Source organism: Streptomyces xingningensis (assembly GCF_054957865.1).
On record NZ_JBDJPF010000005.1, the window covers coordinates 1 to 57,671 of the forward strand.

The 57,671-nt window shown below is 69.7% G+C and carries 46 protein-coding genes, 1 tRNA gene and 3 pseudogenes; 30 read left to right on the top strand and 20 right to left on the bottom strand.

The window, feature by feature from the left end; translation table 11 throughout:
* Positions 1 to 412: pseudogene (locus ABCR83_RS04055) on the top strand (MarR family transcriptional regulator); the annotation flags it as partial.
* Between the two features lie 76 nt (positions 413 to 488).
* Here ABCR83_RS04055 and ABCR83_RS04060 read toward each other — a convergent pair.
* The gene (locus tag ABCR83_RS04060) at positions 489 to 1,094 is read right to left on the bottom strand and encodes a hypothetical protein (RefSeq protein ID WP_462693372.1); all 606 of its coding nucleotides are present in this window, start codon (positions 1,092 to 1,094) and stop codon (positions 489 to 491) included.
* A gap of 167 nt (positions 1,095 to 1,261) precedes the next feature.
* On the bottom strand, positions 1,262 to 2,464 hold the full coding sequence (locus tag ABCR83_RS04065) for an FAD-dependent monooxygenase (RefSeq protein ID WP_462693373.1): 1,203 nt from the start codon (positions 2,462 to 2,464) through the stop codon (positions 1,262 to 1,264).
* 107 nt (positions 2,465 to 2,571) lie between these two features.
* Between ABCR83_RS04065 and ABCR83_RS04070 the strand changes: the two genes are divergently transcribed.
* Positions 2,572 to 3,288, top strand: coding sequence for a TetR/AcrR family transcriptional regulator (locus ABCR83_RS04070; protein ID WP_462693374.1), 717 nt, complete (start codon positions 2,572 to 2,574; stop codon positions 3,286 to 3,288).
* A gap of 37 nt (positions 3,289 to 3,325) precedes the next feature.
* Here the strand turns inward: ABCR83_RS04070 and ABCR83_RS04075 are convergent, their stop codons facing one another.
* Together ABCR83_RS04075 and ABCR83_RS04080 are read right to left on the bottom strand one after the other, a co-directional pair.
* Positions 3,326 to 3,796, bottom strand: a complete 471-nt coding sequence (locus ABCR83_RS04075) for a cupin domain-containing protein (protein WP_462693375.1) — start codon at positions 3,794 to 3,796, stop codon at positions 3,326 to 3,328.
* 187 nt (positions 3,797 to 3,983) lie between these two features.
* Positions 3,984 to 4,520, bottom strand: coding sequence for an HNH endonuclease (locus ABCR83_RS04080; protein ID WP_462693376.1), 537 nt, complete (start codon positions 4,518 to 4,520; stop codon positions 3,984 to 3,986).
* Between the two features lie 257 nt (positions 4,521 to 4,777).
* On the opposite strand from ABCR83_RS04080, the gene ABCR83_RS04085 reads away from it, so the two are divergent.
* The 9 genes from ABCR83_RS04085 to ABCR83_RS04125 all read left to right on the top strand — a co-directional run bounded on the left by ABCR83_RS04085 (position 4,778) and on the right by ABCR83_RS04125 (position 15,284).
* Complete coding sequence (locus ABCR83_RS04085; protein WP_462693377.1) at positions 4,778 to 5,890, top strand: mechanosensitive ion channel family protein; 1,113 nt, start codon at positions 4,778 to 4,780, stop codon at positions 5,888 to 5,890.
* 216 nt (positions 5,891 to 6,106) lie between these two features.
* Positions 6,107 to 7,228, top strand: a complete 1,122-nt coding sequence (locus tag ABCR83_RS04090; RefSeq protein WP_462693378.1) for an ROK family transcriptional regulator — start codon at positions 6,107 to 6,109, stop codon at positions 7,226 to 7,228.
* 76 nt (positions 7,229 to 7,304) lie between these two features.
* Positions 7,305 to 8,558 (top strand): 6-phospho-beta-glucosidase, encoded by a 1,254-nt coding sequence (locus ABCR83_RS04095; protein WP_462693379.1) that lies wholly within the window; start codon positions 7,305 to 7,307, stop codon positions 8,556 to 8,558.
* Positions 8,549 to 9,535 carry an N-acetylglucosamine kinase gene (locus ABCR83_RS04100; RefSeq protein WP_462693380.1) on the top strand — a complete coding sequence of 329 codons (987 nt, stop codon included), beginning with the start codon at positions 8,549 to 8,551 and terminating at the stop codon, positions 9,533 to 9,535. The genes ABCR83_RS04095 and ABCR83_RS04100 overlap by 10 nt, the downstream gene beginning before the upstream one ends.
* 362 nt (positions 9,536 to 9,897) lie before the next feature.
* Complete coding sequence (melC1, locus tag ABCR83_RS04105; protein ID WP_462693381.1) at positions 9,898 to 10,308, top strand: apotyrosinase chaperone MelC1; 411 nt, start codon at positions 9,898 to 9,900, stop codon at positions 10,306 to 10,308.
* Between the two features lie 79 nt (positions 10,309 to 10,387).
* Positions 10,388 to 11,212 carry a tyrosinase MelC2 gene (melC2, locus tag ABCR83_RS04110; protein WP_462693382.1) on the top strand — a complete coding sequence of 275 codons (825 nt, stop codon included), beginning with the start codon at positions 10,388 to 10,390 and terminating at the stop codon, positions 11,210 to 11,212.
* Positions 11,213 to 11,495: 283 nt separating this feature from the next.
* Positions 11,496 to 12,842, top strand: a complete 1,347-nt coding sequence (locus ABCR83_RS04115) for a hypothetical protein (protein ID WP_462693515.1) — start codon at positions 11,496 to 11,498, stop codon at positions 12,840 to 12,842.
* Positions 12,843 to 12,877: 35 nt separating this feature from the next.
* Positions 12,878 to 13,843, top strand: coding sequence for a glutamate ABC transporter substrate-binding protein (locus ABCR83_RS04120; RefSeq protein ID WP_462693383.1), 966 nt, complete (start codon positions 12,878 to 12,880; stop codon positions 13,841 to 13,843).
* Between the two features lie 121 nt (positions 13,844 to 13,964).
* Entirely contained in the window at positions 13,965 to 15,284 is a 1,320-nt protein-coding gene (locus tag ABCR83_RS04125; RefSeq protein WP_462693384.1) for a hypothetical protein, read from the top strand.
* Between the two features lie 10 nt (positions 15,285 to 15,294).
* Here ABCR83_RS04125 and ABCR83_RS04130 read toward each other — a convergent pair whose 3' ends face one another.
* On the bottom strand, positions 15,295 to 15,636 hold the full coding sequence (locus ABCR83_RS04130; RefSeq protein ID WP_462693385.1) for a hypothetical protein: 342 nt from the start codon (positions 15,634 to 15,636) through the stop codon (positions 15,295 to 15,297).
* Here ABCR83_RS04130 and ABCR83_RS04135 point away from each other — a divergent pair.
* The 5 genes from ABCR83_RS04135 to ABCR83_RS04155 all read left to right on the top strand — a co-directional run bounded on the left by ABCR83_RS04135 (position 15,635) and on the right by ABCR83_RS04155 (position 21,865).
* Positions 15,635 to 17,773, top strand: coding sequence for a serine/threonine-protein kinase (locus tag ABCR83_RS04135; protein WP_462693386.1), 2,139 nt, complete (start codon positions 15,635 to 15,637; stop codon positions 17,771 to 17,773). The genes ABCR83_RS04130 and ABCR83_RS04135 overlap by 2 nt on opposite strands.
* A 3-nt stretch (positions 17,774 to 17,776) precedes the next feature.
* Positions 17,777 to 18,949, top strand: coding sequence for a protein phosphatase 2C domain-containing protein (locus tag ABCR83_RS04140; RefSeq protein ID WP_462693387.1), 1,173 nt, complete (start codon positions 17,777 to 17,779; stop codon positions 18,947 to 18,949).
* A gap of 110 nt (positions 18,950 to 19,059) precedes the next feature.
* Positions 19,060 to 20,388 carry a vWA domain-containing protein gene (locus ABCR83_RS04145; RefSeq protein ID WP_462693388.1) on the top strand — a complete coding sequence of 443 codons (1,329 nt, stop codon included), beginning with the start codon at positions 19,060 to 19,062 and terminating at the stop codon, positions 20,386 to 20,388.
* 53 nt (positions 20,389 to 20,441) lie between these two features.
* Entirely contained in the window at positions 20,442 to 21,401 is a 960-nt protein-coding gene (locus ABCR83_RS04150) for an FHA domain-containing protein (RefSeq protein WP_462693389.1), read from the top strand.
* Between the two features lie 59 nt (positions 21,402 to 21,460).
* Complete coding sequence (locus tag ABCR83_RS04155) at positions 21,461 to 21,865, top strand: globin (protein WP_462693390.1); 405 nt, start codon at positions 21,461 to 21,463, stop codon at positions 21,863 to 21,865.
* Between the two features lie 5 nt (positions 21,866 to 21,870).
* Here the strand turns inward: ABCR83_RS04155 and ABCR83_RS04160 are convergent, their stop codons facing one another.
* The 7 genes from ABCR83_RS04160 to ABCR83_RS04190 all read right to left on the bottom strand — a co-directional run bounded on the left by ABCR83_RS04160 (position 21,871) and on the right by ABCR83_RS04190 (position 30,784).
* Complete coding sequence (locus ABCR83_RS04160) at positions 21,871 to 22,593, bottom strand: hypothetical protein (protein WP_462693391.1); 723 nt, start codon at positions 22,591 to 22,593, stop codon at positions 21,871 to 21,873.
* Positions 22,590 to 23,027 (bottom strand): acyl-CoA thioesterase, encoded by a 438-nt coding sequence (locus tag ABCR83_RS04165; RefSeq protein ID WP_462693392.1) that lies wholly within the window; start codon positions 23,025 to 23,027, stop codon positions 22,590 to 22,592. Before ABCR83_RS04165 ends, ABCR83_RS04160 begins: the two co-directional genes overlap by 4 nt.
* Positions 23,028 to 23,029: 2 nt before the next feature.
* A complete protein-coding gene (gene ettA / locus ABCR83_RS04170; RefSeq protein ID WP_462693393.1) occupies positions 23,030 to 24,694 on the bottom strand; it encodes an energy-dependent translational throttle protein EttA in 1,665 nt (554 codons plus the stop codon).
* 180 nt (positions 24,695 to 24,874) lie between these two features.
* Positions 24,875 to 26,314, bottom strand: coding sequence for a Cys-Gln thioester bond-forming surface protein (locus ABCR83_RS04175; protein ID WP_462693394.1), 1,440 nt, complete (start codon positions 26,312 to 26,314; stop codon positions 24,875 to 24,877).
* A gap of 224 nt (positions 26,315 to 26,538) precedes the next feature.
* Entirely contained in the window at positions 26,539 to 27,060 is a 522-nt protein-coding gene (locus ABCR83_RS04180) for a single-stranded DNA-binding protein (protein ID WP_462693395.1), read from the bottom strand.
* Between the two features lie 164 nt (positions 27,061 to 27,224).
* Entirely contained in the window at positions 27,225 to 29,102 is a 1,878-nt protein-coding gene (locus tag ABCR83_RS04185) for a GTPase (RefSeq protein ID WP_462693396.1), read from the bottom strand.
* Positions 29,099 to 30,784, bottom strand: coding sequence for a dynamin family protein (locus ABCR83_RS04190; protein ID WP_462693516.1), 1,686 nt, complete (start codon positions 30,782 to 30,784; stop codon positions 29,099 to 29,101). Before ABCR83_RS04190 ends, ABCR83_RS04185 begins: the two co-directional genes overlap by 4 nt.
* A gap of 305 nt (positions 30,785 to 31,089) precedes the next feature.
* Between ABCR83_RS04190 and ABCR83_RS04195 the strand changes: the two genes are divergently transcribed.
* From ABCR83_RS04195 to ABCR83_RS04210, 4 genes are all read left to right on the top strand, one after another.
* Positions 31,090 to 31,162 (top strand) — tRNA-Arg (locus tag ABCR83_RS04195).
* Between the two features lie 1,078 nt (positions 31,163 to 32,240).
* Positions 32,241 to 33,800: a hydantoinase/oxoprolinase N-terminal domain-containing protein gene (locus ABCR83_RS04200; protein ID WP_462693397.1), complete on the top strand. Its 1,560-nt coding sequence runs from the start codon at positions 32,241 to 32,243 to the stop codon at positions 33,798 to 33,800.
* Between the two features lie 2 nt (positions 33,801 to 33,802).
* Positions 33,803 to 34,882 (top strand): DUF917 domain-containing protein, encoded by a 1,080-nt coding sequence (locus tag ABCR83_RS04205; RefSeq protein WP_462693398.1) that lies wholly within the window; start codon positions 33,803 to 33,805, stop codon positions 34,880 to 34,882.
* Positions 34,879 to 36,174 carry a metal-dependent hydrolase family protein gene (locus tag ABCR83_RS04210; protein WP_462693399.1) on the top strand — a complete coding sequence of 432 codons (1,296 nt, stop codon included), beginning with the start codon at positions 34,879 to 34,881 and terminating at the stop codon, positions 36,172 to 36,174. Before ABCR83_RS04205 ends, ABCR83_RS04210 begins: the two co-directional genes overlap by 4 nt.
* Positions 36,175 to 36,464: 290 nt before the next feature.
* On the opposite strand, the pseudogene ABCR83_RS04215 reads toward ABCR83_RS04210, so the two are convergent.
* The 3 genes and pseudogenes from ABCR83_RS04215 to ABCR83_RS04225 all read right to left on the bottom strand — a co-directional run.
* A pseudogene (locus tag ABCR83_RS04215) lies at positions 36,465 to 36,719 on the bottom strand (aminotransferase class I/II-fold pyridoxal phosphate-dependent enzyme); the annotation flags it as partial.
* 498 nt (positions 36,720 to 37,217) lie between these two features.
* Positions 37,218 to 37,709, bottom strand: coding sequence for an Lrp/AsnC family transcriptional regulator (locus ABCR83_RS04220; protein WP_462693400.1), 492 nt, complete (start codon positions 37,707 to 37,709; stop codon positions 37,218 to 37,220).
* A 521-nt stretch (positions 37,710 to 38,230) separates the two neighbouring features.
* Complete coding sequence (locus ABCR83_RS04225) at positions 38,231 to 39,781, bottom strand: hydantoinase/oxoprolinase N-terminal domain-containing protein (RefSeq protein ID WP_462693401.1); 1,551 nt, start codon at positions 39,779 to 39,781, stop codon at positions 38,231 to 38,233.
* 695 nt (positions 39,782 to 40,476) lie between these two features.
* Here ABCR83_RS04225 and ABCR83_RS04230 point away from each other — a divergent pair.
* The 8 genes from ABCR83_RS04230 (at position 40,477) to ABCR83_RS04265 (ending at position 50,769) form a co-directional block, all read left to right on the top strand.
* Entirely contained in the window at positions 40,477 to 41,517 is a 1,041-nt protein-coding gene (locus tag ABCR83_RS04230; RefSeq protein WP_462693517.1) for a DUF917 domain-containing protein, read from the top strand.
* Positions 41,517 to 43,040: a PucR family transcriptional regulator gene (locus ABCR83_RS04235; RefSeq protein WP_462693402.1), complete on the top strand. Its 1,524-nt coding sequence runs from the start codon at positions 41,517 to 41,519 to the stop codon at positions 43,038 to 43,040. The genes ABCR83_RS04230 and ABCR83_RS04235 overlap by 1 nt, the downstream gene beginning before the upstream one ends.
* Positions 43,041 to 43,252: 212 nt before the next feature.
* A complete protein-coding gene (gene pdhA / locus ABCR83_RS04240) occupies positions 43,253 to 44,359 on the top strand; it encodes a pyruvate dehydrogenase (acetyl-transferring) E1 component subunit alpha (RefSeq protein ID WP_462693403.1) in 1,107 nt (368 codons plus the stop codon).
* Position 44,360: 1 nt separating this feature from the next.
* A complete protein-coding gene (locus tag ABCR83_RS04245; protein WP_462693404.1) occupies positions 44,361 to 45,377 on the top strand; it encodes an alpha-ketoacid dehydrogenase subunit beta in 1,017 nt (338 codons plus the stop codon).
* A complete protein-coding gene (locus tag ABCR83_RS04250; protein ID WP_462693405.1) occupies positions 45,374 to 46,750 on the top strand; it encodes a dihydrolipoamide acetyltransferase family protein in 1,377 nt (458 codons plus the stop codon). The genes ABCR83_RS04245 and ABCR83_RS04250 overlap by 4 nt, the downstream gene beginning before the upstream one ends.
* Before the next feature lie 193 nt (positions 46,751 to 46,943).
* The gene (locus tag ABCR83_RS04255; RefSeq protein ID WP_462693406.1) at positions 46,944 to 48,170 is read left to right on the top strand and encodes a thiolase family protein; all 1,227 of its coding nucleotides are present in this window, start codon (positions 46,944 to 46,946) and stop codon (positions 48,168 to 48,170) included.
* A 1,090-nt stretch (positions 48,171 to 49,260) separates the two neighbouring features.
* Positions 49,261 to 50,280: a zinc-dependent alcohol dehydrogenase family protein gene (locus ABCR83_RS04260; RefSeq protein WP_462693407.1), complete on the top strand. Its 1,020-nt coding sequence runs from the start codon at positions 49,261 to 49,263 to the stop codon at positions 50,278 to 50,280.
* A gap of 6 nt (positions 50,281 to 50,286) precedes the next feature.
* Positions 50,287 to 50,769 carry an L-2-amino-thiazoline-4-carboxylic acid hydrolase gene (locus ABCR83_RS04265; protein ID WP_462693408.1) on the top strand — a complete coding sequence of 161 codons (483 nt, stop codon included), beginning with the start codon at positions 50,287 to 50,289 and terminating at the stop codon, positions 50,767 to 50,769.
* 161 nt (positions 50,770 to 50,930) lie between these two features.
* Here ABCR83_RS04265 and ABCR83_RS04270 read toward each other — a convergent pair.
* The 5 genes and pseudogenes from ABCR83_RS04270 to vanH all read right to left on the bottom strand — a co-directional run.
* Positions 50,931 to 51,124, bottom strand: a pseudogene (locus ABCR83_RS04270) (IS1380 family transposase); the annotation flags it as partial.
* Between the two features lie 235 nt (positions 51,125 to 51,359).
* Positions 51,360 to 52,031 (bottom strand): hypothetical protein, encoded by a 672-nt coding sequence (locus ABCR83_RS04275; protein ID WP_462693409.1) that lies wholly within the window; start codon positions 52,029 to 52,031, stop codon positions 51,360 to 51,362.
* A complete protein-coding gene (gene vanX / locus ABCR83_RS04280; RefSeq protein ID WP_462693410.1) occupies positions 52,003 to 52,611 on the bottom strand; it encodes a D-Ala-D-Ala dipeptidase VanX in 609 nt (202 codons plus the stop codon). Before vanX ends, ABCR83_RS04275 begins: the two co-directional genes overlap by 29 nt.
* On the bottom strand, positions 52,608 to 53,648 hold the full coding sequence (vanA, locus tag ABCR83_RS04285; RefSeq protein ID WP_462693411.1) for a D-alanine--(R)-lactate ligase: 1,041 nt from the start codon (positions 53,646 to 53,648) through the stop codon (positions 52,608 to 52,610). The genes vanX and vanA overlap by 4 nt, the downstream gene beginning before the upstream one ends.
* A complete protein-coding gene (gene vanH / locus ABCR83_RS04290) occupies positions 53,636 to 54,676 on the bottom strand; it encodes a D-lactate dehydrogenase VanH (protein ID WP_462693412.1) in 1,041 nt (346 codons plus the stop codon). Before vanH ends, vanA begins: the two co-directional genes overlap by 13 nt.
* A gap of 397 nt (positions 54,677 to 55,073) precedes the next feature.
* Here vanH and ABCR83_RS04295 point away from each other — a divergent pair, with 397 nt between their 5' ends.
* Both ABCR83_RS04295 and ABCR83_RS04300 read left to right on the top strand, forming a co-directional pair.
* A complete protein-coding gene (locus ABCR83_RS04295) occupies positions 55,074 to 56,456 on the top strand; it encodes a UDP-N-acetylmuramoyl-tripeptide--D-alanyl-D-alanine ligase (RefSeq protein WP_462693413.1) in 1,383 nt (460 codons plus the stop codon).
* An 8-nt stretch (positions 56,457 to 56,464) separates the two neighbouring features.
* Positions 56,465 to 57,583, top strand: a complete 1,119-nt coding sequence (locus ABCR83_RS04300) for a lipid II:glycine glycyltransferase FemX (protein ID WP_462693414.1) — start codon at positions 56,465 to 56,467, stop codon at positions 57,581 to 57,583.
* Positions 57,584 to 57,671: the final 88 nt, after the last annotated feature.

Genomic DNA, 57,671 nt, shown 5'->3' on the forward strand with positions numbered 1-57,671 from the left:
CGACCCCCGCATGACTCTCTCGGCCGCCGAATGCTCCGCCCTCGAACCCCTCGCCACCGACTGGTTCCAACGAGGCACCCCCACCGCGGAGTTCACCCGCGCCCTCACCACCGGCCTCCCCGAAACCGTCCACTCCGCAGGCGCCTTCGCCCGCAAACGCCTCACCGCCAAAATGCCGCCCGAACTCCCACCGGTACCGCCCACCACCAACCCCGCGCTCACCATGGAATGCACCAACTGTGCCGTCCCCGGCCCGCCCGAAGCCCTCCCCGGCGGCCTCTGCCGCACCTGCCACAACGACCACCACACACAAAACCCGGTTGAACCATCACAAATCGCGGACGTCCGCAGCCGGGTCGACCGGCTACGCGCCATGGTCCGCGACCGCCCCCGCATGCCGCGTCGCCCATAAACGCCAAACGCCATCGGCATCGCGGCGGCCGAACCCGCCAGCCGCGATGCCGCAACAAGGCCACTACCGCATAAGACTACGGCTGGAACGCGCAGTTGGTGAAGCGGTAACCCCGCAGATCCGGATTGGACATGGATTTCCAGCTCCAGAAGAAGGACACATATCCCCCACGCGGAATCGTGGACTTCGCCTTGCTGTCAACCATGGGGAAAGATGTCGGCAACGTACCGTGGAAGTTGTAAGTCCGCTTCTGCTTCTGCTGGGCCGGGGTGACCTTGGCCTCGACGCCCTCGGCGAAGATCTGCGTCTTGAAGTTGACAAAGTCCTTGCCGCCGTTGACCTTTTTGTTCAGGGCGACCTTCCACTGAATCCCGTTCCGCATCGACTCATTGAGAGTCACATCGGCCGTGTAGAACTTATACGTGCCCTGGCACTTCGGCAGGTTGTAGGGGCCCACCGACTTCGGGGCCGCCTTCAGGTCGCTCCGCAGCTTGGCGGCCAGGGAGCCCGAGGAGAGGTTTGCCGATCCGCTGCCCTGGGATATTCCGCTGTCGCCCAACTGCTGTACCAGCGCGGCTATCTGGGCGTCCTCGGACTTCGGGTTCGGCTTGGCGGCGGCCGCATCCGCGCCGCCCGCCGTCGTGAATACCAGCGCCGCACCGCAAGCGGCTACCGCCGCCACGCGCAGACGGGATGTTCTGTTCCGCATCGAAGAAAGCAAGACGTCCTCCTGGCAAATGTGTCGCCGAGCCGTTGCGTGGGCCACGCGAACTCGATCTCCGGCTCGGGCAATGCACCGTACCCGAATGCGAACATGACACACGCCAAGGGTTCGCCAAGAGGGACCACTCACCCCCCGTGCCCGACCGGGCGCAGCTCGGCCGGATAGTCGGGCAGGTCCGCCACGCTGCTGACCTTCTGCCCCACCGCGAGCATCCGGTTCAGCAGGAAGGGCCTGGACAGCAGGCCGTTGCGCAGCCGCAGACCCATTGCCGTGCCGGGGGCGAGGAACTTGCCCGTGCGGTCGCCGCCCTTCTGGCAGCCCTGGGCGTAGTCGCGCAGCAGGGCCTCGTACCGGGCGAAGGCGGTGCGGTGGTCACCGTCGGCCCGGGCGAGTTCGCCGGCCAGCACATAGGCGGCGACCATCGCGGTCCCGGTGCCCATGCCGCCGATGGTGGCCCCGCATGCGGCGTCGCCGACGAGAGCGATCCGCCCGGTGGACCAGGTGTCCACATCCGCCCGGCTGATCGAGTCGAAGTGCAGCTCGGGGGCCTGGCGCAGCGAGTCCAGCAGGCGTGGCACCTCCCAGCCGAGGCCGGAGAAGGCGTCTACGATCAGCCGCTTCTGCTGTTCCGGGTCTTGGCGGTCGTACGACAGCTCGGGGGCGGCGAAGACGAAGAAGGCCCCCGCCGGCTCGGGGTTTGCGTGGCCGGCGCCGATGGAGGCGAATCGGCCCGGGGTGTTGTAGCCGATCGAAGTCCCCCGCAGGCCGAGGTAGTTGGGCAGCTCCCAGGTGGCGGCGTAGTGGCCAAGGTGGCGTACGTATGCCTGCTCGGGGCCGAAGGCGAGGCGGCGGACATTGGAGTGCAGCCCGTCCGCGCCGATCACCAGGTCAAACTCGCGTGAGGCGCCGTTGCGGAAGTCGGCCCGGACGCCGGTCGGGGTCTCGGTGAGGGCGGTGATCGAGTCGCCGAAGATGTACTCGGTGCGGGGCAGGCCGTGCTCGTACAGCACCCGGGCCAGGTCGCCGCGGAGTACCTCCAGCTCGCCGCCGGCGAACTCGGCCGGGAGGTGCAGCAGTTGCCGGCCGACTTCGTCGACAAAGCTGATCGGGCCGCCGCCGGTCTGGATCCGGCGCAGCTCGGGCAGTATGCCCATCCGTTCCAGCACGGTCAGATGTGTCTCACCGCGGAAGTCGACGGCCTGGCCGCCGCCGCGCAGGGCGGGGGCCAGCTCGACGACCGTGGGCCGGAGGCCGTACCGCCCCAGCCAGTAGGCCAGCGCCGGGCCGGCGACGCCGGCGCCGGAGATGAGGACGGTCTTGTTGCCCATTGGTCACTCCCCCATGAGAACTGCGTCCGATGGACACGGTTAATTACTGTGTACCTTAGACACAGTTCAGTCGGCCGGGCAAGACCGAAGAGGAAAGGGCGCCGCATATGGGCGAGAAACATGCCGAGACGGCACGGTTGTTGTGGGGCTCCCGCCCCGGACCCGCGCGGGGCCCCAAGCCGACACTCGACCTCGACCGCATCGCGGAGGCCGGGATCAAGATCGCCGATGCCGAGGGTCTGGCGGCCGTGTCCATGCAGCGGGTGGCCGCCCTGCTGGACGTCACCAAGATGGCGCTCTACCGATATGTGCCCGGCAAGGCCGAGTTGGTGGCCGTGATGGTGGATGCCGCCCTCGGTCCGGCCCCGGCCGGAGACGAGCAGCACGGCGGCTGGCGGGAGCAGCTCGAGGATTGGGCCCACCGGCTGTTCGCCGGCTTCCGCGGGCACCCCTGGGTGCTGGACGCCACCGTCGGCCCCCGGGTCATGGGCCCCACCGAGCTGACCTGGATGGAACGGGCCGTCTCCGCACTGGACGGGACGGCCCTCAGCGGTGCCGAGCGGGTGGACGCCACCGTGCTGCTCGCCGGTCATGCGCGGGGAATCGCCCAGCAGGCCCGCGCGTCAGGCCCGGCGGGCGACCCCGAGGAGCAGCTCGGCGCCATCCTCGGGGAGCTGATGCGGGAGCACGGTGAGCGCTTTCCCGCGCTCACCGCCGCGCTCGCCTCGGCTGACCGGTCCGGCGAGCGGGACCAGGCCTGGGAGTTCGGCCTGCAGCGCATCCTGGACGGTCTGGCGGTGCTCATCGACCGGCGCTCCCGCTGAACGGGCCGATGTTCCCCGCACCGAGGAGCTGGAGCGGCTACCGCCCGGCGGGGTGGAAGTCGTAGGGCAGTTCGTCGTAGACGTAGTAGACGCAGTCGGCGCCCGGAGCGCACTTGCCCCAATGCACCGCCTTGCCCGGGTAGTTCAGGTAGTCCCCGGCGCCGACCCGGAAGGTCTTGTGGCCCTTGACGTTCCAGAGCATGGTGCCGGAAACCCCGACCACCCGCTCCGGGCTGGTGTGCCAGTGGGGAGAGAACGGCGTCCCCGCCTTGAGCACGAACATGGCCTCCGACGGGCCGGTCTTGGGGTTCCCCGAGAGCTGGGTGTAGGTGCACCCCTTCAGGCCCTCGCACGGAGTGCCAACCCCATGGCGGTGGTGCTTGTAGACGACCTTCCGGTGCGCGGCGGAGACCGGTTCACCCTGCGCGGAGGCGACTCCGCTCAGGGTGACGCCCAAGGCCATGGCCCCCAACAGGGCCGGCTTCCAACGGCGACGAATACGCGACATCTCAACTCCCTGGCTGACGCAGCTGATCGCTGATGCACCGCAGCCACATTCGGACTGCAGTCCGCTTAGCTTAGCGGACTTCGGTCCGTTTGTTGAATGGGGTTCTTTTCGCCGAGCGGCGTCTTCGCGCCCGAGGGCACCACAAGGGACCGGGCCACCGCCCGCATACGACGATGGCCCGGTCCTCTCAGGCAGAGATGCCGTCGATCCGGGCCATCGCGTCTTCCGCGCCGTATGCCTCCAAGTAAGGCAACCAGCGCGGGTCCCTATGCCCTGTGCCGATGATGCGCCAGGCGAGGCCCGAGGGCGGCGCGGGCTGATGGCGGAGCCGCCAGCCCAGTTCGGAGACATGGCGGTCGGCCTTGACGTGGTTGCAGCGGCGGCACGCCGCCACCACGTTCTCCCAGGCGTGCTGGCCGCCTCGGCTGCGCGGGATGACGTGATCGACGCTGGTTGCGACGCCACCGCAGTACGCGCAGCGCCCGCCGTCACGGGCGAAGAGTGCACGACGGGTGAGCGGAACGGGGCCCCGAAAGGGGATTCGCACAAAGCGCTTGAGCCTGACGACGCTGGGTGCGGGGATGGTGCAGGTTGCGCTGTGCAGATAGGCGCCGGTGTCCTCGAGACTGATGGCCTTCTCATTGAGGACGAGTATGAGCGCGCGGCGGAGCGGTACGACGCCGAGCGGCTCGTACGACGCGTTGAGGACCAGGACGTGCGGCACGGATGCCTCCTTGTACGCCGGCGGCGCGTGGCTCGCGCCGGGACGATCTCCTGCAAGTGTCCCCTGGTCCCCGGCCGTGGCGCCACCATCGGCGGGTAACGGGTCACAGGTGTTTTGTGACACACCTCGGTCATCCCCGCCCAGGATTCGCCCCACTTCGAACACAACAACGGACCACCCGTCCTGCCCCGTTAGTGTGGTGGGTCTGCCCGCGTCGCCGCCCGACACGGGTGAGTCCATCACGAAGGGTTTCCGCTGTGTTCTGGTCCGCTGCCGTGGCAGCCACCGACTCGACGCCCCTCCCCCAAGCTCTCGGCTCCGCTCGTGCCGGAGGGACCCCCGACTCCTCCCTGCACGAGGCGCAGCGGACGGCGGACAACGCCGCGGGCTGGGTCGAGGAGAACTGGTCCATCTGGCTCAGCAACGGTCTGCGCATCATCCTGATCCTGGTGATCGCGGTCGTCCTGCGCTCGCTGATACGGCGCGCGATCACCAAGCTCATCGCCCGGATGAACCGCACCGCCCAGGCGGTCGACCACACGGCCCTGGGCGGGCTGCTGGTGAACGCCGAGCGCCGCCGGCAGCGCTCGGAGGCCATCGGCTCGGTGCTGCGCAGCGTCACCTCGTTCCTGATCATGGGCACGGCGGCGCTGACGGTGCTCTCCGTGCTCAAGATCAACCTTGCTCCGCTGCTGGCCAGCGCGGGCGTGGCGGGTGTCGCCATCGGTTTCGGCGCCCGGAATCTGGTCACCGACTTCCTGTCCGGCGTCTTTATGATCCTGGAGGACCAGTACGGGGTCGGGGACGAGATCGATGCGGGGGTGGCCACCGGCACGGTCGTCGAGGTCGGGCTGCGGGTCACCAAGCTGCGCGGCGCCAACGGCGCCATCTGGTACGTGCGCAACGGCGAGGTCAAGCGCATTGGCAACCTCAGCCAGGGCTGGGCCACCGCCGAGGTGAATGTCACCCTGCGTTATGACGAGGACCTCGGCCGGGCCCGCGAGGTGATCGCGCAGGTGGGCGAGGAGATGGCCAAGAGCGCGCCCTGGGACGAGAAGCTCTGGGAGCCCGTCGAGGTGATGGGCCTGGACTCGCTGGCCCTGGACTCGGTGGTGGTCCGCGTCCAGGCCAAGACCGCACCGGGCGAATCGGCGGCGGTCGAGCGCGAGCTGCGCTGGCGGATCAAGGGCGCGCTGGACGCGGCGGGCATCCGCCTGGGCGCCGCCCAGCCCGCGCCGGAGGACGAGCCCGGTGCCGATGCCGGCGCAAGCGTGACGGCCCCCTCGGCACTCGGCAACCCGAACTCCCCGCAGTCGATGGCCACGGCGCCGATACCGACACAGCCGCCGGGGGCTCCCCTGGACAAGTGAGCAGTCGAGCGAGTGCCCCGGCGCGGACCGCACCGGGGCGCTTTTGTTTGTAGTCCCCATTGACGTGGTGCGGGGGCGTGGTTAGCGTTCCCGGAGACCAATAGGAAAGTTTCCTAACAGTCTTCTCAGCAGCCCTCACGGTCCTTTCAACAGTCCTCCGACAGATGGGCAGCCGTCTTGGCCGGACCTCCCGGAACGCCGCGCCTCCTGCGGGCCATGAACGACCGCACCGCGCTCGAGCTGCTCATCGCCCACGGCCCGCTGACCCGCACCCGGCTCGGCGAGCTGACCGGGCTGTCCAAGCCCACCGCCGCCCAGTTGCTCGCCCGGCTGGAGACCGGCGGCCTGGTCCGCCGCACCGGCAATCTCACCGGCCGGCCCGGCCCCAACGCCCAGCTGTACGAGGTCGATCCGGCCATCGCCCATGTCGCCGCGCTCACCGTGCACCCGCACGGGATCACGGCGGCCGTCGCGGACATCACCGGCCGCATCACCGGCCGGCACCGCCTCGTGGCAGAGGCGACCCCCGAGCGCGCCGCCGCGGCCGTCGCCGCGGCGCTCGCCGACGCCGGGCTCGACCGGGACGCGCTGCACCGCACCGTCATCGGCACCCCCGGCGCACTCGATCCGCGCACCGGGACGCTGCGCTACGCGCCGCACCTGCCGGGCTGGCAGTCCCGCACGCTCCGCGCCGACCTCGCCGAGGCGACCGGGGCACCCGTGGTCGTCGAGAACGACGTCAACCTCGCCGCCGTCGCCGAGCAACACCACGGCGCGGCCCGGGACTTCGAGGACTTCGTCCTGCTCTGGGCCGACCGGGGCGTGGGCGCCGCCATCGTGATCGGCGGCAGGCCGCTGCGGGGCGCGACCGGCGGCGCGGGCGAGATCGGCTATCTGCCGCTGCCCGGTTCGCCACTGCAGCGCGACGGCGGAGCGGACGGTTCCTGCGGCGGCTTCCAGGAGCTCATCGGCGCCCCCGCGGTGCTCCGACTCGCCCGGGCGCGCGGCCTGGCGGCCGCCACCGCCACCGAGGCCCTGACCCGGGCGGCCGCCACGCCGGGCCCCGGTGACGCCGTCCTCACCGAGCTGGGACGGCGGCTGGCCACCGGGCTGGCGGCGGTCGTCGCCGTGGTGGACCCGGAGCTCGTGGTGCTCTCCGGCGCGGTGTGCCGGGCGGGCGGCGAGCGGCTGCGGGCGGTGGTCGAGGAGGAGCTGACCGGACTGGCCCTGCCCCGGCCCCAGTTGCGGCTGAGCAGCGTCGAGGGCTCCCCGATCCTCACCGGCGCGCTGCGGACCGCGCTCGCCGGCGCCCGCCGGACCGTCTTCGACACCACCTGAGACAGACTCCTACCTCGGATACCTCGGATACCTCGGACGTGAGACAGACCCCACCTCGGACAAAGGCCCGGTGCTCATGAAGCTCGCAGTGGTCGGCGGAGGCTCGACCTACACCCCCGAACTCATCGACGGCTTCGCCCGGTTGCGCGAGGTGCTGCCGCTGACCGAGCTGGCGCTGATCGACCCGGCGGCGGACCGGCTGGCCCTGGTCGGCGGGCTGGCCCGGCGGATCTTCGCCAAGCAGGGCCATCCGGGCCGGATCTCCTGCACCGCCGACCTCGACGCGGGGGTGGACGGCGCGGACGCCGTGCTGCTCCAGCTGCGCGTCGGCGGGCAGGCGGCCCGCAACGAGGACGAGACCTGGCCGCTGGAGTGCGGGTGCGTGGGGCAGGAGACCACGGGCGCGGGCGGGCTCGCCAAGGCCCTGCGCACGGTGCCGGTGGTGCTCGACATCGCCGAGCGGGTACGGCGCCGCAACCCACGGGCCTGGATCGTGGACTTCACCAACCCGGTCGGCATCGTGACCCGCGCACTGCTGACCGCCGGGCACCGGGCGGTCGGGCTGTGCAATGTGGCGATCGGCTTCCAGCGGAAGTTCGCCAAGCTGCTCGGCGTCCCGCCGCACCGGGTGGCACTGGAGCATGTGGGGCTCAACCACCTCAGCTGGGAGCGGGCGGTGCACATCGACGGCACCGATGTGCTGCCCCGGCTGCTGGCCGAGCACGGCGCGGCGGTCGCGGACGACCTGCGGATGCCGCGCGAGCTGCTGGACCGGCTGGGGGCGGTGCCCTCGTACTATCTGCGCTACTTCTACCAACACGACGCAGTGGTACGGGAGTTGCGGGCCAAGCCGTCACGGGCGGCGGAGGTGGCCGCGATCGAGCGCGAGTTGCTGGCCCAGTACGCCGACCCGGCACTCGACGAGAAGCCGGAGCTGCTGGCCAGGCGGGGCGGCGCCTACTACTCGGAGGCGGCGGTCGCGCTGGCCTCCTCGCTGCTGCTCGACACCGGCGACGTACAAGTGGTCAATGCGTTCAACGACGGCACCCTGCCGTTCCTGCCCGAGGACGCGGTCATCGAGGTGCCCGCCGCGGTGGACGCACGGGGCGCGCACCCGCTGCCGGTACGCCCGTTGGAGCCGCTGTACGCCGGGCTGGTGGCGAGCGTCACCGCCTATGAGCGGCTGGCGCTGACGGCGGCGCTCGAGGGCGGACGGGACCGGGTCTTCGCGGCGCTGCTGGCCCACCCGCTGATCGGCCAGATCGAGTATGCGGACAAGCTGACCGACGAGCTGATCGCGCACAACCGGGAGCATCTGGCGTGGGCCTGAGCGGCACTCTGCTCGCCATCGACGCGGGCAACAGCAAGACGGACGTGGCCCTGCTGGACACCGACGGCACCGTTCTGGCCACCGCCCGCGGCGGAGGGTTCCGCCCGCCGGCGGTGGGCACCGAACGTGCGGTGGGCACCCTGGCCCGGCTGGTCGCGGCGGTGGCCGGCCGGGCGGGGCTGCCGATGCCGCCGGAGGTGACGCACGTCCAGGCCTGCCTGGCCAACGCCGATCTGCCCATCGAGGTGGAGCGGTTGACGGAGCAGCTCGAGGGCCGCGGCTGGGGCCGTACGGTCACCGTCGTCAATGACGCCTTCGCCCTGCTGCGCGCCGGGCTGCCGGACGGCCCGGAGCCGAGGGGCGTGGCGGTGGTGTGCGGGGCGGGCATCAACTGCGCGGGGCTGGCCCCGGGCGGGCGCAGCGCCCGCTTCCCCGCCCTGGGGCGGCTGTCCGGCGACTGGGGAGGCGGGGCGCATCTGGCCGCCGAGGCGCTGTGGTGGGCGGCGCGCGCGCATGACGGGCGGGGTGAACCGACCGTGCTCGCCCGGGCGTTGCCCGCGCACTTCGGGCTGGCGAGCATGACGGAGCTGGTGGAGGCCCTGCATCTGGGAGTGCTGCCGGTGGTGCGGCGGCACGAACTGGTGCCGGTGCTCTTCGCGGTGGCCGCCGAGGGTGACCCGATCGCGCGGACGATCGTGGACCGGCAGGGGGAGGAGGTCGTCGCCATGGCCGCGATCGCCCTCAGCCGGCTGGATCTGCTGGGCGCCGAGGCGCCCGTGGTGCTGGGCGGCAGCATCCTGGCGGCGCGTCATCCGCTGCTGCACGACCAGGTGGTGGGACTGCTGGCGGAGCGCGCGCCGCGGGCCGTACCGGTGGTGGTCGGCGCGCCGCCGGTACTGGGCGCCGGGCTGCTGGCCCTGGACCGGGCCGGGGCGAAGGACGCCGCGTACGCGCGGCTGCGCGCGCGGTTCGGCTGAGTCCGGTACCGGTTCACGCCATGTTCACGTCGTGAGAGGCGTCACCGCACGGCGGCATTCGCCGAAGATCTTCCCGTCGCGATCATCAATTGATGAAGATCCTTCTGACGCTTGCGTCAATAGCGGGAATGGGCAGAAATTCCTGCCCCGGCATTGGTTGACCGTTCATACACCGAATGTCCGTATTCGGGCCAACCATTTCTGCCCCTCAGCACGGGCGTGCGAGCATCCGCCCTGCATGGATTGATCACGAAATACCAGGCACGCCAAGACACATCGGGAAAAGCCGTCCGACATAAGGGCATTCCCGAATTTTCGTGACAACTCCTGCTCCGGACACCGTTTCCCGAGGGGATATCCGTATGTCTTCCAACCCCACCCGTCGCATTGTGCTCAGGGGAACCGCCGCTGCCGCTGCCGCGGCAGGTGTCGCGCTGGCCGCTCCGGCGGTGGCCTCCGCCGCACCCGCCATGGACATGGACCACATGGGCCACGACGGCCACATGGGCCAGCTGCCCATGCCCTTCGACGAGCTGTACCAGGGCCGCCACATCGTCGGCAAGGCCGCCGAGCCGGGCAGCCACGGCGCCCATCACGGCGGCGGCTTCTCCGTCTTCATCGACGACCAGGAACTGCACCTGATGCAGAACGCCGACGGCACCTGGATCAGCGTGGTCAACCACTACCAGACCTTCGCCGACCCGCATGCCGTGGCCCGCGCCGCCGTCGACAAGCTGCGGGGCGCCACGCTCGTCCCGATCGTCACCGCCTGACCGGCTGCCGTTCATCCGGCCCCGGCAACCCCGGCAACCCCGGCAACCCCGGCAACCCCGACACTACAAGGACACCCCCATGGCAGTACGCAAGAACCAGGCGGAGCTCCCGGCCACCGAGAAGCGGGCCTTCGTCAACGCGCTCCTCGAGCTCAAGCGCAGCGGGCGCTATGACGACTTCGTCAAGACCCACAACTCGTTCATCGTGAGCGACACCGACAACGGCGAGCGGGTGGGCCACCGTTCGCCCTCCTTCCTCCCCTGGCACCGCCGGTTCCTGATCCAGTTCGAGCAGGCGCTGCAGTCCGTGGACTCCTCGGTGACGATCCCCTACTGGGACTGGACCGTGGACCGCACCACCGGCGCCTCCCTCTGGGGCGCCGACTTCCTCGGCGGCAACGGCCGGTCCCGCGACAGCCAGGTGACCACCGGCCCGTTCGCCTATGGCGGCGGCAAGTGGCCGATATCCGTGAGCGTCGACAACCGCCCGTATCTCCAGCGCGAGTTGGGTGCCTCGGTCGCCCAACTGCCCACCAGAGCCGAGGTGGACTCGGTGCTCGCCATGTCCACCTATGACATGGCCCCCTGGAACAGCGCCTCCAACGGCTTCCGGAACCACCTGGAGGGGTGGCGCGGGGTGAACCTGCACAACCGCGTCCATGTGTGGATAGGCGGCCAGATGGCCACCGGTGTGTCGCCGAACGACCCGGTCTTCTGGCTGCACCACTGTTTCATAGACAAGCTGTGGGCGGACTGGCAGCGCAGGCATCCCGGCTCGCCCTATCTGCCGGGCAGCGCCGTCCCCAATGTGGTGGACCTCGACAAGACCATGAAGCCGTGGAACAACATCACCCCGGCGGACCTGCTGAACCACACCGCGTTCTACACCTACGACCGGGCCTGATCCCCGGGCGCGGAACCGTTTCACGTCCGGCGTGCGTGAACGCAAACGGAAGGCCCGCGCGGACCTCGGTGAAGATCGCGATCTGAACAAGATCACTGCATAACCGGTGTTTTTGTCAGTCCCTGCGGCCATACTGCTGGCCAGGCTTCCGTACCCGCCCCGCACCAGGGGCGGCGGGGCGCCACCAGCGACCAAGGGGGGGCACGTGTCACCACCGCAACAGGCCGGCACCGCCCCGGGCCCACGCCCGGGGCTCGCCTTGTTCCGCGAGGGCCTCACCCGGATGCGGACGGCCGCGACCACGACCGAGCCCGGGCGGCTGCGGGTCATCGGCGCGGTCCTGGCGGTGCTGTTGGTGGTGTTCGGCGCGGTCACCGCCTGGCAGGTCTCCAGCCGCTCGACGGCGGCCGATGCGGTGGTGGACCACAGCCAGCCGCTGAGCGCCGCGGCCGCGGACATCTACCGCTCGCTCGCCGATGCCGACACCACCGCCGCCACCGGCTTCCTGGCGGGCGGCCAGGAGCCGCCCACGGTCCGGCAGCGCTATGAGAAGGACATCTCCACCGCGTCCGAGCTCCTGGTGAAGGCGGCCGCCAACGCCGGCGGCTCGGCCACCGAGCGGCAGCAGATAGCCACCATCAACCGGCAACTCCCGGTCTACACCGACCTGGTGGCCTCCGCACGCGCCAACAACCGCAAGGGCCTGCCGCTGGGCGGCGCCTATCTGCGGTACGCCAGCGACCAGATGCGGGTGGAGCTGCTGCCCGCCGCCCGCCGGCTCTACGAGGCCGAGACCGCCCGGCTCGGCGCCGACTACGGCGACGCCAAGTCCTGGCCATGGGCCGCGCTGGCGACCGGGGTGCTCGCCCTCGGCGCGCTCGGCTGGACCCAGCGCCGCCACTACCGGCGCACCAACCGGGTGTTCAACCAGGGCCTGTTGGCCGCCACCGCCGCCACCGCGGTGGCGCTGCTGTGGCTGACCGTCGGGCATGCGGTGGCCCGCGCCGACCTGACAGACTCCTCCACGCATGGCGCCAAATCGCTGCAGGTGCTCAACACCGCCCGGATCAGCTCGCTCCAGGCGCGCGGCGCGGAGAACCTCACCCTGGTGGCCCGCGGCGCCGTCCTCACCGCGAAGAACACCGATAAGTACGAGGAGGACTACCGCACCAACATGGGCGCCCTGGTCGGCGATCAGGGCGAGGACCACGGCGACGCCGCGGTGGGCGGGAGCCTGCTGGCCCGGGCCTACGATCTCGCGGACGGCGACACCGGCCGCGAGGCGGTGCACCAGGCGATCCAGGGCGTACGGGAGTGGCAGCAGCGGCACCTGACGGCCCGGGCCACCGACGACGCCGGGCTCTACGACAAGGCGCTGCCGCAGGTGATCGGCAAAAAGAACAGCACCGGCGAGTCCTTCGACGAAAAGAACAGCACTGGCGAGTCCTTCGACCGGGTGGACACCGAGCTGCGCAAGGCGCTGGACCACGAACAGGGCGAGTTCCACCGGTACGCCGACCAGGGCCGCGGGGCCCTCACCGGCCTGGCCCTGGGGGCCGGGGCGCTGGCCGTACTGGGGGTGCTGGGCACGGTGCTCGGCATCGGCCGCAGACTGACGGAGTACCGATGACCAGGGGAGGCGACAGCATGCGCGAGCGTAGGGTCATGAGTTCGAAGACGGCGGCCGTGGCGGCGGGCGTTGTCTGTGCGCTGGCCGCGCTGGCCGCCACCCTGCTGCCCACCCATGCCTCCGGTCCCGGCCGCACGGCCCCCGCCCGGGCGGCGACGCCCCTCATCCCGGCCGCCACCAAGCAGTGCACGGACCCGGAGGCCAGCCTGCGGCCGTCCACCGCGGACGGCACGGCCGTGCAGCGGATCAAGGCGCGCGGCAGGCTCATCGCGGGCGTCGACCAGAACAGCTACCTCTGGGGCTTCCGCGACCCGGCCACCGGCGAGCTGAACGGCTTCGACATCGACCTGGTGCGGGCCATCGCCAAGGAGATCCTCGGCGACCCGGACAAGGTCACCTTCCTGACGATCCCCACCAGCCAGCGCATCCCCGCGCTGAAGGCCGGCAAGGTGGACATCGTCGCCCGCACCATGACCGTCAACTGCGAGCGCATCGGCGAAGTCTCCTTCTCCACCGCCTACTTCGAGGCGGGCCAGCAGCTGCTGGCCCCCAAGGACACCACGATCAAGGGGTTCGACGAGGCATCCCTGCACGGCCGCAAGGTGTGCGCCGCCACCGGTTCCACCGCCGAGACCGCCCTGAAGGAGGAGTTGCGGAAGAACCCGCGCTTCACCACCGTGCAGCCGGTGCCCAACCAGCTCGACTGCCTGGTGCGGCTCCAGCTCGGCCAGGTCGATGCGGTGCTCACCGACAACGCCCTGGCCGCCGGGCAGGCGGCCCAGGACCCGTCCGTGGGACTCGTCGGCAAACCGTTCACCACCGAGTTCTACGGCGTGGCGATGAACCTCGACGCCACAGACCTGGTACGCCGGGTCAACGCAGTACTGGAGGACTACCGCCGCGGCGGTTCCGACAGCCCCTGGATGGTGGCCTACCGCAAGTGGCTGGCCGCCGCCAATCTCAACATCACGGCCCCCCCGGCACCCAAGTACAAGGACTGAGACGGTCTGCCGCAGACTTGAAGCGGCGGACCTGTGTACACCCCACAGCGCAGGACAGCTGACAGGTTTTCGGAGCACCACCCGACGACGCGGCGCAAGCCGCGGACAGGAGAGGGGATCGATGGCGGTCGCGGGACCCACCGGGCCGGCTCTGAGCCGTGAGGAGGTGGACCGTGCGCTGGCGAGGCTCGGCGCGGAACACGAGGCCGTCGAGTCCTCACTGCTCGCCCTCCAGGACCACGCCGGCCGCCGGCTGCTGGAGGGCGCCTCGCTCAGCGGCGTCACCAAGAGCCGGTGGACGGTCGCCGAACAGCTCATCACCCGGCTGTGGGCGTACTTCGACGCCTACACCACCGCACTCACCGCGGCCCGCGAACTGCGCGCCCGCCGCCGCTGGCCCACCCAGAGCGAACTCGGCGAACTCACCGACCTGCTGCGCGGCGAGCGGGTCACGCTGCCCGGCGGCAGCCCCACCGCGACCATGAACGTCCTGGGCGGCGCCCGGCTCAGCGAACAGCTGAGCCTGCAGGAGCTCGTCGACCGGATGAACGGCTGGTACGCCGAGGCGCTCGACGTGGTCGTCATCGCCGACGCCGTGTGGTCCGCGCTGCCCGCCCGCATCGACCTGCTGGCGGCCGAACTCCAGCGCACCCGCTCACTGGCCCACTCGGTGGGGGTGCGCCCCGGCGAACACCCCTCCGGAGACGACCTGGAGCGGATCACCGAGGAGCTGGCCGCCCTGCGGTCCGAGGTGATATCCGATCCGCTCGCCTTCTGGACCGGCGCCTCGCCCAGCTCCGCCCCGGGCGGCGGCCGCCCCGACACCGGCCGCTACGACCGCGCGGCCCGCGCCCTGGAGGAGGTGCGGCGCGAGATCGAGGCTGTGCTCGCCGTGCGGCAGGACGCCGAGCAGCGGCTGATGCGGGTGCGCGATGTGCTCTCCCGCGCGGACCGCACCCTGGGCGAGGCCCGCCAGGCCCGGATCGAGGTGCTGTCCAAGATCGCCGCATCTGTGGTGCCCGCCGTGTCCGGCCCGCCGACCGCACTGTACGAACAGCTGTCGGCCGCCGCCGAGCACCGCAGACGCGCCCAGTGGCACCGCCTCTCGCCACTGCTGGAGGGCCTGGAGCAGCGCGCCGAGGAGGAACTCCTGCGCGCCCGCGAGTCGTTGACCGCGGTGACCGCACCGCTGGCCGTCCGGGCCGAGCTGCGCGGCCGCCTCGACGCATACAAGGCCAAGGCCGCCCGCCACGGGCTGGCGGAGGACCCTTTCCTCATCGAGCGCTATGACGTGGCCCGCCGCATGCTGTGGAGCGCGCCCTGTGATCTGGTGGCCGCCCAGCAGGCCGTGCTGCGTTACCAGCAGGCGATGGCGATGGCGCTGTCACCGCCCACCGGCGGCGCCGGCCAGGGCATCAACGACCGTAGGGGGGAATCATGAGCAATGCCTGTCAGCGGCCGGGCTGCGACGGATCGTACGAGGACGTCGGCGGCGGCGAGTTGTACTGCGACACCTGTGGGCTGGCGCCGGTCGTCTCGCCCAGCGGAATGATCTCCTCGCCGCCCACCGGCATGGCGGGCGGCGGGATCGGCGCCGGGCACAGCTCCCGGGGCTCCGCGCCGTCCTCGCGCTCGACGCGCTCCTCCTCCTCGCGCCGGTCGGTGTCGGGGCGGCTGTCGCACTCGCTGTCCGGCGGTTCGGAGGGCTCGTCCCCGGTGTCGGTGCGCTCCTCCGCGACCTCGGGCTCCGCGGCGTCCGCCCGCAACAAGCTCGGCGCCGGGCTGGTCAGCATGCCGGGCGTGCCACGCCCCGACCCGCGGGCGGCGGTGCTGCAGAACCCCGAGGTGCCCGAGCGCAAGCGGTACTGCAGCAAGAGCGACTGCGGTGCGCCGGTGGGGCGTTCGCGCGGCGACCTCCCGGGCCGCACGGAAGGCTTCTGCACCAAGTGCGGCCACCCGTACTCCTTTGTCCCCAAGCTCGGTCCGGGCGATGTGGTGCACGGGCAGTACGAGGTGGTGGGCTGTCTCGCGCACGGCGGCCTGGGCTGGATCTACCTGGCCATAGACCGTGCGGTGTCCGACCGTTGGGTGGTGCTCAAGGGCCTGCTCGACACCGGCGACGAGGACGCGCTCGCGGTCGCCCTCTCCGAACGGCGCTTCCTCGCCGAGATCGAGCACTCCAACATCGTCCGCATCTACAACTTCGTCGAGCACCTCGACCAGCGGACGGGCAGCCTCGACGGCTACATCGTCATGGAGTACGTGGGCGGCAAGTCCCTCAAGGAGATCGCCAACGAGCGGCGCACCCCGGAGGGCCGCCGCGACCCGCTGCCGGTCGAACAGGCCTGTGCCTATGGCATCGAGGCACTGGAGGCGCTCGGCCACCTGCACAGCCGCAACCTGCTGTACTGCGACTTCAAGGTGGACAACGCCATACAGCAGCAGGACCAGCTCAAGCTCATCGACATGGGCGCGGTCCGGCGGATGGACGACCACGACAGCGCGATCTACGGCACGGTCGGCTACCAGGCCCCGGAGGTCGCCGAGGTCGGCCCGTCCGTCGCCTCCGACCTCTACACCGTCGCCCGCACCCTGGCCGTCCTCACCTTCGACTTCCAGGGCTACACCAACGTCTTCGTGGACAGCCTGCCGGACCCCGACAACATCGAGGTCTTCGCCCGCTACGAGTCCTTCTACCGGCTGCTGGTGCGGGCCACCGACCCCGACCCGGAGCGCCGGTTCGCCTCGGCCGCCGAGATGGCGGACCAGCTGACCGGAGTGCTGCGCGAGGTCGTGGCGCTGCAGTCGGGCAAGCCGCGGCCCGCGCTGTCCACGCTGTTCGGGCCGGAGCCACGGGTCGTGGACAGCACGCTCTTCGAGGAACAGACCGGCGATCCCTCGGAGTTGGGCGCCCGCCGGACCGCGCTGCCGCGGCAGCAGGCGCTGCCGCAGGCCGGTTCGCCCCCCGCACTCCCGCCCAGCCCGGCCCCGGCCGCCGCCCTCGTCCCGCTGGACGCCCGGGCCACCGCCCTCGCCCTGCCGGTGCCCCTGGTCGATCCGGCCGACCCCAACGCCGGTTTCCTGGCCGGCCTGCTGGCCACCAAGCCCGCCGAGCTGTACGCGGCGCTCCAGGCCGCGCCCACCGGCTCGCTGGAGCTGCGGCTGCGCCGCCACCGGGCCCAGCTGGAGCTGGGCGAGGAGACCCACGCCACCCGGGCACTCGCCGGCCTGGAGAGCGAATACCCGGACGACTGGCGCATCATCTGGTACCGCGGCCTGCATTCGCTGGTCATCGGCGACCACGAGACCGCCGCCCTGTCCTTCGACGCCGTCTACGACGCCTTCCCCGGCGAGCCCGCGCCCAAGCTGGCGCTCGGCGTGTGCGCCGAGGTGCTCGGCCAGCTCGACAACGCCGCCGAGTACTACCGCCTGGTGTGGAGCACCGACCGCAGCTTCGTCAGCGCCGCCTTCGGGCTCGCCCGGGTGCTGCTCGCCGCCGGGGACCGCCCCGGCGCGGTGAGCACGCTGGAGTCCGTACCGGAAGCCTCCATCCACTTCACCGCGGCCCGGGTCGCGGCGGTGCGCGCCCGGCTGCGCCGGCGTTCCCCGCAGGAGTGGCTGCGGGAGGATCTGCAGGCCGCCGCCGGGCAGGTGGAGCGGCTCGCCGACTTCGGGCTGGACGCGGTGCGCCGCGAGCGGCTGTCCACCGAGGTGCTGGGCACCGCGCTGGACTGGGTGCTCTCCGGCAGCCCGGGCGGCGCTGCCGGGCCGGGCGCGCTCACCCTGCTCGGCAGCGGAGTGGGCGAGCGGGAGCTGCGCTTCGGGCTCGAGCGCTCGTACCGGGTGCTTGCGCGCCTCGCCCAGCGCGGCGAGGAGAGGATCGAACTGGTGGAGCGGGCCAACCGCTTCCGCCCCAGGACATGGGTGTGATCGATGTCGCAACTGCCGCAACCCGCACAGCTGACGGTGTGTCCCGCCTGCCGTGAACCGCTCGACCCGGCCGACAACTTCTGCGGGCGCTGCGGTGCGGACCTCTCGGCGGCACCGGCGGTGCCCGGCGGCGCGGGGCGGCGGCAGCCGCACCCGGCCGACGGCCCGGCGGCGGGCGACTACCGGCTCGCCCCACCGGGCTCCGCCGGAGTGCCCGTGCAGACGGCACACGACGCGACGGAGCCGGCCGGCACCGCACCTCCCTGCGCGGCCTGCCGGTCCGGCATGATCGACAAAGACGGGTACTGCGAACACTGCGGGCATGCACAGCCGCGCGAACGGGATCACATGGAGCACCAGACGGCAGGCGTCGCCGCGGTCAGCGACCGAGGCCTGCGCCACCATCGCAACGAGGACGCCTACGCCGTGTCCACCACGGCCCTCCCGGACGGCAGTCCGGCCGTCGCCGCCGTCGTCTGCGACGGCGTGTCGTCCGCGGCCCGCTCCGACGAGGCGTCCACCGCCGCGGCCGCCAGCGCCCTGGCCTGCCTGGAGGAGGCGCTGGCCCAGGGCACCCCGGCCCGCGAGGCCACCCACCAGGCGATCGTCAGGGCCGCCGAGGCCGTCAGCTCGCTGGCCACCCCCGGGCACCAGCCGCGCGAACACAGCCGCTACCACCAGGAGAACGCCCCCGCCTGCACCATCGTCAGCGCGGTCATCACCGGCGATCTGCTGACCATCGGCTGGGTCGGGGACAGCCGCGCCTACTGGGTGCCCGACGACCGCGCCACCCAGCCCGCCCGGCTCACCGAGGACGACTCCTGGGCCGCCCAGATGGTGGCCGCCGGGCTGCTGTCCGAGGCCGAGGCGTACGCGGACGAGCGCGCGCACGCCATCACCGGCTGGCTCGGCGCGGACGCCTACGAGGTCGAGCCGCACACCGCGGCCTACCACCCCGACCGGCCCGGCGTGGTCGTGGTGTGCACCGACGGCCTGTGGAACTACGCGGAAACCGCCGAGCAGATGGCCGCCGTGGTGCCGCCCGACGCCCGCTCGCACCCGCTGGTGAGCGCCCGCCGGCTGGTGGGCCACGCCCTCGACGGCGGGGGCCACGACAACGTAACGGTGGCGGTGCTGCCGTTCCCCGCTCGGCCCGAAGGGGCAGGATCGGCCTGACGTCCCGAGCGTCCACGGGGGGATATACGCCGGTGCCGGCCACGGCACCGCGCGTCCTTCCGCCCGTCAATTGCCTTGTGAACACGTGCAGTTACGAAGGAGCGGAACGGATGCCCAACTTCTCCAAGCCGAGCGTGCCGCAATTCTCGGTCGACGTGTACCAGAACGCCTACCTCCCCGAAGGCGGCCGCGAGGTCAATGCGATCGTCACGGTCACCTCCACCGGAGGCGCCAGTCTGGGCACGGGCACGGCCGCCGCGAACGCCGCGAACAGCGCTGTGGTCATCATGGTCGACTGCTCCGGCTCCATGGACTACCCGCCCACCAAGATGCGCAACGCCCGCGACGCCACGGCCGCCGCCATCGACGCGCTGCGCGACGGCGTCTCCTTCGCCGTCGTCGCGGGCACCCACCAGGCCCAGGAGGTCTACCCGGGGACGGGCCGGCTCGCCAAGGCCGACGACACCACCCGCGCCCAGGCCAAGGGAGCGCTGCGCAAGCTCAGCCCGGGCGGCGGCACCGCCATCGGCACCTGGCTGCGCCTCGCCGACCGGCTGCTCTCCTCCTCCGACGCCTCCATACGCCACGGCATCCTGCTCACCGACGGCCGCAATGAGCACGAGGAGCCCCAGGCACTGCGGGCGACCCTGGACGCCTGTGCCGGGCGGTTCACCTGTGATGCCCGCGGGGTGGGGACGGACTGGGAGGTCAAGGAGGTCACCGGCATAGCCTCGGCCCTCCTGGGCACCGCCGACATCGTCGCCGACCCGGCCGGGCTGGCGGCGGACTTCACGCGGATGATGGAGTCCGCGATGGGCAAGGAGGTGGCGGACGTCGCCCTTCGGCTGTGGACCCCGCAGGGCGCCGAGGTGATGTTCGTCAAGCAGGTCGCCCCGGCCATGGAGGAGCTGACCGACCGCCGCGCGGAGGCCGGACCCCGCGCGGGCGACTACCCGACCGGCGCCTGGGGCGACGAGTCGCGCGACTACCACGTGTGCGTACGGGTGCCCGGCGCGGCCGTGGGCCAGGAGATGCTGGCCGCCCGCGCCTCCCTGGTGCTGCCCGTCCCGGAGGGCACCTCGCCGCAGGTGCTGGCGCAGGGGCTGATCCGGGCGGTGTGGACGGACGATCTGGCGGCATCGACCTCCATCAACCCCCAGGTCGCGCACTACACGGGCCAGGCCGAACTGGCCCAGGTCATCCAACAGGGCCTGGATCTGCGCAAGTCGGGGGACATGGACGGGGCGACCGCCAAGCTCGGCCGGGCCGTGCAGCTGGCCAGCCGGTCGGGCAACGAGGACACCGCCAAGCTGCTGGCGAAGGTGGTGGACGTGGTGGACGCGGCGACCGGTACTGTGCGGCTGAAGGCGAAGGTCACCGCGGAAGCGGAGATGACGCTGGAGACGCGCTCCACCAAGACGGTCCGCGTCAAGAAGTGAAGCGACCGGGTCACTTGTCCGCGGGACACGGCTCACGAGGGGGATAGACCGACATGCCGACCTGCCCGAACGGCCACCAGTCGGTGGCCGACGACTGGTGCGAGATGTGCGGCCACCGGATCTCCGGGGGCGCCGCGCCCACGGGTTCCGTCCCTCCGCCGCCACCACCCCCGCCGCCCTATCCGGGTCCGGCCGCCGACCCCACCATGCAGGCGCAGCTGTGCCCGCAGTGCCGCACGCCCCGGGAGGCGCAGGCCCCCTTCTGCGAGGAGTGCCGCTACAACTTCGTGATGCAGACGGCCTCTTCGTACCAGCCGCCGCCACCCCCGCCGCAGTTCCAGTCGGCCCCGCCGCCTTCGCAGCACCCCACCCAGCCGTCGCAGACCTTTGAGTACCGCGGCTCGTCCCAGGTCAACCGCGAGGCGGAGCCGCTGACTCCGGAGCCCTCGGCGCAGTCCTACCAAGGTTCCCCCGGGGGCTCTCCCGGGGGAACCTTCGAAGGCGATGGCGACTGGGTGCTGTCCCCGCCCAGCGCCCCGCCGGTGCCGCCCCAGTACGGCTATGAGCAGGGTCCGCAGTCGGCGGCGGAGGCCGCCCCGGTGCCCGGGGGCGGCTGGTTCGCGGTCATCGCACCCGACCGCGACTACTTCCGGTCGATGATGAACCGCAGCGGCCCGGAGGCGGCCGGGCTGAACCTGCCCGCCTACTCCCCGGAGCAGCAGGTTCCGCTCATCGGCCCCCAGGTCACCATCGGCCGCCGCCGGCACAGCACGGGCGAGTCGCCCGACATCGACCTCGCGCGCCCGCCGGAGGATCCCGGCGTCTCGCACCAGCACGCCCTCCTCGTGGAACAGCCGGACGGCAGCTGGGCGGTGGTCGACCAGAAGTCCACCAATGGCACCAGCATCAACGGCTCCGAGGACGCCATCACGCCCTATGTCCCCGTCCCGCTGCACGACGGCGACCGGGTGCACGTCGGGGCCTGGACGACGATCACGGTGCGCCGGGGCTGAAACGGGGGCGAAGTCCTACGACGGGAGTCCTCCGCCGGGTCGTCTGCGACGATGGAAGGGTGAATGAGATTCCGCGCGGCACGCTTCAGGAGCAGACCTTCTACGAACAGGTCGGCGGCGAGGAGACCTTCCGGCGCCTGGTCCACCGTTTCTACCAGGGCGTGGCGGAGGACCCGCTGCTGCGACCGATGTACCCGGAGGAGGACCTCGGTCCGGCCGAGGAGCGCCTGGCGCTGTTCCTCATGCAGTACTGGGGCGGCCCGCGCACCTACAGCGAGAACCGCGGCCACCCACGGCTGCGGATGCGGCACGCCCCGTTCACCGTGGACCGCGCCGCACATGACGCCTGGCTGCGGCACATGCGCACCGCGGTGGACGAGCTGGAACTTGCCCCGGCCCACGCCGAGGAACTGTGGCGCTATCTGACCTACGCCGCCGCCACCATGATCAACCAGCCGGGCTGACTCACCTACACCGGTGTAACCGACAACCCCTGACCCCCATCCCCACGAACCGCAATCGACCCATACGGTGTCCGCAACCGCAACCAGCCACCGGCGGCGAACAACGCCAACGGCTCCGGGGCGAGCGTCGCCACACCCCCCGCACGCCCCGCCGCGGCCCGGGTATCGACGGAGCGCAGAAAACCCAGCGACTGAGCCGCATGCACGGCCCGCAGCGGCAACCCGGTGTCACCGAGCGTCCGCGACCAGATCTCCCGGCCGATGCGATCACGCTCGACCCGGGTGCGTCGTTGCTCGGGAAGCGCCTCGTCGCGGGCGCGGAACTCGGCGACGGCCGCGGCGACCGCGGCCCGCACGGCCTCCACGCCCAGGCTCGCCACCGGCTGCCAGCCGCCGCGCGGCGGCAGCACCCCGGCCCAGGGCGGCCCGGTGACGGGCTCGGGGACGACGGCCTCCTGGCCGGACCCGGCGTCCAGCGCGTCCATCAGCCGTCCCGCCGACACGGTCACGTCGAACGCCCCGTCATCGGCGGCCAGCCGGGCCGTGCGGATCGCCAGCACCTCGAAGGACGGCGGCCGGCCGAAGATGCCGAGCACCCCGCTGCCCGCCTGGAGGCGGACCACGGCGGCCCGGTCGTAGTGGATCAGCCGGGCCAGGAAGGCGGCCAGACCGGCCGCCTCCCCGGCATCGGCGAGGCACAACCGCTGCCCGTGCGGGGACGCCGTCATGCTGCGGCGGCCTCCTTCGCGGGCTCCTCGCCGTCCCGGAACCTCTCCAGGAACGCCCGTTCCTCGGCGGTGATCCGCCGCGGGCGCCCCGCCGTGAAGTCGAACGGTACGACGACGGTGGCGGCCCGTGCGTACACCTGGTCGTCGTCCTTGACCTCGCAGGCCACGGTCAGCGATGCGCCGCCGAGCTTCGTCACCCAGGTCTCGACGGTCACCGGTGCATACCGGTACACCAGGGGATTCAGGTAGTCGATCTCATGCCGGGCCACGACGGACCCACCCGCGAAGGACCCGCTCCCCTCCCCGGGCGCCAGCCGGAACATGAAGTCGATCCGCGCCTCTTCGAGGTAGCGGACGAAGACCGCGTTGTTCACATGGCCGAAGGCATCCATATCGGACCAGCGCAGGGGGCAGGAGTAGACGTGGCGCGCCACGATCAGCCCCGGGTCAGCTTCTTGTACGTGGCCCGGTGCGGGCGAGCCGCGTCGGGGCCGAGCCGCTCGATCTTGTTCTTCTCGTAGGACTCGAAGTTGCCCTCGAACCAGAACCACTTGGAGTCGCCCTCGTACGCCAGGATGTGCGTGGCGACGCGATCGAGGAACCAACGGTCGTGGGAGACGACCACGGCCGCGCCGGGGAAGTCCAGCAGGGCGTTCTCCAGCGAGGAGAGGGTCTCGACGTCGAGGTCGTTGGTCGGCTCGTCGAGCAGCAGCAGGTTGCCGCCCTGCTTGAGGGTGAGCGCGAGGTTGAGACGGTTGCGCTCACCGCCGGAGAGCACCCCGGCGGGCTTCTGCTGGTCCGGGCCCTTGAAGCCGAACGCGGAGACATAGGCGCGGGAGGGCATCTCGACATGGCCGACGTTGATGTAGTCCAGCTCGTCGGAGACGACCGCCCACAGCGTCTTCTTGGGGTCGATGTTGGCGCGGCTCTGGTCGACGTAGGAGATCTTGACCGTCTCACCGACCTTGATCTCGCCGGAGTCCGGGGTCTCCAGGCCCTGGATCATCTTGAACAGGGTGGTCTTGCCCGCCCCGTTGGGGCCGATGACGCCGACGATGCCGTTGCGCGGCAGGGTGAAGGACAGGTCGTCGATGAGGACCTTCTCACCGAACGCCTTGGAGAGGTTGTTGACCTCGACCACGATGGAGCCCAGCCGCGGGCCCGGCGGGATCTGGATCTCCTCGAAGTCCAGCTTCCGCATCTTGTCGGCCTCGGCGGCCATCTCCTCGTAACGGGCCAGCCGCGCCTTGGACTTGGCCTGGCGGCCCTTGGCGTTGGAGCGGACCCACTCGAGCTCTTCCTTGAGCCGCTTCTGACGCTTGGCGTCCTTCTGGCCCTCGACCTTGAGGCGGGCGGCCTTGTTCTCCAGGTAGGTGGAGTAGTTGCCCTCGTACGGGTGGGCGCGGCCGCGGTCGAGCTCGAGGATCCACTCGGCGACGTTGTCGAGGAAGTAGCGGTCGTGGGTGATGGCCACCACGGTGCCTGCGTACTTGGCGAGGTGCTGCTCCAGCCAGTTCACCGACTCGGCGTCGAGGTGGTTGGTGGGCTCGTCGAGCAGCAGCAGGTCGGGGGCCTCGAGCAGCAGCTTGCAGAGCGCGACGCGGCGCTTCTCGCCACCGGAGAGGTTGGTGACCTGCCAGTCGCCGGGCGGGCAGCCGAGGGCGTCCATGGCCTGTTCGAGCTGGGCGTCGAGGTCCCAGGCGTTGGCGTGGTCGAGCTCCTCCTGGAGCTTGCCCATCTCCTCGAGCAGCGCGTCGGAGTAGTCGGTCGCCATCTGCTCGGCGATCTCGTTGAAGCGGTCGAGCTTGCCCTTGGTCGCCGCGACGCCGTCCTGGACGTTCTCCAGGACCGTCTTGTTCTCGTCGAGCTCGGGCTCCTGCATCAGGATGCCGACGGTGTAGCCCGGGGAGAGGAAGGCATCGCCGTTGGAGGGCTGCTCCAGACCGGCCATGATCTTGAGGACGGTGGACTTACCGGCGCCGTTCGGGCCGACCACACCGATCTTCGCGCCGGGCAGGAAGCTCAGCGTCACGTCATCGAGGATGACCTTGTCGCCGTGCGCCTTGCGCGTCTTGCGCATGGTGTAGATGTACTCAGCCAAGAGAAACCGTCCGGCAATCGAGAAGGGCCAATGTGCGGCTCCGCCGCATGAGGGCAGACGCATCCATCTTGCCGTACGGGCCGCCCCGGGCGGAAACGCGTTATGCCCGGGCGGCGGCGACGTGGTGGCCGGCCGGCCGTGACCGGCCGCCCACCGCGCTGGTGCACTCGCCGTGCGGAGCTACTTGCCGCCCGCCGTCTTCTTCCTGCGGAGCAGGAAGACCGCGGTGCCGCCGACCACGACCAGGGCCGCCGCGGTCCCGGCGATCACCGGGGTGGCGCTGCTGCTGCCGGTGCTGGCCAGGTCGCCGCCCTTCGTGGCGCCGGTGGAACCGCTGGAACCACCGGAACCGCCCGTCGAGCCGTTACCGGGGTGGCCGGAGGGGCTGGGGGTGGCGGAGGATCCCCCGCCGGTGTTCCCGCCGGCGGTGTCGCCGGTCTTGCAGTCCAGGACCCCGGAGAAGGTCTTGGCGAAGCCGTTCGGCCCGGTCACCGTGATCTTGTACGCCTGGTCCTCGCCGACCTTCACCAGGGTGGTCTCGGTCCGGCCCGGACCGGCCGTGTGCTTCTTGCCGTTGATCTCGTAGCCGAAGGCCTCGTCGCCCTTGTTCGCGACGGTGATCTCGACGCCGCCCTTGGCGCAGTCCTTCTTGGCCGAGACCGCCGGGACGGCGCCCTTCTTCGCCCAGTTCGCGGTGGCGACGGCGGAGACGGTGCTCTCGCTGGACCCGGCCAGGATCTGCGTCTGGGTCCTGATGTTGTCGCCGATGAAGGCCCGCCCGACCGGCACCTTGGTGGTGGCCGTGGCCTTGAGCGAGGTGGACCCGTCGGCCGCGGAGGCCGGTACGTCGAAGAAGAGCTGCCCGCCGTTGACGGTCGAGGTGACGGGCTTGCCCGCCTTGTCGACGACCTTCACATTCTTGGCGGCGGCGTCACCGGAGGGGGTGACGGTGACGCTGTCCGCGTTGGTGCGCACCGTGAGCGGTCCCAGCTTCTGGCCGGACTTCCCGGACACGGCGGGCGGGGTGAGGGACAGGGAGGCCTTGGGCTCCGCGAGGTCCTGGGCGTTCTTGAAGAGGTAGTCCGCGAGCTTCTCGGCCGCGGGGTCCCGGGCATCGACCTTGACGCCGTCCGAGTACCGCCAGATGGCGACCTGGGTGCCGGCGGCGGCCAGGTTGGCGTCCAGCGTGCCCGCTCCGGACTTGGCGCCGAGCGCGGCGAGGTCGTTGACCTGCGGGTAGCTGTTCTGGAGGATCCAGCGGATCTTGCCCGCGTTCTTGTTGTTCTCCAGGGACGACTCGCTCCAGCCCACCTCCTTGTACTTGGCGCCGTCCACGGTGTTGGTGAGGATGTCGATGCAGTAGGTCTGCAGCGTGCCGCCGCCGTCGACCTTCATCTCGAACAGGCCCGCCTTGAGGGGGCCGGTCTTGCGCGGGTCCTTCACATAGGCCCCGGAACCGGCCGTGATGTCGCCGAGCGTGGCGGTGACACCACCGGCGTTCTGCGGCGTGTCATCCGCCAGTGCGGGACCGGCGGTGGCTATCGCACCCGCCGCGGCCAGCCCGGTCGTCAGCACGGCCGCGGCAAGACGGGTGATCACCCGTCTCTTCACAGAGTTCATGGATTTCCTTTCGGGCGGGCGCGGAGCACACAGAGATCACATGACACGCCTCGCCGGGCAACTCAAAAAGCAGCAGCCCCCGTTGTACGAACCGGATCCTAAGGAGCGGGCGTAACACGCGACCCACACAAGTCATTCGCACGACCGATCCGAATCGGAATCGTTATCGGAGGAAGGCGTCCTGCCCGGCATTATCGATAAATCGGCCGGACAAATCCCTCATTTCACAGGGGAGTTGCCCTCACCGGCCCCCCATCCCCGCCCACCCCAACTGGTCTGGACCTTTCATGTGAAGGCGACCCCGCCCGCCCGGCCGCCGGCACGCCCGACTGCGACCGCACCGGCTCCCCCGCCATGCGCACCGGCTCCACCGGCAGCGGCCGAACCTGCGTCACCCTGCGAAATGCCGAAGTGCCGCGCGCCAGATCGTGTCCGATCGATACAGCGTCAATATCGGCCGACAGCCACCGCTTTCCGTCCCGCTCTTGACTGGTAATTCTCAACTTTCCCTGAACAATGAGCGGTTCACCGAGCGATACCGATGCGACCACATTGGAGGCCAGCGTCCGCCAGGCCCACACCGAGTAGAAGCTCGTGTAAGCGTCCGTCCACTCCTCCCGCCCCCGGTCCCAGCGGCGCACGGTCGCCGCGAGCCGGAACCGGGAGACGGCCGACCCGTTCGCGGTCTCCCGGAAGTCCGGCTGGGTCGCCACATTCCCCACGACCGTCACCAAGGTCTCGTTCATCGAAAGCGCCTCCCCCAACTCCCCCGCCGGGCCCCTTCACCCGGCCTGTGACCTCATGGTGCCCTTGATCACCAGATCCCGCTGAAGGCTGTGGACCACAACCGGACGGTGGACAACGCCGTCACCCACTCCACCCCCGTCCACACCTCTCGATCTCCCCTGCCTCACCCCTCACCGGTGGCAATCACAAACTGTGCCCGTACCTCCCGGTACCGCAGCAGTTCCGCCGCCACCGGCTCCAGTACCCGGGCCCGTCCGCACCCCGCGGCCGCGGCCCGCAGCCGACGCTCGGTCTCCAGCCCGTGCCCCCGCGCCGGGCCCCGCGCCGCCATCCGGCAGCACCAGGCCAGCACCGGACCGCCCACCCCGCCGCCCGCCACCAGTGCGCCGGGCATCCACCACGCGCCGCCGAACGAACCGACCGCCACCCCCACCAGCCAGGCCACGCCGGCCAGTTGCAGCAGCGCCAAGCCCACCTGGGCGACGGCCGTCATCATCCACCACCGGGGCCGCACCGGCCGCGGCCCGCCTCCGCCGCGCGTGCGCCCCGTGCTCGGCCGCCCCGCGCCCGTCCGCCGGCTCCCCGTGCCGCTCCCGCCCAGCCGCCTGCCCGGCACGGCAGCCACCGCACCGGCCGCCCCCGCCTCGTCAAGCGCCTCCGCCAGCCCCTGCGCCCCCCGCACCGCCGCCTCACGCACCGCCTGCGCCCAGGGCCCGGGCAGCCCCGCGGACGCCTCGTGCACCAGCGCCCGTACCGCCTGCTCGACCAGCGGCCGGGACGCGGTCCGGCGCGACGGCGACGCCTCGGCACCCTCCAGGGCTCCGAAGGCGCCCCGCCCCCGCAACCGCCGGTAGCGGCGCCGCACCCGGGCCCAGGCCGTTCCGCACGCCGCCTCGGCGTCGCGCAGCCAGGTCCGTTCCGCCGCCAGCCCGGACGCCCGGGCACCCACCGCCTCCGCCAGCCGGTCCTCGAACTCCTGCCGAACCCCCTCGGTCAGCCCCGGCCGGCCGTCCGCCACATACGCCGACCGCAACCGTGCCGACGCACCGTCCACATCCGCGGTCATCCGCAGCTCGGCGGCGCACCGCCGGGCCACGAACTGCCCCAGGGTCTCCCGCAGTTCACCGACCCCCTCGCCGGTCAGCGCCGACAGCGCCAGCACCACCGCCCCCGGCTCACCGTGCTCGCCGAGCGCCAGCCCGTCCTCGTCCAGCAGCCGCCGCAGATCGTCCAGCACCTGGTCCGCGGCGTCCCCCGACAACCGGTCCACCTGGTTGAGCACGACAAAGGTCACCTCCGCGTACCCGGCCAGCGGCCGCAGATAGCGCTCGTGCACCACCGCGTCCGCGTACTTCTCCGGGTCCATCACCCAGATCACCGCGTCCACCAGCCCCAGCAGCCGGTCCACCTGCTCCCGGTGACCGGCCGCCGCCGAATCGAGATCGGGCAGGTCGAGCAGGACCAGGCCGGTCAGCACCGGATCGTAGGGACGCGGCGGCTGCCGCCGGGCCCTGGCCGGGATGCCCAGTCGGTCCAGCAGACCGTCCGCGCGGTCCGTCCAGGCGCAGGAGACGGGCGCGGCGGTGGTCGGCCGCCGCACCCCGGCCTCCGCGAGCTGCGCCCGGGCCAGGGCGTTGAACAGCGTCGACTTGCCGCTGCCGGTCGCGCCGGCGAGCGCCACCACCGTGAGGTCGAGCGAGTACCGCTGGCGCGCCGCGGTCTCCTCCAGGACCCGCCCCGCCTCGGCGAGCGTGTCGCCGTCCAGCCGCGCCCGCGACAGCCCGACCAGCTCGCGCAGGGCGTCCAGCCGCTGCCGCAGGGCACCGTCGACGGAGGTCGCGACACGGGGTTCGTCATTGGCCGGAGGGCGCTCCACCGAAGCCGCGCGCTCCTGCTCCTGCTGACGCGCCTTCTCCTCATCGCTCTGCTCCGGGCGCGCACGGCGCGCGATCAGGCCGTCGTCCCAGGAGCGGTCCACGGCCTCGGAGGCCGGCCGCTTCCCTTGCTCACCAGGGCCGTTGGCGGACTGCACCGCGGTCACCTCTCCTTCTGCAGTACGGACAGGGCCGCGATCAACTCGACCTGAGGGTCCGGTGTCACATCGAGCGCCTCGAGCGGGGCGGTCCTGCGGTCCCGTTCATCGGCCAGCACCCGTTCCAGGCAGTCGGCCAGCAGCTCCGCGCCCCGGTCGCGCAGCCGCAGCGCGCTCTGCGCGCCGAACAACTCGGCGAGGTTCTCCTCCGCGAGGTGAGCCCGGCGGCCGCCCAGCAGCGCGGCGGCGAGCAGGGCGGCGGCCCGGTCCGGGTCGCCGCCGGCGGGCCGCTCGAGGGTGCGTACCGCCTCCTCCGCGATCTCCTCCACACAGCGCCGCCAGTGACGGACCGCCACGCCGATCCGGGCGGCCGCCCCCTCCGCGTCCCGCGGTGCGAGGACCGTGTCGCCCGCGGGATCCCCGGAACCGGCCTCGGCGATCTTCTCGTCGGCAGCGTCCACCGCGCAGCTCAACAGCGCGATGAGGGCGCCGCAGAGAGCGCTGAACAGCTCGTCCGAGGTGCTGTCCCGGGGGTGTCCGTGCCAGTGGGTGAGCGCGTCCCCGGCGAGCGCCTCGCCTGCGGCGGCATCCCGCCGGACCCGCTCGGCGGCCCGCCCGTAGGCGTCCTCGGCCCGCTGCAGCAGCCGTACGGCCGCCGAATGCTGTACGGCCGCCGCCCCGGCCAGCCCGGGCAGCCGCGCCCCGAGCGAGGAGAGGACCCCGTCGGCGGTGCGGGCCCTGGCGACGGTCCGGGCCGCCGGGTCCTGCGCCCGCTGGGTCAGCCAGTCCCGTAGTCCCTCGACGGCGGTGCCGGGCAACAGCCCGCTGCCGCCCCCCACGGACTCGGGCAGTTCCGGAATCGTGAAGCGCGGTACGTCACCGAGCCCCGCCGCCTCCAACAGCGCCCCGAACTGCCGGGACACCTCACCGGCCACCTGGTGCGGCACCCGGTCCACCACGGTGACGAGCGTGACGTCGTACTCCTTGGCCGCCCTCAGCAGATGCCAGGGCACGGCGTCCGCGTACCGGGTCGCCGTGGTGACCAGCACCCAGATATCGGCGGCGCAGATGAGCTCGGCGGCGAGTTCGCGGTTGCGGGCGACGAGCGAGTCGATGTCGGGCGCGTCGAGCAGGGCAAGACCTCGAGGCAGCGACCGATCGGTTTCCATACGCAAACCTGTGGGCTCATCATCACCCGCTTGACCCACCTGATCCGCCCGCTCCGCCGGGCCCGGATGCCCCCGATATCCTCCGCCCCCTTCTCGACCCGCCTCGTCCTCCCCGTCGAGCGCACCCGCCTCAAACGCCGCCCCGTCCTGGACCGGCACCCACACCCGGCGCAGCTCCGGCAGCACCCGCGGCCCGGCGAACCAGTGATGATCGTCCGGGTGGCAGACGAGCATCGGCGTGCGGGTCGTCGGCCGCAGCACCCCCGCCTCGGTGACCCGGCGCCCCACCAACGAGTTGACCAGCGTGGACTTCCCAGCCCCGGTGGACCCTCCGACCACCGCGAGCAACGGTGCTTCGGGGGCGCACAGGCGGGGCACCAAGTAGTCGTCGAGCTGCGCCAGGAGCTCGACCCGGTTACGACGGGCGCGGGCGGCGCCGGGAAGGGGGAGCGGAAAGCGCGCGGCGTCGACACGATCACGCAGTGCGGAGAGCGCGTCGAGCAGTCGGGGCCGTACATCCAAGGTCGCCACACGCGCAGAATGCCCAATTCTGGTGTGTTTTTGAAGCGTATAGCTCTTGGAGCGTGAGGCGTGGCGCATGAGGCCCCGGCATAACGAGTGCACAACACCCGGCGCGCGAGGCGTGAAAAACGGTGCACGATTCGCACCTGCCTGCGATTATCAGGACCGCTTCACCGAACCTCCACATCGTGTCACGGAGGTGAAGCAACCGGGACGAGGTACGCGGAGCCCTATCCTTGTCCCCGGCAAGGTCACGGCACCACCGAGCCCGGGGCTTCAGCCGTCCGCAACCGCCGTACGCACCGGCCCCCGTAGCTCAGTGGATAGAGCAGGCGCCTTCTAAGCGCTTGGCCGCAGGTTCGAGTCCTGCCGGGGGCGCTCTCTTATGGGCTGGTCAACGGCCCACACAGCCATTGCGGCCCGTTCCCCGATCTGGGCGAGATCGGGAGCGACGGCAGCCAAGATCGTGACTTGCAGCTGGACGCCCCGGTCGCGGCCGTCGTAACGGACACGGAGCTGGAAACCGTCGAAGATGCAGAAGGCGGTCCGAGGCGACGTCCCCGTTCGCCGCGACCTGCCCGAGCGCGAATACGAGTTCCCTCGACGAGGATTTCGATGCCGACGTGCACGTTCGGCATGGCGCGTCACTCCCCTCATGCGGTGCACAGTGCCCAGTGCAGTCGGTAGGTGTATGCACCAAGCCCAGTGACGATGCCCGTCCGGTGCGCGATGCTTCAACACAACTCACGGAGACCTGAGCATGAGAGGCACGGTTGACGACATCGCGCCGATGGCACGCGGCACCGCGGTCCTCGGTGGCGGACGGGCCGGATCACCGGCAAACCCTCGCCGCGTCCGTTCCGCCACTCGCGCCCAGTCCTGGGACTGATGCCGCCGATGCGACAGGTTTCCTCGCTGCTCACGCCCTGGCTTACGAGATCGAAAGTACTTCTTGTCCCGCCTCGGTCCGTCGTCGGCCTCGCCAGGCACCGCCGTTTGTCATCGAGTTCCTACGTGTCGGGTGTTGTAACGCCCTCGAGTCGCGCGCCTCAACGGCATCCCCGTCGCACGGGTCACGATCACCGCCTTCCGCGATCAGCGCCGGGGCGGAATCGTTCGCGGGCATGCTCACCTTCGGAACGCCCGGCTCGGCGCAGATCGCCGCCGGAACCGGGACGGAGAGGACAGCCCCCTCTGCCGTGCCGCTGGAAGGCACCCGGTCCTCGGGCTATTTCGGCAGCACGACTCGCGGCCCGTTCTACGTCCTCTTCCCATTCCCAGGCGTGCTCGACAGCGTCCTCTACACGGCCGGCGTGGGCCCCTTGTGGCAAGGCACCACTCCCGCCCGTGCTGATCGTGATCGCCCCTGTGTCCCTGGACCGCACCCGCGATGGCCGAACGGCGCCTGAGGTATGCCCCCCGGGCGTACGCGCCCACGACGAGAAGGAGAACCAACGTGCCGCTGCGCATCGGAATCGATGTCGGTGGGACCAACACCGACGCGGTCGTCCTCGACGGGAGTCGTGTGGTTGCCGCAGTGAAGTCCCCGACGTCGGAGGATGTGACGTCGGGCATCCGCGCCGCCCTCGCCAGGGTGCTCGAAGACGTGGGCATGGACGACATCGCCTCGGTCTTCATCGGGACCACGCACTTCATCAACGCGATTGCCCAAGCTCGCGAACTGGAGCGGGTCGCGGCGGTGCGGCTCGCCACGCCTCCCCAGTCGCTCCTGCCGATGGTCGACTGGCCCGACCGTCTGCGCGAGGTCGTCGACGGAGGCATCTACGTGTGCGCGGGCGGGGCGCAGTTCGACGGCTCGCTCCTCAACGAACTCGACGAGGCCGGTCTGCGCGACATCGCGCGGAAGATCGCCGAGTCCGGCGTCCGTCACATCGCCCTCAGCTCGGTCTTCTCAACGGTCAATCCGGACCCGGAGATCCGGGCGGAGGAGATCCTGCGGGACGAGCTGCCACACGTGTCGATCACCCGCTCCACGCTCGTCGGCAGAGTCGGACTCCTCGAACGTGAGAACGCGACGATCCTGAACGCCGCGCTCCTCGACCTGGCGGGCCGCGTGATCGACGGGCTCGAGGAGGTCGTCGCCGGCGTCGGCGTCCCGGCCCCGCTCCTGCTGTCGCAGAACGACGGCACCGTCATGACCCTCGGCCGGGCGCGGCAGTTCCCCATCTTCACGATCGCCTCGGGGCCGACCAACTCGATCCGGGGGGCAGCGCTTCTGACGGGCCTGGAGCACGGTGTGGTCGTCGACGTAGGAGGGACCACCAGCGACGTCGGGATGCTCCAGCACGGCTTTCCGCGAGAGTCGACGGTGGCGATGAGCCTCGCCGGTGTACGCAGCAACTTCCGGATACCCGATGTCCTCTCCGTCCCTCTCGGCGGTGGCACAACCGTCGCTGAGGACGGGTCCGCGGTCGGCCCGGAAAGTGTCGGCTTCCGTATCAACGGCGAGGCTCGGGTGTTCGGCGGGAACACCCTCACGTTCACGGATGTCGCGGTCGCGGCCGGCGCCGCCCGGATCGGGGACCCCGCGGCGGTCTCGGATGTTCCCGCCACCACCGTCCGCCGCGCACTCGACCTCGTGGCCGACCGGGTGGTACGGGCCGTCGAGAAGGCCAAGCTGACGTCGGAGGAGATCCCTGTGATCGTCGTCGGAGGCGGCGGGCCGCTCCTGGCCGCCCTCGACGGTCTCGGGGACGTCATCATCCCTGAGCACGCGGACGTCGCGAACGCCGTCGGCGCCGCCTTCGCGGAGGCCGGCGGCGAGGTCGACCGCGTGTACATGCTGGAGGGGACGACCCGGGCGGCCGCTCTGGACAGCGCCAAGGCCGAAGCGGTCGCTCGCGCCGTCGAGTTGGGCGCAGACCCGGAATCGGTGCGGATCATCGATGCCGAGGACGTCCCGCTCACGCACCTGCCAGGAGGTATGGCGGTGCACATCAGGGTGAAGGCCGTCGGCCCGTTCCGCTCCCTCGTCGCGGTCCCGGAAGGACACTGATCATGAAACTGATCGACGAGTCGGCGCTCGCCGACATCACCCTCGGCTCGACGGTGCTCGGATCCGGCGGGGGCGGTGATCCGTACGTCGGCATGCTGCTCGCCCGCGAGGCGATCCGGCGCCACGGTCCGGTCCCGCTCGTCGATGTCGAGGACGTCTCCGACGATGCGAACGTGGTCTTCATCGCCGGCATCGGCGCGCCCGGCGTCCTCATCGAGAAGCTCCCGCGTACGGACGAGTACGTGCGCGTGCTGCGCGACCTCGAACGTTTCACCGGCAGGACGTTCGGGTACGTCTGCGCCGCCGAGGCGGGCGGGCTCAACGCGGTCACGCCCTTCGCCACCGCGGCGGCGGCAGGCGTACCCGTCGTCGACGCCGACGGGATGGGTCGCGCCTTCCCCGAGTTGCAGCTGGTGACGCCGACCATGTACGGCGGGCGCTCGACGCCGATGGTCATGGCCGACGAGCACGGCAACACGATGTACCTGACGAGCGCGACGAACGCGTGGTCGGAGGCGTACACCCGCGCGGCGGTGGTGGCGAGCGGCGCGAACGCCGCCATGGCGCTGTATCCGATGACGGGGGCCGAAGCGAAGGAACGCCTCATCCGCGGCGCCATCTCGCTCGCCGGGGAGCTCGGCAGGACGATCCGGGAGGCGCGTGCCGCGCGCACCTCGCCCGTGGCGGCCGTACTCGCGCAGCAGAAGGGCGTGCTGCTGTTCACCGGCAAAGTGGAGGAGGTCGAACGCCGCAACGAGCGAGGCTGGACGATCGGAAAGGCCCATCTGAGCGGGCTCGACGGGGACCGCGGGCGTCGGATGACGCTGCACTTCCAGAATGAGAACCTCGCTGCCGAACGCGATGGACAGGTGGTCGCCACCTGTCCCGACCTCATCATGTCGATGGAGATCGACACCGGGGAGCCGATACCGGCCGAGGAGATCCGGTACGGCTACCGCGTCGCGGTCGTCGGGCTGCCCTGCGACGCGCGCTGGCGGACCAAGGCCGGCATCGATCTCGCCGGGCCGCGCCACTTCGGCTACGACATGGAGTACCGCCCCGTCGAGGAGGCGGCGCGATGACGCGGACAGTCCTGCGCGGCGGGCGCGTTTTCGACGGCAGCGGTGCCGAGGGGACCGTCGCCGACGTCGCCATGGAGGACGGACGGATCGCCGCCCTCGGAACCGGCCTCGACGGCGACGAGGTGATCGATGTCACGGGCGGCCTGGTGGCGCCGGGGCTCATCGACTGCCATGTGCACACCCTGTTCGACGGCATGGACTTCGCGCGGGTCCAGAGTCAGCCGTTCTCGATGCAGTTCTACGAGGCGATCGGAAACCTCGGACGGCTTCTCGACAGTGGCGTGACAACCGCGCGGGACGCCGGCGGGGCGGATCTCGGCATGAGGACGGCGCTGGAGGCCGGCCTCATCGAGGGCCCTCGGCTGACGATCGCGATCTCCGTGCTGAGCCAGACGGGCGGCCATGTCGACGGCTGGAACGTCCACGGCGACCTCCAGCGCCTTCTCGTTCCCCACCCGGGCCGCCCGGACTGCGTCGTCGACGGTGTCGAGGGGATGCGCAAGCGAGTTCGCGAGATCATCCGGGCAGGTGCCGACACCATCAAGGTGTGCGCGTCCGGCGGGGTGATGTCGACCCGGGACGATCCACGGCATTCCCAGTTCTCGCTCGAGGAACTCACGGTCTGCGTCGAGGAGGCCGCGGCAGCGGGCCGGCATGTGATGGCCCACGCGCACGGTACGGCCGGTATCAAGCAGGCGCTCCGCGCGGGCGTTCGATCGATCGAGCACGGCGTGTACCTGGACGATGAAGGGATTCAGCTGCTCCTGGAACACGACGCCTGGCTCGTGCCGACCCTGATGGCGTCGGCCTCGATCGTCGAGGCGATCGACGCCGGCATGAACGTCCCGCCCGAGGTTGCGGCGAAGGCGCGCGGGATCACCGCGACCCACCTGGAGGCCGTCACGCGCGCACACGCCGCCGGTGTCCGCATCGCCCTCGGTACCGACAGCGGCGTCTTCGCCCATGGATCGAGTCACCGCGAGCTGATGTGGCTGGTGCGGGCCGGCCTGACACCGGAACAGGCCCTGCATGCCGCGACCGGGTCAGCCGCGGAACTGCTCGAACTCGAGGACGTCGGCAGGGTCGCGGTGGGAAGGGTGGCCGACCTGATCGTGCTCGACGGGGACGCGTGGGACTTCACGCGGTTCTCCGACAATTTGGCGCTGGTCGTCCAGGGCGGGACCGTCCGCCGTGACCATCGCCGGACCGGCACTACGCCAAGTTCTCGGACGGCGTTCGGGAGCAGGCCAACCGCCTCATCGAACAGTCGATGCGGGAGTGGGACCGTGTGAACGGGGAGGCCGCGTCTGCCGGCCGAGTCTGGGTTTTGGTCCGTGACTGGTCCGCTGTATTTACGCGTCAGGAGCACTCTTCGCTTTTCTGATCACCCGCCGGGACGCCCCGCCGCTCGAAAGCGCGAGGCCGGTGAGACTGAGCCTCGGCGTCGTTGGCCTGGAGAAGCTTCAGGCTGCGGGCCGTGCATCCTGGAACCTCATGCGACCCACGTCTTCGCCAACGCCAGGAAGGCGTCGTTCTCTTGTTCCAGGCCGATGGTGACCCGTACGCCCTCTCCTGGCGCTCCCACGCAGTAGCCGACGCGCAGCCCCGCCAGTGCGTATGCCTTCGAGAATGTCCGCAGTACCACGACGTTGGGGCGGCCACCGAACAGTGCCAGGGCGTCCGGTACAGCTGCCGGATCGGCGTACTCACGGTAAGCCTCATCGATCACGATCAGCACGTCCTTGGGCACCCGTTCCACGAAGGCACGCAGTTCTGCTTCACCTATCGCGGTCGAGGTCGGGTTGTTCGGGTTGCAGACGAAGATGAGCCCGGGTCGACAACGGTGTGCAGCAGTTGGCCGCACACTTCGGAGGAGCCGGCTCCGACGGCGACACGGTCCGGAGCCACATCGTGATGGACAGCGATCGCTTCCACCAGGCTCGCTGCGCTCATGACCGGGTACCGAGAGACGTCCTGGGCGAGCTCAGTGAGCCTGACGGCAACCCCGGGCAGCAGTCCGTAGGGCGACTCATTGCTCGCCAGCAGTGCCGCATCTGGACGGTCGGAGCTGGACCATGGGGACTCGCTTTTCACCGGTTTTCCGAAGGATGTACTGAGAGGGATGGTGGGTCATGGCGAACACACAGTTCAAGCGATGAGCGAAACCCGCGACGGACTGTCCTTGGCACCCCCGACGTCTCGCAGAATGTCGTTGTTGATGATGTGATCAGGGCCCGTGTCCAGACAGTTGGCTGCCCTCTGCGGGCGAATATGCGCGAAGGTACACGGGTGGGCATACGGGCGGGTGCGCGCGATCAGAGGCACGTTTTCAGGTTCAGTCGAGTGCTCGTCCGGGGGATTCGTCGAAGACGAGCCAGGTTCGCGTCGAGCGGACTCCTGGTATCTCCTGGATCTTCTCCAGCACGATCTGGCGCAATGTGTCGTTGTCCGGAGTCCGGGTCAGGACGAGGACATCGAAGTCGCCGCCGACCAGCGAGGAGTGCTCGATGCAGGGGATCTCGGTCAGCCTCTGTGAGATCGTGCGCCACGCGTTCTGGTCGATGGTGAGCATCACATACGCGGTTGTGGCCAGCCCGATCCGCCGGACGTTCAGGTCGACCGAGAAACCGTTGATCACGCCGTTGGCGATCAGCCGCGAGATGCGTGTGTACGCGTGTGCGCGGGAAATGTGGACTGCGTCGGCCAGGGCTCGGACCGAGATGCGGCCGTCTTGCAGAAGGGCGGCGATGATCGCTCGATCTGTCTCGTCGAGCTGCACCGCGGGACCGCCTGGGACGTATCCCCCCGACGGGACTTCGAAGGACATGCTGCACTCCCGTTCGGAACATGCCCGGTGCGGCAATGGTCGGCACTGGTGGTCTGGGACGCGAAATGTGTCTTGGCGGACCGACCAGTGGCTCCAGAGGTTCACGCAGAGTGGCAGAGTCGCCCGATTTCGAACCAGATGATCTTGCCATCTGCGAGAAGGTCTTGACCCCAGCGGTGGCCTGCCAGCACGTCCACCATGGCCGGCCCCCTGCCGCTCTCGTCTTCGTTCCCCACGCTAAGTTGGAGCAAGGCGCCAGTCACGATGCAGATGGACCAGCGCTTCGGGTCAGGGGATGCACAATGCACAGCCCCGAGCAGGAGCCGTTTGCATCTGTCGCCAGGACCGGGCGTTACGAAGGTCCGTATTCCAGTGCCGCCAGTCGGACCGGACCGCGCTCCTCGAGTGCTGCCTGGGCGAGGAGCCTGCCGATGTGGGGATCGCCCCCCGCCACCGGCTCCGAGGACGGCGGCGCCGCGGGCTGCGTCGCTCAGGTCGCGGGTGGTCAGCTCGCGCATGTCTCAGTTCTCCAGTGCGAGGGAGCCGACCGCCTTGACGCGGATGCGCGTGGCGTTTCCGGGCAGGTAGGGAAGGGGTACCTCGTCACACTCGACGATGGACACACTCGCCGGTGTCGCTCCTGCTGCCACGGCTCGCTCGGTCGCCTCCTGCCGGGCCGCGTCGAGCACACTGCCACGCCGGCCGGGGGGTGTGGCGAAGACGCGGTCGACCTCACCTCCGACCTGCGCGATGGCGGCTCCGACCGCGTTGGCCACGGCGTAGTTGTCCGGGCGGTGTATCTCGCCGCATCCTTCGATGTGGTCCGGCAGCAGGATCGATCCGCCGCCGACCGCGATGACCGGAAGTGGTTCCGCCGTCGTGCGCATCCGTTCCACCAGCCCCGCGATGTCTTCGGCGATGGTTTCCAGGACAGCGGCGACGAAGTCCTTGCCCAGATGGGCGACGAGGCCCGGGTCCCCGATCTCGGCGCGGCCCGCCGCCACGGCGATGTCCGTGGCAGTGAGGGTGTCGCCGCCGAAGACCAGGGCACGCTGCTGGAGAGCGGCCCCGACGGAGTCCGGCCCGATGGTCGTCCCCGGTGCGCCGGTCCGTACGATGCTTCCACCTCCGATACCGACGCTGAGGACATCAGGCATCCGGAAGTTGGTACGGATCCCCGCAATGCTGACCTCGCCGGCGGCTTCGCGGGGGAAGCCGCGCTGGATGATGCCGACGTCGCTGGTCGTGCCACCCACGTCGACTATGGCGCAGGTGTCGAGGCCGGAGAGGAGGGCGGCGCCGCGCATCGAATTGGTGGGACCCGAGGCGAACGTCGCGACGGGATGGTGCCGTGCGAAGTCGACGTCCATCAGGGTGCCGTCGTTCTCGCTCAGGTACAGAGGTGCCTGGATGCCGGCCTTGGACAGGGAGCCGGTCAGGCCCTCCACGATATGGCCGGCCAGTTCCCGAAGAGCGGCGTTGATGATGGTCGCGTTCTCCCGCTCGAGCAGGCCGATACGGCCGATTTCGTGCGACAGGGACACAGCGACCCCTGGGATCTCCGAGCGGACGACGTCAGCCGCACGCTCTTCGAACTCGGCGTTGATCGGTGAGAAGACGGAGCTGATTGCCACGCTCCGCACACCGTGCCCGGCCATGTCGGCCGCGGCCTGCCGGATTTCGTCCTCGTCCAGCTCGGCGATGTGCCGGCCATCGAACTCGTGGCCGCCGTGGCAGAGGTAGTGACGGCCTCTGATCGCCTCGACCAGCTGTTCCGGCCAGTCGGTCATGGGCGGCAGGGAGCTGGTCGCCGGGAGCCCCAGGCGCAGGGCCGCGGTGGGCGCCAGGCGCCGAGCTTCCACCAGGGCGTTGAGGAAGTGGGTGGTGCCGATCATGACGGCCCGCACCTTCGCGGGTTCGAAGCCGTACCGGCGCCGCAGCTCGTCGAGAGCGGAGACGATCCCGGAGGTGACGCCCTCCGTGGTGCGTGTCTTGACCGTGGCCAGGACGCGGGTGCCGCTCATCAGGACGGCGTCGGTGTTGGTTCCGCCGACGTCGATGCCAATGCGCACGACGGTACTCCTTGAGTGGAAGGGGTGGGTAACTGCACACTAGGAAGTGTGTGCGAGGCAGGCTTTACACGGTCGTGTGATGGTCGGCTTCTGGGCTTGCGGTGCCCTGGGCGGGCCGGGATAGCGTTGTCGTGTGATCTGGGACGCCGGGTGTGGTGCCAGCGTGCGGGGCCCCTGCTCCACCAGAGAGATGGTTCAGGGCCTCCCCGTCGCCTCTGACCATATCCACTGGCCAGGTCGTGAGGGACTCCGCCCTTCCGGACCGGACCACGGACAGGATCCGTGTCACCGCCCGGCTGCGAAAGCGGACGACCAGTACGCCCAACACCGTTCGGGGCGCGCCAGAGAGATGGACTCACTCCCGCTCACTGCCAAGGAACGGTCAGACACTCTCTGCGTGCTTGGTCGGCGATGCGGTGATGGACTGCGTGTTGACCATTCCGATCCCGCGCACCAGATTCAGCTTGCCCGCGAGGGAGGCGACAAGCCAGATCACCAAGCTGGCGGGGGTAGATCCGCTCGCCAGCGCCGGATGACGAAGTACTCCGCGATCATGATGCTGGCCACCGGAGGGAACGCCACGCCGAGCCCCGCGGAATACAGGTTCCAGGTGCCCAAGACGGACGGCCTGAGCTGGGGTGCCGTGCAGAGACGCGTGTCACACTGAAGTCGTGAGGACGATCTCTCCGGCCGACGTGGGAGCTCTGGAGCGCGGTTTCGCCCTGCTCGGTGCGGGCGGAGCCGGTGACACGCGGGCATGCGGGATGATTTTGCGGCGGGGGTTGCGGACTGCGGGGCTGCCCGCCGTGAGTCCTGCCGATCTCGCCTCGGACACCTGGGTTGTGCCCGTCGCGTGCGTAGGTGTGCCTGACGTCCTTCAGGAGAGGCTGCCCAGCGGCCTGGAGTTCGTCACGGCGGTCCAGGGCGTGGCCCGCTGGTCGGGCACGCAACCGCAGGCGGTCATGCCGGCCGAGGCGGCGGGCATCAACGGGGTCATGGCGTTGGTCGCGGCCACCGACCTGCAACTCCCCGTCGTCGACGCGGACTTGTGCGGACGTGCCCTGCCCCGACTCGACCTGACGTCCCTGTCCGTGCTGGGGCAAGATATCGGCCCGATCGCGCTCACCGATTCGACAGGCCGGCTGGTGATCCTGGACGTGGGCGACGCAGAGTCCGTCGAGCGACTGGTACGCGCCCTGATCCCGGCCTCGGGTGGGTGGGCAGTGGTGGCACTGAATCCGCTGCCGGCGGGACAGCTGGCCAAGGTTGCCATCCAGGGAACGGTTGAGCGGGCGCTGACTCTGGGCCGCGCTCACCTCGCGTCCGCGGGGGCCGGCGACGTCCGAACGCTTGCTGCTTCGCTCGGGGCGAGGCTGCTCGGCCAGGGGCGGGTGCTGGAGGTACAGCGGACGGGTGACGTAAGGTCCTTCGTCCGGGGCAGCGTTTCCCTGGCCGACGCGACCAGCGGTTCCATCGTCCGGGTCGAGATGGAGAACGAGTACCTCGTGGTTCTCCGGGACGGTGCCGCCGTGGCGACCACGCCGGACATCATCTGCCTGGTCGACGCCCGGACGCGCGAGCCGATCCCCTGCGAGCGGGTGCGCGGCTCATCGGAGGTCGCCGTGCTGCAGCTGGCCTCGGCGCCCTTCTGGACGCACAACGGGCTGCTCGAACACGTCGGTCCACGGGCATTCGGTTTCCCGTTCGCCCCAGTCCTCGAGCAGGGAGCCAGGTGATGGGTGCGGACACAGCCCAGCAGCTCCACGGGCTGCTCGCCCACCCGCGATGGCGCACATCGGTGACCGTGCTGGCCGGTCGCAATCTGAGTCTGCCGGTCACCGGCGTCGCCGCTGCCGGCGATGTGGAAAGTGCCCCCGAGGTCTTCCCCGGCGCCTTGCTGGCCCTGACCTCACTTCCGGAACCAGTCGACTGGCGCCTCGACGCACTCCTGCGGCGGCTTGCCGATCAGTCGGCCACCGGCGTGCTCCTGCCCGCGCAGACAGCATTGAGCCATGCCACCACGCGCCTCGCCGACCGCCTGGACGTAGTCGTGCTGGGAACCACGGACGAGGTGCTGGAACTGGTCGTCGACGCCCGCATGCTCTTCGCCGCGCCGGACCTTGAGGCAGCGGCGCTGGTCAGTCGCGTCGCCCGGGCGATGGTCCCGAAACTGCTCGATCCGGAGACGCTCGCCGAGCGGCTCCAGGCGTTGTCGGATCTCCCCGTCGCGGTGCTCGACGGTGACGGGGTCCGGGTGGCAGGCGACATCGGGGCCACCGTCCGGCCCCACCCGACCTGCGCCCAGCAGAACCATCCCCTCCCCGACGGTGAACTGCTGCTCGCGCCGGCGCCCGACGTGACAGGGCGACGAGCCGAGTACTGGATCGCCGCACGCGTCCCCGGTCAGGCCGCATGGCGGGCCGCGGCCGTCTCGAACGCACTCGCCATCGCCGCGCTCGCCCTGCAGCGCTGGTTTCTCGCCCACCGGCTCGTGGTGGAGAGGGACGCGCGCCACCGTGGTTCGCTGCTCGGCGAATTGCTGAGCCTGACCACCGAGCCGCCTGTCGACACCCGCCGTCGTGCTGCCGACCTGGGCTGGCGGCTCGACGGCTGGCACATAGGACTGCGCATCGAGGTGCCGCCGGATGTCGACGTGCTCGGCCGGACGGCGGAAGTGACCGCGGCTCTGCACGGGGAGGGTGTGGAGTGCGTCCTCGTCGAATACGGTGACGGCTGGTCGGGCTGGGTGACCCCGCCCACGGAACCCACCGCTGACCGCGTCAGGCAGTTGTCCAGCGCCATCCGCCGCGCCCACCTGCGGCTGCGTCGGCGCATGGATGTGCACATGGGCGTGGGCCGGCCCCAAGCGGGTGCGCCCGGCATCGCGCGGACACTGGCCGAGGCAGGCGATGCGTCGAGGCTGGCCGCCGGACGCCCGGAGAGCGGGCGGTTCCTTCACGTCGACAGTCTGGGTACGGCTCAACTGCTCCTGGGCTGGGGGCGCACCGAAACCTTCGTGCCGGCGGCTCGCGCGCTGCTGGCGCCCCTCCAGGACCAACCCGGTGACCTCGTCCGTACCCTCGGGACGTACCTGGACTGCGAATCCTCCCTCAACGAGACCGCTGCTGTTCTGGGGGTACACCGCAACACCGTGGCCACCCGGGTGGCCCGGGTCAAGGCTCTCCTGGCCGTCGATCTGCTGGACAGGGACGAGCGTCTTGCCCTGCATCTCGCATGCCGCGCCGTTCTGCTGGCCTGATCGGAACCCGACGCCTGCCGCGGCCACGCCTCGTCGAACGGGGCGGCAGAACGTCCGGAGAAACAAGCTCCCGGCGACAAATGAAATGACACTTTGCTGCGCCGGCCGAATTCATCCGGCAGGGTGTCGCCGATTTCAGCGGGCTATTGAACACATCTGAGTCGGCAGCGGAGGATCCTCGCGTCAAGTGTTCTGAGAAAGCGAGCGTCTGCATGACCGCGAAGACCCTCCGCCACACGGTGCAGAGCCTCCTGCCCTCACTCGCACCCATACGGTTCGTCAACGAGGCCGGGGCGGCTGCGAAGGCCCCGGCGGGATACGCCGAGCCTTCGGCCGAACTGCTGCGTGAGGCGTACCGCCGGATGGTGGTGGGGCGGCGGCTCGACACCCAGGCGACTGCGCTGACCAAGCAGGGGCGGCTGGCCGTCTATCCGTCCAGCCGCGGCCAGGAGGCATGCCAGATCGCGGGCGCTCTCGTGCTGCGGGAGCACGACTGGCTGTTCCCCACCTACCGCGACTCCGTGGCTCTCATGTCGCGCGGGGTGGATCCGGTCGAGGTGCTGACCCTCCTGAAGGGTGACTGGCACTGCGGCTACGACCCGATGGCGACCCGGGTGGCACCGCAGTGCACGCCGCTGGCCACACAGGTCCTGCACGCCACCGGCATGGCTCATGCCATGCGCCGCAAGGGTGAGGATGGCATCGCGATGGCCTTCATCGGTGATGGGGGGACAAGCGAAGGGGATTTCCATGAGGCACTGAACTTCGCCGCCGTGTTCACCGCTCCCGTGGTGTTCTTCGTCCAGAACAACAAATACGCGATCTCCGTGCCCCTCGCGAAGCAGAGCGCGGCACCCGCTCTGGCGTACAAGGGCGTGGGCTACGGCGTACGTTCGGAGCAGGTGGACGGCAACGACCTGGTGGCCGTGCTGTCCGTCCTGACCGCAGCTGCCGAACATGCCCGCAGCGGGAAGGGGCCCTTCCTGGTCGAGGCCCACACCTATCGCATCGACGCCCACACCAACGCCGACGACGCGTCCCGCTATCGGGAGGCCGGGGAAGTGGAGCAGTGGAGCACCGCCGACCCCCTGAAGCGGCTGGAGATCTATCTGAGCAGTCGGGGGATCCTCAGCGAGAAGGACATCGAGTCCACCCGGGCGGAGGCCGAGGACGTCGCCGCGGACCTGCGTACGCGTATGAACGCCGACTCCGCACCGGATCTCCTCGAGATCTTCGATCACGTCTATGCCGAGCCCACCACCCAACTTCTCGAACAGCGTGAGCAGTTGGTGCACGAGCTGAACGCCCAGGAGAACTGAGATGACCAACGTCACGATGGCGCAGGCCCTGAACACGGCCCTGCGTGACGCGCTGAGCGACGACGAGCGCGTGCTGGTCTTCGGCGAGGACGTCGGCCCGCTCGGCGGTGTCTTCCGCATTACGGACGGGCTGACCCGGGACTTCGGCGAACAGCGGTGCTTCGATACCCCGCTCGCCGAGTCGGGCATCATCGGTCTCGCCGTCGGCATGGCGATGGGTGGTTTCCGGCCCGTGGTGGAGATGCAGTTCGACGCCTTCGCCTACCCGGCGTTCGAGCAGATCACCTCGCACGTCGCCAAACTCCGCAACCGCACCAGGGGCCGGGTGGCCCTGCCCATGGTCATCCGCATCCCGTACGCCGGTGGCATCGGCGGAGTCGAGCACCACTGCGACTCCAGTGAGGCGTACTACGCTCATACGCCCGGCTTGAAGGTCGTCACGCCCGCAACCCCGGAGGACGCCTACTGGCTCCTGCGCGATGCCATCGCGGACCCTGATCCGGTGGTCTTCCTGGAGCCGAAGAAGCTCTACTGGTCCACGGGCGATGCAGACCTCGGACAGCGGGCGGCGGCTCCGTTCGGGCGCGCAGTGGTCCGGCGCCCTGGAAGGGACGCCACACTCGTGGCCTACGGCCCTACCGTCCCCGTCGCCCTCCAGGCCGCGGCCGCCGCTGCCGAGGACGGTATGGACCTGGAGGTCGTCGACCTGCGGACGATCGTCCCCTTCGACGACGGAACAGTCGTCGCGTCGGTCCGGCGGACCGGTCGCTGTGTGGTCATCCAGGAAGCCCAGGGCTTCGCGGGCGTCGGCGCCGAGATAGCCGCCCGGGTGCAGGAACGATGCTTCCATTCCCTGGCCGCGCCGGTCCTGCGCGTGGCGGGTTTCGACATCCCCTACCCGCCGCCGAGGCTCGAGCACGCCCACCTGCCCGGCGTGGACCGTGTTCTCGACGCCGTGGAGCGCTTGCAGTACGACGACCAGCCCGACACCCAGCACCTGGCGATGGAGGCGGCATGACGGCCGGCACACTGGAAGAGCAGCTCTTCCACCTGCCCGACCTCGGTGAGGGACTGATCGACGCCGAGATCATCGAATGGAAGGTCGCGGTCGGAGACACCGTCGAGATCGACCAGATCGTGGTGGAGGTCGAGACCGCCAAAGCCGCCGTGGAAGTGCCCGTTCCCTACGCCGGCACCGTGGTGAGACTCCATGCCGAGACCGGCACGGCCCTCACGGTCGGCGCGCCACTCATCTCGGTCGGTGCCGCCCGGCCCGACACCGCCCCGCGTGAGGACACCTCAGCGGAACGCTACCGGGAGGAAGAGCAAGCAGGATCCGGCAACGTCCTGATCGGATACGGGACCGGTCACATGCCGACGAGGCGTCGACAGCGCAGACATCGCGCGGCCGGCACCCCTCAGGGCTCCGTGGGCCAGGGCTCCGTGGGCGCGAGCGACGCCGCGGCGGATCGGACCGCGAGCGGGCAAGCCGCGACCGGCACCGCCAAGGCCCTCTTGGCGATCTCCCCGCTGGTTCGCAGGCTGGCCCGGGAACACGACATCGACCTGGGCCGGATCGTCCCGAGCGGCCCCAGCCGCATCATCCTGCGGCGCGATGTCGAACAGGCCATTGCCGAAGCCGCCCAGTCGCCCGCACCCGCCGCCCCGGCCGCGCCACAGAGGCGAGGCGTCGAAGAGCGCATCCCGTTGCGAGGACTGCGCAAGGCGGTGGCCGAGAAGCTGTCCCGCAGCCGGAGCGAGATTCCCGAGGCCACCACGTGGGTCGACGTCGACGCCACCGAGTTGCTGCACGCCAAGGACGTGCTCCAGGCGGCTCGACCGGCTCGACCGGATCGACGCATCGGACTACTGCCGCTACTGGCCCGTATCTGCGTCGCCGGCCTCCAGCGGTTCCCCGAGCTGAATTCCACCGTGGATCTTCAGCACGGCGAGATCGTACGCTTCTCCGACGTCCACCTGGGTTTCGCCGCTCAGACGGAACGCGGGCTCGTCGTCCCGGTCGTCCGCAACGCGCACCGCATGACGACGGCGGAACTCGCCGCGGAACTCGCCCGCCTGACCGGGCTCGCTCGCTCAGGCAGCCTGCCTCCTGACACCTTGACCGGGGGCACCTTCACCCTCAACAACTACGGTGTGTTCGGGGTCGACGGATCCACACCGATCATCAACCACCCCGAGGCCGCGATCCTCGGGGTCGGTCGCATCATCGACAGGCCCTGGGTGGTCGACGGCACGCTCGCCGTCCGCAAGATCATGCAGCTCTCCTTCGCCTTCGACCACCGTGTCTGTGACGGAGGCGTCGCCGGAGGATTCCTGCGCTACGTCGCCGACTGTGTGGAGCGTCCCGCGACACTGCTGGCCGACCTGTGACCCATTTTCATGCCCATGGTGAACCGAACGTTCGGTTGGACACCCGGGAAGTGACGCATATGACTGAACAGACCCACGCCAAGCCGGATTACTTCGCGGACCACCTCGGTCTCCTGGAGCAGGCCGAATCCGCTGTCCGCCCGTTTCTCGGTCCTGCAGTCGCGCCGGCACATCAAGGGGGAGGGGACCGGCAATGTCTGACGAGGTCTACCTGATCGACGGAGCCCGCACCCCACAGGGCCGCTACGGCGGCGCACTGGCGTCCGTACGCCCGGACGACCTTGCCGCACTGGTGGTGAGCGAAGCCGTGACGCGGGCCGGGGTTCCTGGGGAAGCCGTGGACGAAGTGATCCTCGGTGCAGCCAACCAGGCAGGTGAGGACAACCGGGACGTGGCCCGGATGGCCGTCCTGCTGGCCGGGTTGCCGCACACTGTGCCCGGCTACACCGTGAACCGGCTGTGCGCCTCCGGGCTGACCGCTGTCGCCTCCGCGGCCCACGCCGTCCGAGCGGGGGAGGCGGACCTGGTGGTGGCCGGCGGGGTCGAGTCGATGACCCGCGCCCCGTGGGTCATGGCCAAGCCCGGCACCCCCTGGGCCAAGCCTGGCCAAGTACATGACACGGCGCTCGGCTGGCGCTTCACCAATCCGCGATTCAGCGCCGCAGACGCGTCCGTTGCCCCTGGTGCCGGGCCGGAGGCGGTGAAGGTGACTCTGTCGATGGGCGAGACCGCCGAAGAGGTCGCTGCTCTCGACGGCATCACCCGGGCCGAGGCCGACGCGTTCGCCCTGCGCAGCCACCAAAGGGCCGTCGCCGCCCAGGAGGCCGGCCACTTCGAGCGCGAGATCGTCGCCGTCCCGATGAGGACCGGCGAGATGACGCGCGACGAGAGTCCTCGCCCGTCCACCTCCTTGGAGAAGCTGGCGTCACTGCGCCCGGTCTTTCGTGAGAACGGCATCGTCACCGCGGGCAACTCCTCCTCGCTGTCGGACGGGGCAGCCGCACTGGTCGTCGCGAGCGCGGCAGCCGTCGAACGGTACGGGCTGACGCCCCGGGCCCGTGTCGTCACCTCGTCCTCGGCGGGAGTGCAGCCCAACGTCATGGGACTCGGTCCGGTACCCGCCACACAGAAGGCGCTCGCCCGTGCCGGGTGGCAGAGTGGTGGCCTCGACGCGGTGGAGCTCAACGAGGCCTTCGCCGCGCAGGCTCTGGCGGTCATCCGCCGCCTCAAGCTCGACGAGGACCGGGTCAACGCCGACGGCGGCGCGATCGCGCTCGGCCATCCGCTGGGGTGTTCCGGCGCACGCATCCTGCTCACGCTGCTGGGACGCCTGGAGCGCGCGGACGCCCGCCGGGGACTGGCCACCTTGTGTGTCGGCGTGGGCCAGGGCGTCGCGATGCTCGTGGAACGGATGGCATGAGCGGGCCCTACGAAACCCTCGTGGTCGAGGAACGTGACGACCGGGTTGTCGTCACGCTGCACCGGCCTGGTGCCCGTTGAGCTTGTTCCGCTTTGACGGACACCGTCGGTGTGGTGGTCGGGCCGCGAGGATGGCCTCGTAGTCGAAAGCCGTGGCCCGCTTGAGGATCTCCACGTCCTCCCGAAGCCTGCGGTTCTCCCGCCGCGGTTGGGCCAGTTCCTCGCGTTCGCTGCTGGTCAGGCAGTCCCGCTCGCCGACGTCGGCCTCGGCCGGGCTGTCCGGCCTGACGGCCGGGCAGCCCCCGGTTATGCACCGGACGATGTGAGGGGCAGGTCACGATGGCGGCCGTGGTGTCGATGGCGAAGTCGACGAGGCGAAGCCGCCGGGGACGGCGGCCGAGCGGGGGCAGCAGTCGCTGTGGCTGAGACGCGTTGGGCAGATCGCCCGATGCTCCGTCCCTCGATAGGCGATCTGCACATAGCCGCTGTCAGGGTTTCGGTACATGCTCGGGCGCACCTAACCTCACCTCGCGTAGAGACTGGCAGTTGGGAGTCATGGCGCCCGAGAGACGTAAGTTCGACGTGGAGTTCCGTGCGGTAGCTGTGCGGATCGTGACCGAGACTGGTAGGTCGATCACGCAGGTCGCCAAGGGACTCGCCCCGGAAAGCGGGAGACCGCCCCTGACCTGGTACGGCGCATATTCGATGCCATCGCACCCGACGTGCTGTGGTGAGACGACATGACGGAGATCGCCACCGGCGAGGGCACGCTGTTTCCCGCCCTCACGACGCCCTCCCCGCCAGGCTCTGGGCTATGCGATGGGTGAGCGGCACGATGCCGCGCTGGCCGGCGCCGCCCTGCAGATGGCGATCACGGTCAGGTCGACGGGCAGCGGTAGCCACCCACGCAGAGGCGAGGCTCAGGACGCCACATGGGTCGCGGACTCCTACAACACGAAGCGTCGCCACAGCGCGGCCAGCGGGAAACCGCCCGTCGCGTTCGAACGGATCATCCAGGAAGCGCGAGCCGGGATCCGCATAACCAACGTCCCTACGCAACCGGGGATTGAGACACAAGTAAGGAGGCGACCATGCCGAATGTTCTGTTGGTCGACAAGGTCGGAGGGAGTCCGCGGTTCGTGCTGCGGGATGTCGAGTCTCGGCTTCCCGGACCCGGTGAGGTCCGCTACCGGGTGCACGGAATCGGGCTCAACCAGGCGGATCTGCTGTATCTGGCGGGTGTGCACTACACCCCTACGAAGTTGCCGTCTCGCATCGGCTACGAGGCCTGCGGTGTGGTGGACGCCATCGGCAGCGGCGTGACCCGATTCGCGGTCGGCGACCGGGTCACCGCACTCCCGTTGGGCGACCCGAACTACGGGGTCGCCGGAGAGTTCGCGATTACCCCGGAGCATTACCTGATCGGCTGGCCGGACGGGCTGGACGAGTGCGAGGCCGCTGCAACGATGATGGCCTGTCTCACCGCCTACTACCCGCTACACGAAGTAGCCAGGATCGGCCCAGAGGACGCCGTCTTCATCAGCGCCGCTTCCAGCAGCGCCGGGCTGGGCGCGATCCAGATGGCGAAACTGTCAGGCACGACGGTCATCGCGGGCACTCGTACCGGGGTGAAGGTTCCGCTGTTGCGTGAGACGGGTGCCGACCACGTCGTCATTACCGATGACGGCGATGTGGCAGGACAGATTCGGGCGGCCACCGGTGGCCGCGGGGTGAACGTCGTGCTGGACGCCGTCGCCGGACCTTTCCTCGGAGAATACGCCGACGCCGTCGCCCAAGGTGGGCGGATCTTCATCTACGGTGCGATGAACGGCGAGCCCAGCTTCGCTGGGCCAATTGTGCCGCTGGTTCGCAATGCGGTGCGCATCGAGCTCTACTCGCTGATCGACTATCTCGCCGAGCCGCGAATGCGCGAACGTGGGCGTTGGTTCGTCGAGTTGGCCATCCAGTCCGGGCGGTTGCGCCCATGCGTGGATTCGGTCTTCGAGCTCACCGACTTCGAGCGGGCCTACGCACGGATGAGCTCGGGCATGCAGCAGGGAAAGATCGTGCTCCGGACGGCGAATGCCGACGGCTTGCGACAGGAACGGTGAGGCCAAATGTCCAATGATCTCTCACACATCTCGTTCGGTGACCAGCTCAGGGTGCAAGCGCTGGTACTCGCTCCGCTACTCCAGGTCATGCGTGAGGAGCTTGGCCGAAAGCCCGCGGACGAGCTCATGCGCAAGGGACTGGAGCCCTACGCCCAGCAGGCAGGCACCGCGATCCGCTCGCTCTCCGATGGCCCGCCTCTGGTGAGTCTGCGTCGGCTCGTCAATCAGCTTTCCGAATCGGGCGAGGAGACCGTCGAGATACACGAAGCCAACGAGGACGTGCTGAACTATGACGTCACGGAGTGTTCGCTCGCGAAGTTCTATGGCGAACTCGGGCTTGCCGATATCGGGTTCCATCTGGCCTGTTCACTCGACTACCAGATGTTGCCACACATCGGCGAGGACATCGTGTTCGAGCGCACCCAGACGCTGATGCAGGGCGCGAGCCGTTGCGATTTCCGGATCCACAGAGCACGCAAGGACGACTGACCTCGATCTTGCATGAGGGCCCGTCAACTTGTCGACGGACCCTCATGCTCGTTCAGAGCGCACCCGAGTCACGGCTCCGGGGTGTGCTGCTCGTTGGGACAGGACGCTGCTGGTCAGCCGGGGGGCGGGAGAGCAACGAGCGGGCCGGTTTCGCGGCCCTCGATGTGGTCGGCGGCAGTGTTGGAGCCGGTGTTCCCGGGCCGCAGCAGGCCCACGACCGGTTCCCCGGCCCCGCCGCGGCCATGGTCGACGAAGCCGTCAGCGGGTGGTGGCGACAGCTCTTCTTCCAGGTCGCGGCAGCGTCCTGGATGCCGGAGTGCGCGATGACGATCACCCCGTCCAGGTCCACGGTCACCTAACCGTCGGCGTCCGGCGCTGCGTGGTGCGCGCGCACCAGTCCGGCCTCCTTGAGACGGGCCGAGCAGGCGAAAGACCCGGATGCCCGTCCCGCGGGTACCAGCCGACGAAGTCCTCGTCGCACCACAGCCCACCCAGCCGGTCACCCACTCATATCGCCGTCGTGCCACCCGGGTTGCTCGCTCGTGCAACCTGCGCGGTGACAACGATGCGCGGTGCCGGTTCGCCTGGTCTCATGATGTCGCGCTGACCAGGATTCCGCGTCTTGCATGGAACCGCTCGAATACGCGCATGGGCAGCGATGCGGAGTCTGCATTGTGGGAGTAGCCCGACGGATTATGGAAACGCACCATCCCGCCATGGGCCGCATGAATCAGCACAAGATGCCCTCCCCGTCGCGGTTCACAGGTTCTTGGGTCGCGAATCTCGGGAGACACTGAAGCGATCAGGACTCGCCCGGGGCGCACCGCTCGGGCGGATGCTTGAATCGGCGCGTTCTCGACCAGTTGGCATTTGAATCCGAATTGTGAGCTGGCCCAGGCCATGAATGGCCTGTAGATCAGTCCCTGGACCTTGCCCCGGGGTTCCACCACGTAGCAGCCCCAGTCGAGGGCCAGCGCGAGGAGTTCACGCATCGGCAGTCGGATGTCCGTCCAGCCATGGAGCAGAGACTGCAGGCATGCCAAGCCGCAGACTTTGCGGGACCAGAACAGGTACTCCTCGCACGAGTGGTATCCATCGGAGGCCCAGTCGTGCAGTTGCGATGAATCGGTGCACCTCAGGAAGACGTCGAGACCTGATGGGGCGGCACGCTGCATGACGACCTCGTCGTTCCGGTCCAGGCTTCCCCACTGTGAGATGTAAGGGAGGGTTCCATCATGTGACGGGAAAATCGAAATAGACATCTGGATAAGGCTCGCTTTTCAGCGTGTAGTGCCACCACTCGCAGGCGTAGCGAGCAAATCCGCAGTTCTCCATGATGGAGCAAAGGTGCTCGCGATTTCCTGCTTCGATGGGCTTTATTCCTCTTGCTCCATGATGTGAGATCGGGTCCATGAGGTCGTGGCCGCCGCCCATGCGGGCATTTTCTCCGGTGGCAAGGCTGTAGAGCGTCAAGTCGACGGTACTGCCGCGACTGTGGCCCGACTTGACAGCTACGTATCCCTTGTCGAAAAGCTCGGATCTGTCGATATTTGGGTAGTGGCGCTGCTTTGTCCGACCATCCTCCGGCTGTTCTGACCAGCGCAGGAAGCAGTCGACGGCGCGTTGCGGACGGTATCCGTCCCAAACAAGCAAGCCGAAGCCGAGGGACGCGGCTTCTTCTTGCGCTCGCCCCAGGGCTGTGCACAAAGCTCTGGTGCCGACTATCCGATTTGCCAGGTATCCGGCTACCGGCTTTCCGGTGAAGTTGTCCCGGGTGGCGTATTTGGCATCCCAACGGATGCCGGGCACCAGCTCGTCCAGATACACGAAGTCGTCGTTCACCGATTTTTCCGGTGCAGTGTCATTGACACGAGCCGGTCGATCACTTCGGAAAGCGGCAGTCCTGCGGCGGCCATCATCCGGGGATAGCGGCTGTAGGAGGTCATGCCGGGCAAGGTGTTGACTTCGTTGAGTACCACCTGACCGTCCTCCTTGAGGAACATGTCCACGCGGGCAAGCCCCTGGCAGCCCAGTGTGCGGTAGATGGTCTTGGCGCTCTCTTGGACGAGCCGACGCGATTCTTCGGAGATGTCGGCGGGAACGATGAACGTCGAGTTCTCCGAACCAGTCTCGGGCGAGTCCTCCTGGTGGATCCTGAAAAATCCGTGTGCGAGGGCTACGCGGTCCACCTCGCCCGCGATCGGGGCGAATGGTTCCCCCAGGATCGCGCAGCCGACCTCGCTCCCGGCCACGGCCTCTTCGATCAGGACCTTCACGTCGTACTGTCGTGCGGCGTCCAGTGCACTCGGCAAATCCTCTTCTCCGGCAACTTTGCTGACGCCGAAAGATGAGCCCGAACGGGCCGGCTTCACGAAGACAGGATAAGGAAGCCGGCCGGCGTCGACCTTCTCGTTCCCCGCGACCACCCAGAAATTTGGCGTGGCGATTCCCGCGCTCTTGGCGACGGTGTAGGTCAGGGATTTGTCCATGCATATGGCAGAGCTCTGGACATCGCAGCCGACATAGGGGACGCCAGAGAGCTCCAACAGGCCCTGGACCGCACCGTCTTCGCCGAGTGTGCCGTGCAGAACGGGCAATACGAGGTCCAGACGGATCACTTCGAATCGTCCCTGTTCCAGGACGAGCAGTCCGTGGACGCTTCGGTCGGGTGACAGCACGACCGGACGAGCGCCGCCGTTCTCCCAGTCTGCGCCAGGGGAGCCACAGAGCTTCCAGGCACCGGACTGCGTAATGCCGATCCAATACGGTTCGTATTTACCGGTGTCGAGGTTCTTTGCGACCTCTTGGGCGGACTTGACGGAGACGGGGTGTTCTTCGGAAGAGCCCCCGAAGATGATGCCGATCTTCAACCTGTGCACGTGTTCCCGCTTTCAAAGTCGAGGCAGTTGAGGATGCTGTTCCTGATGGTGTCACTCAGCGCGTGGTCGGTGTAATAGGCCGTGTGCGGGCTGATGAGCACATTCGGCAACTCTTGTAGTCGCAACAGCGAGCGGTTCTCGATGAGTTTGTTTCGGCAGTCGGTGTAGAAGATTCCTTCCTCGCCGTCGAGGACGTCCAACGCCGCGCCGCCCAATCTGCCGCTCTCCAATGCCGGAAGAAGGGCTTCGGTGTCAATGAGTGGCCCGCGTCCGGTGTTGACGATGAACGCGCCATGTTTCATCTGCTCGATGCGTCGGCGATCGACAAGATGGCGGGTTTCTGCGGTGAGCGGGGTGTGGAGCGTGACAATGTCGCTGTGCCGAAGCAGCTCGTCGATCGGTGCGCAATCGGCGGAGGTCTTGGGGCGATTGTCGTAGGTCAGCACGCGGCAGCCGAAGCCTCGCAGCCGGTCGATGACTGCTGTGCCGATACGCCCCGTGCCGACCACTCCGACAGTCAGGTCGCGCAGCTCTTTGCCGCGTATCTCACTCAGTCGGTAGTCATGGGCATCGGCGCGACGGATGGTGGCCTTCGCGTGGCGCACAGCCATCAGCATCAGCATCAGCGTGTAGTCGGCAACGCTGTCGGGAGAATAGGCCACGTTTCCGACGGAGATACCGACGCTCTCCGCGCAGCTCACGTCGATGTGGTTGCATCCGACGCTTCGTGTGGAGAGATACTCCACACCGGCGCGGCTCAGTGCGACGAGCGTGGCACGGGTGACTTGCGTCTTGTGGCCGACGCTGATGCATCGATTCCCGACTGCCAGGTCGATATTGGCTTCAGATACCGCTTCCTTCGTGATGGTTGGCACCACGCCAAAGCGAGGCGCCATTTCTCGGAGTAGAAGGGCCTCATCCCGCTCGCATCCATAGACCGTGATTCCCGTTGTCGAGACGGCCCCTGAGGGCGACGCCGACGCTCGGGTACAGCACACCGCCGCTCGTGTTGGTCCACTGGAACTCATGCCGTCCAGTCAAGAGAGCGTGGTGTTGTCGGCGCGTATGCATTTTTTGATACGCCGACAATATGTTGCCGACCGCCACAAGCGCAGGACGATGCTCGTCTTGATCTTCAAGAACGAGTCCCCACCCGCAGAGGATGCCGGCGGGGTGAATGCGCAACACATTGCCGTGTCGCCCTCAGAGCTCCATCCATGCTCTCGCGGGGTGTTGGCCGGCAACATATCGTCGGCGTATCAAAAAATGCATATGCGCCGGCAACGCCACGCTCTCTTGACTGGACGGCATGAGTTCCAGCGAGTCATCCTCTGCCATCCCCTACCTCGCCGGCCCGCCCCCGCTCGCCGTCATGGCGAGCGGCCGGTTGTTGAAGCGCTTCGCCGATCCTTGTGCGGTCTGGTCGTGATCCCGCTCAGCCTCGGCGAGATCGCCGCAGTTGTCGGCGGGACGGTCGAGGGCGACGGCGCCGTGACAGTGACCGCGCCAGCCGTGCTCGACAGCCGGCAGGCCGAGCCGGGCGGCCTCTTCGTCGCCTTCGCCGGCGAACACGCCGACGGCCACGACTACGCCGTTCAGGCCGGCCGGGCCGGCGCGGTGGCCGTGCTCGGCTCCCGGCCCACGGCGCTGCCGACCGTCGTCGTCGAGGACGCCAAGGCCGCGTTGCAGGCGCTCGCCGCCCACGTCGTGGCACGGCTGCGCGACGGGCTGACCGTCGTCGGGGTGACCGGATCCCGCGGCAAGACCAGCACCAAGGACCTGCTGGCGGCCGTGCTGTCGAGCGCCGCGCCGACGGTCGCCACGATCGGCTCGCTCAACAACGAGCTCGGCGTGCCGCTCACCATGCTGCGTTCCAACGCGGCCACCCGGTTCCTCGTCCTTGAGATGGGAGTCCGCCGCATCGGCGACATCGCCAAACTCACCGGCCTGGTCGCGCCCGACGTCGGTGTCGTCCTCAACGTCGGCCAGGCCCACCTCAGTTATCTCGGGTCGCGCGAGGCGATCGCCCGGGCCAAGGGTGAGCTGGTGCAGGGTCTGGCGCCCGGCGGCACCGCGGTCCTGGGCGCCGATGATCCCCGGGTGGCCGCAATGCGCTCGCTCACCGACCGCCCGGTGCTGACCTTCGGCCGGGCGGAACACGCCGACGTTCGCGTACTCGACGTGGTGCTGGACCGGCTCGCCCGGCCGTCCTTCACACTGCGGACCGCCACCGCCTGGGCTCCGGTCGCGCTACCGCTCGTGGGCACGCACCAGGCGCTCAACGCGGCGGCTGCCGCGGCGGTGGGGCTGGCGGCCGGCGTCTCCCTCGATGTGGCCGCGGCGGCGCTGCCCACGGTCTCGCTGTCGAAGTGGCGCTTGGAGCTACGTGACCTCGTCGGCGGTGCAACGCTGCTCGACGACTCCTTCAACGCGGACCCCGACTCGACCCGTGCCGCCCTGGACGCGCTGGCGGCAATCGAGGGCAAGCGCCGTATCGCCGTCCTCGGCGAGATGCTCGAACTCGGCGACGACAGCGAGGCCGAGCACCGCGCCATCGGGGAGTACGCCGCCTTCCGGGCCGACGTGGTGGTCGCGGTCGGCGCCCGGCCGCTCGCCGACGGCGCCGGAGAGCGGGCGGTGGCGCTGGCCGACAACGCCGCGGCCGTCGAGTGGCTGCGCGGTCGGCTCACTGCCGGCGATGTGGTGCTCGTCAAGGCCTCCCGCGGGGCGCGCCTCGACGAGGTCGCCGCCGCGCTCGCGTCCGGACCCCACGATGTGCTGGTAGATCGACCAATGGACGACAGGTAGGAGCGGCTGTGGCTTTTCGGGTACGGACCATCACGGCGAGCGATCACGCCGCGTTCAACGCGACCCACCCTGCGGTGAGTTTCCTGCAGACCCCAGCCTGGGCGTCGGTGAAGAGTGAGTGGGGGTCGGAGTCGCTGGGCTGGTTCGACGACCGCGATCAACTGGTCGGCGCGGGCTTGGTGCTGTTTCGGCGGCTGCCCGGGTTCAAGACGTCGCTGGCGTACCTGCCCGAAGGGCCGGTGATCGACTGGGCCTCGGATGATCTGGCCGGCTGGCTCGGCCCGTTGGTGGACCACCTGAAGCGCTCGGGCGCCTTCGCCATACGCATCGGGACGACGGCGGTGACCCGTACCTGGAGTGCTGCGACGATCAAGGCCGCGATCGCCGACCCGGAGATCACCAGGCTCAGCGATGTGCCGCCGGACACTGTCAACGACGCCGCCGCCCGGGCCCGCATCCAGCTGCGACATCTGGGCTGGCGCCCGCCGAAAGAAGAAGAGGGATTCTCCGCCGGGCAGCCGCGCTGGGTTTTCCAGGTCCCGTTGGCCGGCAAGAACGAAGATCAACTTCTTCGGGGGATGAACCAGCTCTGGCGGCGCAACATCAAGAAGGCCGGCAAAGCGGGCGTCATCGTGACCCAGGGCAGTGTCGAGGACCTACCCGGCTTCTATCGGGTCTACCTCGAGACCGCGAAACGTGATCACTTCATCCCGCGGCCGTTCAGCTACTTCCCGGCCATGTTCGAGGCGCTGCTGGCCGAGGACAAGGATCGGATCCGGCTCTACCTCGCCCACCACGAAGGTGACCTCGTTGCCGCCACCATCTGGGTCCGGGTCGGAGAGCACGCCTGGTACAGCTACGGCGCCTCCGCCACGGCCAAACGGGAGGTACGCGGGTCGAACGCCGTGCAGTGGAAGATGATCACTGACGCTCTGGCTGCCGGATGTACGGTCTACAACCTGCGCGGCATCACCGACACCGTGGACGAGAACGCCCCGCACCTGGGCCTGATCCAGTTCAAAGTCGGCACCGGCGGCGAAGCCGTGGAGTATCTCGGCGAATGGGATCTGCCGCTGAATCGCCTGCTTTATAAGGCATTCGACGTCTACATGTCCCGTCGAGGCTGAGGCAGCCTGTCGATGACAGCATTGGGCCACTCGTTTGAGCCGCACCTGGCGCAGCTGGGCCGCCGAGACCCCGAGATCGCTCCGGCCG

Bases quoted from the DNA above. Each gene is read 5' to 3' on its own strand.
- ABCR83_RS04065 (WP_462693373.1), bottom strand. From the start codon at position 2,464: ATGGGCAACAAGACCGTCCTCATCTCCGGCGCCGGCGTCGCCGGCCCG.
- ABCR83_RS04070 (WP_462693374.1), top strand. From the start codon at position 2,572: ATGGGCGAGAAACATGCCGAGACGGCACGGTTGTTGTGGGGCTCCCGC.
- ABCR83_RS04075 (WP_462693375.1), bottom strand. From the start codon at position 3,796: ATGTCGCGTATTCGTCGCCGTTGGAAGCCGGCCCTGTTGGGGGCCATG.
- ABCR83_RS04090 (WP_462693378.1), top strand. From the start codon at position 6,107: ATGAACGACCGCACCGCGCTCGAGCTGCTCATCGCCCACGGCCCGCTG.
- ABCR83_RS04095 (WP_462693379.1), top strand. From the start codon at position 7,305: ATGAAGCTCGCAGTGGTCGGCGGAGGCTCGACCTACACCCCCGAACTC.
- melC1 (WP_462693381.1), top strand. From the start codon at position 9,898: ATGTCTTCCAACCCCACCCGTCGCATTGTGCTCAGGGGAACCGCCGCT.
- melC2 (WP_462693382.1), top strand. From the start codon at position 10,388: ATGGCAGTACGCAAGAACCAGGCGGAGCTCCCGGCCACCGAGAAGCGG.
- ABCR83_RS04115 (WP_462693515.1), top strand. From the start codon at position 11,496: ATGCGGACGGCCGCGACCACGACCGAGCCCGGGCGGCTGCGGGTCATC.
- ABCR83_RS04120 (WP_462693383.1), top strand. From the start codon at position 12,878: ATGAGTTCGAAGACGGCGGCCGTGGCGGCGGGCGTTGTCTGTGCGCTG.
- ABCR83_RS04125 (WP_462693384.1), top strand. From the start codon at position 13,965: ATGGCGGTCGCGGGACCCACCGGGCCGGCTCTGAGCCGTGAGGAGGTG.
- ABCR83_RS04135 (WP_462693386.1), top strand. From the start codon at position 15,635: ATGCCGGGCGTGCCACGCCCCGACCCGCGGGCGGCGGTGCTGCAGAAC.
- ABCR83_RS04130 (WP_462693385.1), bottom strand. From the start codon at position 15,636: ATGCTGACCAGCCCGGCGCCGAGCTTGTTGCGGGCGGACGCCGCGGAG.
- ABCR83_RS04140 (WP_462693387.1), top strand. From the start codon at position 17,777: ATGTCGCAACTGCCGCAACCCGCACAGCTGACGGTGTGTCCCGCCTGC.
- ABCR83_RS04145 (WP_462693388.1), top strand. From the start codon at position 19,060: ATGCCCAACTTCTCCAAGCCGAGCGTGCCGCAATTCTCGGTCGACGTG.
- ABCR83_RS04150 (WP_462693389.1), top strand. From the start codon at position 20,442: ATGCCGACCTGCCCGAACGGCCACCAGTCGGTGGCCGACGACTGGTGC.
- ABCR83_RS04160 (WP_462693391.1), bottom strand. From the start codon at position 22,593: ATGACGGCGTCCCCGCACGGGCAGCGGTTGTGCCTCGCCGATGCCGGG.
- ABCR83_RS04175 (WP_462693394.1), bottom strand. From the start codon at position 26,314: ATGAACTCTGTGAAGAGACGGGTGATCACCCGTCTTGCCGCGGCCGTG.
- ABCR83_RS04180 (WP_462693395.1), bottom strand. From the start codon at position 27,060: ATGAACGAGACCTTGGTGACGGTCGTGGGGAATGTGGCGACCCAGCCG.
- ABCR83_RS04205 (WP_462693398.1), top strand. From the start codon at position 33,803: ATGAAACTGATCGACGAGTCGGCGCTCGCCGACATCACCCTCGGCTCG.
- ABCR83_RS04210 (WP_462693399.1), top strand. From the start codon at position 34,879: ATGACGCGGACAGTCCTGCGCGGCGGGCGCGTTTTCGACGGCAGCGGT.
- ABCR83_RS04220 (WP_462693400.1), bottom strand. From the start codon at position 37,709: ATGTCCTTCGAAGTCCCGTCGGGGGGATACGTCCCAGGCGGTCCCGCG.
- ABCR83_RS04235 (WP_462693402.1), top strand. From the start codon at position 41,517: ATGGGTGCGGACACAGCCCAGCAGCTCCACGGGCTGCTCGCCCACCCG.
- pdhA (WP_462693403.1), top strand. From the start codon at position 43,253: ATGACCGCGAAGACCCTCCGCCACACGGTGCAGAGCCTCCTGCCCTCA.
- ABCR83_RS04245 (WP_462693404.1), top strand. From the start codon at position 44,361: ATGACCAACGTCACGATGGCGCAGGCCCTGAACACGGCCCTGCGTGAC.
- ABCR83_RS04250 (WP_462693405.1), top strand. From the start codon at position 45,374: ATGACGGCCGGCACACTGGAAGAGCAGCTCTTCCACCTGCCCGACCTC.
- ABCR83_RS04255 (WP_462693406.1), top strand. From the start codon at position 46,944: ATGTCTGACGAGGTCTACCTGATCGACGGAGCCCGCACCCCACAGGGC.
- ABCR83_RS04260 (WP_462693407.1), top strand. From the start codon at position 49,261: ATGCCGAATGTTCTGTTGGTCGACAAGGTCGGAGGGAGTCCGCGGTTC.
- ABCR83_RS04265 (WP_462693408.1), top strand. From the start codon at position 50,287: ATGTCCAATGATCTCTCACACATCTCGTTCGGTGACCAGCTCAGGGTG.
- ABCR83_RS04275 (WP_462693409.1), bottom strand. From the start codon at position 52,031: ATGTCTATTTCGATTTTCCCGTCACATGATGGAACCCTCCCTTACATC.
- vanH (WP_462693412.1), bottom strand. From the start codon at position 54,676: ATGAGTTCCAGTGGACCAACACGAGCGGCGGTGTGCTGTACCCGAGCG.